This window comes from Sinomonas halotolerans, assembly GCF_039615075.1.
Taxonomy (GTDB): domain Bacteria; phylum Actinomycetota; class Actinomycetes; order Actinomycetales; family Micrococcaceae; genus Sinomonas; species Sinomonas halotolerans.
Genome location: NZ_JBDFRB010000002.1, coordinates 54,976 through 112,484, shown reverse-complemented (window position 1 = coordinate 112,484; position 57,509 = coordinate 54,976). Strand labels below are relative to the sequence as shown.

At 72.7% G+C, this 57,509-nt stretch carries 44 protein-coding genes and 1 tRNA gene (2 of these 45 only partly in view); 13 read left to right on the top strand and 32 right to left on the bottom strand.

Annotation, left to right across the window (positions count from 1 at the left end):
• The 14 genes from secA to ABCQ75_RS02940 all read right to left on the bottom strand — a co-directional run.
• Positions 1–2,227, bottom strand: partial view of a preprotein translocase subunit SecA gene (gene secA, locus ABCQ75_RS03005; RefSeq protein WP_345883035.1) — the 5' portion only. It extends 482 nt beyond the left edge of the window; the window shows 2,227 of its 2,709 coding nt (coding positions 1–2,227); it begins with the start codon at positions 2,225–2,227; the stop codon falls past the left edge of the window.
• 71 nt (positions 2,228–2,298) lie between these two features.
• Positions 2,299–3,543: a winged helix-turn-helix domain-containing protein gene (locus ABCQ75_RS03000; RefSeq protein WP_345883034.1), complete on the bottom strand. Its 1,245-nt coding sequence runs from the start codon at positions 3,541–3,543 to the stop codon at positions 2,299–2,301.
• A 150-nt stretch (positions 3,544–3,693) separates the two neighbouring features.
• Entirely contained in the window at positions 3,694–4,437 is a 744-nt protein-coding gene (gene hpf, locus ABCQ75_RS02995; RefSeq protein ID WP_345883033.1) for a ribosome hibernation-promoting factor, HPF/YfiA family, read from the bottom strand.
• Positions 4,438–4,582: 145 nt separating this feature from the next.
• Positions 4,583–5,686, bottom strand: a complete 1,104-nt coding sequence (locus ABCQ75_RS02990) for a ComF family protein (RefSeq protein WP_345883032.1) — start codon at positions 5,684–5,686, stop codon at positions 4,583–4,585.
• Between the two features lie 122 nt (positions 5,687–5,808).
• Positions 5,809–7,653, bottom strand: coding sequence for an LpqB family beta-propeller domain-containing protein (locus ABCQ75_RS02985; RefSeq protein WP_345883031.1), 1,845 nt, complete (start codon positions 7,651–7,653; stop codon positions 5,809–5,811).
• Positions 7,650–9,428, bottom strand: a complete 1,779-nt coding sequence (gene mtrB / locus ABCQ75_RS02980; RefSeq protein ID WP_427916029.1) for an MtrAB system histidine kinase MtrB — start codon at positions 9,426–9,428, stop codon at positions 7,650–7,652. The genes ABCQ75_RS02985 and mtrB overlap by 4 nt, the downstream gene beginning before the upstream one ends.
• Before the next feature lie 452 nt (positions 9,429–9,880).
• Positions 9,881–10,555 carry an MtrAB system response regulator MtrA gene (gene mtrA / locus ABCQ75_RS02975; protein WP_345883029.1) on the bottom strand — a complete coding sequence of 225 codons (675 nt, stop codon included), beginning with the start codon at positions 10,553–10,555 and terminating at the stop codon, positions 9,881–9,883.
• A 160-nt stretch (positions 10,556–10,715) separates the two neighbouring features.
• Positions 10,716–11,732 (bottom strand): uroporphyrinogen decarboxylase/cobalamine-independent methonine synthase family protein, encoded by a 1,017-nt coding sequence (locus ABCQ75_RS02970; protein WP_345883028.1) that lies wholly within the window; start codon positions 11,730–11,732, stop codon positions 10,716–10,718.
• Between the two features lies 1 nt (position 11,733).
• On the bottom strand, positions 11,734–12,159 hold the full coding sequence (locus ABCQ75_RS02965) for a chorismate mutase (protein WP_345883027.1): 426 nt from the start codon (positions 12,157–12,159) through the stop codon (positions 11,734–11,736).
• Positions 12,137–13,909 carry a dipeptide ABC transporter ATP-binding protein gene (locus tag ABCQ75_RS02960; protein ID WP_345883026.1) on the bottom strand — a complete coding sequence of 591 codons (1,773 nt, stop codon included), beginning with the start codon at positions 13,907–13,909 and terminating at the stop codon, positions 12,137–12,139. The genes ABCQ75_RS02965 and ABCQ75_RS02960 overlap by 23 nt, the downstream gene beginning before the upstream one ends.
• Positions 13,906–14,871: an ABC transporter permease gene (locus ABCQ75_RS02955; protein WP_345883025.1), complete on the bottom strand. Its 966-nt coding sequence runs from the start codon at positions 14,869–14,871 to the stop codon at positions 13,906–13,908. Before ABCQ75_RS02955 ends, ABCQ75_RS02960 begins: the two co-directional genes overlap by 4 nt.
• Positions 14,871–15,965 carry an ABC transporter permease gene (locus ABCQ75_RS02950; RefSeq protein WP_345883024.1) on the bottom strand — a complete coding sequence of 365 codons (1,095 nt, stop codon included), beginning with the start codon at positions 15,963–15,965 and terminating at the stop codon, positions 14,871–14,873. Before ABCQ75_RS02950 ends, ABCQ75_RS02955 begins: the two co-directional genes overlap by 1 nt.
• A gap of 82 nt (positions 15,966–16,047) precedes the next feature.
• Complete coding sequence (locus ABCQ75_RS02945; protein WP_345883023.1) at positions 16,048–17,679, bottom strand: ABC transporter substrate-binding protein; 1,632 nt, start codon at positions 17,677–17,679, stop codon at positions 16,048–16,050.
• Between the two features lie 297 nt (positions 17,680–17,976).
• A complete protein-coding gene (locus ABCQ75_RS02940) occupies positions 17,977–19,026 on the bottom strand; it encodes a metallophosphoesterase family protein (RefSeq protein ID WP_345883022.1) in 1,050 nt (349 codons plus the stop codon).
• A 224-nt stretch (positions 19,027–19,250) separates the two neighbouring features.
• On the opposite strand from ABCQ75_RS02940, the gene ABCQ75_RS02935 reads away from it, so the two are divergent.
• On the top strand, positions 19,251–20,108 hold the full coding sequence (locus ABCQ75_RS02935; protein ID WP_345883021.1) for a phosphatidylinositol-specific phospholipase C/glycerophosphodiester phosphodiesterase family protein: 858 nt from the start codon (positions 19,251–19,253) through the stop codon (positions 20,106–20,108).
• A gap of 178 nt (positions 20,109–20,286) precedes the next feature.
• Here ABCQ75_RS02935 and mnmA read toward each other — a convergent pair whose 3' ends face one another.
• Positions 20,287–21,444 (bottom strand): tRNA 2-thiouridine(34) synthase MnmA, encoded by a 1,158-nt coding sequence (mnmA, locus tag ABCQ75_RS02930; protein WP_345883020.1) that lies wholly within the window; start codon positions 21,442–21,444, stop codon positions 20,287–20,289.
• Positions 21,445–21,540: 96 nt separating this feature from the next.
• On the opposite strand from mnmA, the gene ABCQ75_RS02925 reads away from it, so the two are divergent.
• Positions 21,541–22,791, top strand: coding sequence for an NAD(P)/FAD-dependent oxidoreductase (locus ABCQ75_RS02925; protein WP_345883019.1), 1,251 nt, complete (start codon positions 21,541–21,543; stop codon positions 22,789–22,791).
• A gap of 47 nt (positions 22,792–22,838) precedes the next feature.
• Here ABCQ75_RS02925 and ABCQ75_RS02920 read toward each other — a convergent pair whose 3' ends face one another.
• Positions 22,839–24,080, bottom strand: coding sequence for a cysteine desulfurase family protein (locus ABCQ75_RS02920; RefSeq protein ID WP_345883018.1), 1,242 nt, complete (start codon positions 24,078–24,080; stop codon positions 22,839–22,841).
• A 41-nt stretch (positions 24,081–24,121) separates the two neighbouring features.
• Positions 24,122–24,823 (bottom strand): winged helix-turn-helix transcriptional regulator, encoded by a 702-nt coding sequence (locus ABCQ75_RS02915; RefSeq protein ID WP_345883017.1) that lies wholly within the window; start codon positions 24,821–24,823, stop codon positions 24,122–24,124.
• Positions 24,824–24,916: 93 nt separating this feature from the next.
• On the opposite strand from ABCQ75_RS02915, the gene ABCQ75_RS02910 reads away from it, so the two are divergent.
• Positions 24,917–25,351 (top strand): hypothetical protein, encoded by a 435-nt coding sequence (locus ABCQ75_RS02910; protein ID WP_345883016.1) that lies wholly within the window; start codon positions 24,917–24,919, stop codon positions 25,349–25,351.
• Positions 25,352–25,446: 95 nt separating this feature from the next.
• Here the strand turns inward: ABCQ75_RS02910 and ABCQ75_RS02905 are convergent, their stop codons facing one another.
• Positions 25,447–26,406, bottom strand: coding sequence for a diacylglycerol/lipid kinase family protein (locus tag ABCQ75_RS02905; protein WP_345883015.1), 960 nt, complete (start codon positions 26,404–26,406; stop codon positions 25,447–25,449).
• An 82-nt stretch (positions 26,407–26,488) separates the two neighbouring features.
• Between ABCQ75_RS02905 and ABCQ75_RS02900 the strand changes: the two genes are divergently transcribed.
• Both ABCQ75_RS02900 and ABCQ75_RS02895 read left to right on the top strand, forming a co-directional pair.
• Positions 26,489–27,478, top strand: a complete 990-nt coding sequence (locus ABCQ75_RS02900; RefSeq protein WP_345883014.1) for a J domain-containing protein — start codon at positions 26,489–26,491, stop codon at positions 27,476–27,478.
• A gap of 111 nt (positions 27,479–27,589) precedes the next feature.
• Positions 27,590–28,057, top strand: a complete 468-nt coding sequence (locus ABCQ75_RS02895; protein WP_345883013.1) for a tRNA (cytidine(34)-2'-O)-methyltransferase — start codon at positions 27,590–27,592, stop codon at positions 28,055–28,057.
• Between the two features lie 33 nt (positions 28,058–28,090).
• Here the strand turns inward: ABCQ75_RS02895 and ABCQ75_RS02890 are convergent, their stop codons facing one another.
• From ABCQ75_RS02890 to ABCQ75_RS02875, 4 genes are all read right to left on the bottom strand, one after another.
• Positions 28,091–28,885 carry a PIG-L deacetylase family protein gene (locus tag ABCQ75_RS02890; protein ID WP_345883012.1) on the bottom strand — a complete coding sequence of 265 codons (795 nt, stop codon included), beginning with the start codon at positions 28,883–28,885 and terminating at the stop codon, positions 28,091–28,093.
• Positions 28,885–29,880, bottom strand: coding sequence for an electron transfer flavoprotein subunit alpha/FixB family protein (locus ABCQ75_RS02885; RefSeq protein ID WP_345883011.1), 996 nt, complete (start codon positions 29,878–29,880; stop codon positions 28,885–28,887). Before ABCQ75_RS02885 ends, ABCQ75_RS02890 begins: the two co-directional genes overlap by 1 nt.
• A 14-nt stretch (positions 29,881–29,894) precedes the next feature.
• Positions 29,895–30,695, bottom strand: a complete 801-nt coding sequence (locus ABCQ75_RS02880; RefSeq protein ID WP_345883230.1) for an electron transfer flavoprotein subunit beta/FixA family protein — start codon at positions 30,693–30,695, stop codon at positions 29,895–29,897.
• Between the two features lie 219 nt (positions 30,696–30,914).
• Positions 30,915–32,519, bottom strand: a complete 1,605-nt coding sequence (locus ABCQ75_RS02875; RefSeq protein WP_345883010.1) for a S1C family serine protease — start codon at positions 32,517–32,519, stop codon at positions 30,915–30,917.
• Between the two features lie 252 nt (positions 32,520–32,771).
• Between ABCQ75_RS02875 and ABCQ75_RS02870 the strand changes: the two genes are divergently transcribed.
• Together ABCQ75_RS02870 and ABCQ75_RS02865 are read left to right on the top strand one after the other, a co-directional pair.
• Positions 32,772–34,847, top strand: coding sequence for a TPM domain-containing protein (locus tag ABCQ75_RS02870; protein WP_345883009.1), 2,076 nt, complete (start codon positions 32,772–32,774; stop codon positions 34,845–34,847).
• Positions 34,848–34,898: 51 nt separating this feature from the next.
• Positions 34,899–35,699, top strand: coding sequence for a PspA/IM30 family protein (locus tag ABCQ75_RS02865; RefSeq protein WP_345883008.1), 801 nt, complete (start codon positions 34,899–34,901; stop codon positions 35,697–35,699).
• Positions 35,700–35,794: 95 nt separating this feature from the next.
• Here ABCQ75_RS02865 and ABCQ75_RS02860 read toward each other — a convergent pair.
• The 3 genes from ABCQ75_RS02860 to ABCQ75_RS02850 form a co-directional block, all read right to left on the bottom strand.
• Positions 35,795–35,868, bottom strand: a tRNA-Met gene (locus ABCQ75_RS02860).
• Positions 35,869–36,010: 142 nt separating this feature from the next.
• Positions 36,011–38,983 carry a UPF0182 family membrane protein gene (locus ABCQ75_RS02855; RefSeq protein ID WP_345883007.1) on the bottom strand — a complete coding sequence of 991 codons (2,973 nt, stop codon included), beginning with the start codon at positions 38,981–38,983 and terminating at the stop codon, positions 36,011–36,013.
• Positions 38,984–39,220: 237 nt separating this feature from the next.
• Entirely contained in the window at positions 39,221–40,339 is a 1,119-nt protein-coding gene (locus ABCQ75_RS02850) for a YlbL family protein (protein WP_345883006.1), read from the bottom strand.
• Between the two features lie 182 nt (positions 40,340–40,521).
• Here ABCQ75_RS02850 and ABCQ75_RS02845 point away from each other — a divergent pair, with 182 nt between their 5' ends.
• A complete protein-coding gene (locus ABCQ75_RS02845; protein ID WP_345883005.1) occupies positions 40,522–42,045 on the top strand; it encodes a zinc-dependent metalloprotease in 1,524 nt (507 codons plus the stop codon).
• On the opposite strand, the gene ABCQ75_RS02840 is transcribed toward ABCQ75_RS02845, so the two are convergent.
• The 4 genes from ABCQ75_RS02840 to nudC are packed head-to-tail and all read right to left on the bottom strand — an operon-like array spanning position 42,042 to position 46,082.
• Positions 42,042–42,239, bottom strand: a complete 198-nt coding sequence (locus tag ABCQ75_RS02840; protein ID WP_345883004.1) for a hypothetical protein — start codon at positions 42,237–42,239, stop codon at positions 42,042–42,044. The two genes, ABCQ75_RS02845 and ABCQ75_RS02840, sit on opposite strands and share 4 nt — an antisense overlap.
• 9 nt (positions 42,240–42,248) lie before the next feature.
• Positions 42,249–42,854, bottom strand: coding sequence for a M48 metallopeptidase family protein (locus ABCQ75_RS02835; protein WP_345883229.1), 606 nt, complete (start codon positions 42,852–42,854; stop codon positions 42,249–42,251).
• On the bottom strand, positions 42,847–44,979 hold the full coding sequence (locus ABCQ75_RS02830) for an ATP-dependent DNA helicase UvrD2 (protein ID WP_345883003.1): 2,133 nt from the start codon (positions 44,977–44,979) through the stop codon (positions 42,847–42,849). Before ABCQ75_RS02830 ends, ABCQ75_RS02835 begins: the two co-directional genes overlap by 8 nt.
• Positions 44,976–46,082, bottom strand: a complete 1,107-nt coding sequence (gene nudC / locus ABCQ75_RS02825) for an NAD(+) diphosphatase (RefSeq protein WP_345883002.1) — start codon at positions 46,080–46,082, stop codon at positions 44,976–44,978. The genes ABCQ75_RS02830 and nudC overlap by 4 nt, the downstream gene beginning before the upstream one ends.
• Before the next feature lie 127 nt (positions 46,083–46,209).
• Between nudC and ABCQ75_RS02820 the strand changes: the two genes are divergently transcribed.
• Complete coding sequence (locus tag ABCQ75_RS02820; RefSeq protein WP_345883001.1) at positions 46,210–47,370, top strand: phosphotransferase; 1,161 nt, start codon at positions 46,210–46,212, stop codon at positions 47,368–47,370.
• On the opposite strand, the gene ABCQ75_RS02815 is transcribed toward ABCQ75_RS02820, so the two are convergent.
• From ABCQ75_RS02815 to ABCQ75_RS02805, 3 genes are read right to left on the bottom strand one after another with little or no spacing between them, the layout of a single operon-like run.
• A complete protein-coding gene (locus ABCQ75_RS02815) occupies positions 47,356–50,817 on the bottom strand; it encodes an ATP-dependent helicase (RefSeq protein ID WP_345883000.1) in 3,462 nt (1,153 codons plus the stop codon). The two genes, ABCQ75_RS02820 and ABCQ75_RS02815, sit on opposite strands and share 15 nt — an antisense overlap.
• Positions 50,814–54,068, bottom strand: a complete 3,255-nt coding sequence (locus ABCQ75_RS02810) for an ATP-dependent helicase (protein WP_345882999.1) — start codon at positions 54,066–54,068, stop codon at positions 50,814–50,816. The genes ABCQ75_RS02815 and ABCQ75_RS02810 overlap by 4 nt, the downstream gene beginning before the upstream one ends.
• Positions 54,065–54,457 carry an MGMT family protein gene (locus ABCQ75_RS02805; RefSeq protein ID WP_345882998.1) on the bottom strand — a complete coding sequence of 131 codons (393 nt, stop codon included), beginning with the start codon at positions 54,455–54,457 and terminating at the stop codon, positions 54,065–54,067. Before ABCQ75_RS02805 ends, ABCQ75_RS02810 begins: the two co-directional genes overlap by 4 nt.
• 91 nt (positions 54,458–54,548) lie before the next feature.
• Here ABCQ75_RS02805 and ABCQ75_RS02800 point away from each other — a divergent pair, with 91 nt between their 5' ends.
• The 4 genes from ABCQ75_RS02800 to ABCQ75_RS02785 all read left to right on the top strand — a co-directional run.
• On the top strand, positions 54,549–55,256 hold the full coding sequence (locus tag ABCQ75_RS02800; RefSeq protein WP_345882997.1) for a 3'-5' exonuclease: 708 nt from the start codon (positions 54,549–54,551) through the stop codon (positions 55,254–55,256).
• A gap of 335 nt (positions 55,257–55,591) precedes the next feature.
• Positions 55,592–56,617 carry a methionine ABC transporter ATP-binding protein gene (locus ABCQ75_RS02795; RefSeq protein WP_345882996.1) on the top strand — a complete coding sequence of 342 codons (1,026 nt, stop codon included), beginning with the start codon at positions 55,592–55,594 and terminating at the stop codon, positions 56,615–56,617.
• On the top strand, positions 56,614–57,282 hold the full coding sequence (locus ABCQ75_RS02790) for a methionine ABC transporter permease (RefSeq protein ID WP_345882995.1): 669 nt from the start codon (positions 56,614–56,616) through the stop codon (positions 57,280–57,282). The genes ABCQ75_RS02795 and ABCQ75_RS02790 overlap by 4 nt, the downstream gene beginning before the upstream one ends.
• An 86-nt stretch (positions 57,283–57,368) precedes the next feature.
• Positions 57,369–57,509, top strand: the beginning of a protein-coding gene (locus ABCQ75_RS02785) for a MetQ/NlpA family ABC transporter substrate-binding protein (protein ID WP_345882994.1). It continues 705 nt past the right edge of the window; 141 of the gene's 846 nt are visible here — the first part of the coding sequence; it begins with the start codon at positions 57,369–57,371; its stop codon lies off the right edge, out of view.

The window sequence follows — 57,509 nt, the reverse complement described above, 5'->3', positions numbered from 1 at the left end:
CGAGACGGGCGTCCGAGAGGACTTCCTCCTTGAGCATCTCCACGGTGACCCGCGGCTTGCCGCCTGCCTCGTCGATGATGTCCTGCGGGGTCAGGGTGATCGGGTAGATGGCCCTGAGGCTCGTCCACAGCGCGTGGAAGTCCCAGTCGTCGCCATTGCCCTCGGCCGTCGCAGAGTCGATGAGCGCCACGAGCGTGTCCTCGAGGAAGAACTGGACCTTCTCGTGGAGGTCGCCGCCCTCGAGGATCCGGCGGCGGTCACCGTAGATCGCCTCGCGCTGGCGGTTGAGGACGTCGTCGTACTTGAGCACGTTCTTGCGCTGCTCGGCGTTGCGCCCCTCGACCTGCGCCTGCGCGGACTGGATGGCGCGCGAGACCATCTTTGACTCGAGGGCGGTGTCATCCGGAAGGCTCGAGGCCATGAGGCGCTCTGCACCGCCGGTGCCGAAGAGGCGCATGAGGTCGTCCGCGAGCGAGAGGTAGAAGCGGGATTCGCCCGGGTCGCCCTGACGGCCCGAGCGGCCCCGCAGCTGATTGTCGATGCGCCGGGACTCGTGCCTCTCGGTGCCCAGGACGTAGAGGCCGCCGAGCTCGAGGACCTCGTCATGCTCTGCCTTGACGGCCTCCTGGGCCGCTTCGAGGGCTGCGGGCCACGCGGCCTCGTACTCTTCCGAGTTCTCCTCGGGGTCGAGGCCCCGCGCGTTGAGGTCGGCAACAGCCATGAACTCGGCATTGCCGCCGAGCATGATGTCGGTTCCGCGGCCGGCCATGTTGGTGGCGACGGTGACGGCGCCCTTGCGGCCCGCCTGCGCGACGATCGCGGCCTCCCGGGCGTGGTTCTTCGCGTTGAGCACTTCATGGCGGACGCCCGCCTTGCCCAGGGCCTTGGAGAGGTATTCGCTCTTCTCCACACTCGTGGTGCCCACGAGCACGGGCTGGCCCGTTGCGTGGCGCCGCGAGATGTCCTTCACGACCGCGTCGAACTTGACCACCTCGTTCTTGTAGACGAGGTCCGGCTGGTCCATGCGCGCCATCGGCTTGTTCGTGGGGATGGGCACGACCCCGAGCTTGTATGTGCTCATGAACTCGGCGGCCTCGGTCTCGGCCGTGCCGGTCATGCCGGAGAGCTTGCTGTAGAGGCGGAAGTAGTTCTGCAGGGTCACGGTCGCCAGAGTCTGGTTCTCGGCCTTGATCTCCACCCCCTCCTTGGCCTCGATGGCCTGGTGCATGCCCTCGTTGTACCGGCGGCCGGGGAGGATGCGCCCCGTGTGCTCGTCCACGATGAGGACCTCGCCGTCCAGGACCACGTAGTCCTTGTCCCGCTTGAAGAGCTCCTTGGCCTTGATGGCGTTGTTCAGGAACCCGATGAGCGGCGTGTTCGCGGACTCGTACAGGTTGCTGATCCCGAGGTAGTCCTCAACCTTCTCGATGCCGGGCTCGAGGACGCCCACAGTGCGCTTCTTCTGGTCCACCTCGTAGTCGCCCTCGCCGAGCCGCAGCGCGATCTTGGCGAACTCGGAGTACCAGCGGTTCGCGTCCCCCTGCGCGGGACCGGAGATGATGAGCGGCGTGCGTGCCTCGTCGATGAGGATCGAGTCGACCTCGTCGACGATCGCGAAGTGGTGGCCGCGCTGGACGAGCTCGGTGCGGTCCCACGCCATGTTGTCGCGGAGGTAGTCGAAGCCGAACTCGTTGTTGGTGCCGTAGGTGATGTCCGACTCGTACTGCCGACGCCGGTCTGCCGGATCCATCGAGGACAGGATGCACCCGCTGGACACCCCGAGGAACCGGTACACGCGTCCCATGAGCTCGGACTGGTACTGCGCCAGGTAGTCGTTCACGGTGACGACGTGAACGCCCTCGCCAGCGAGGGCGTTCAGGTACGCCGGCGCTGTGGCGACGAGGGTCTTGCCCTCACCGGTCTTCATCTCGGCGATGTTGCCCAGGTGCAGGGCGGCGCCGCCCATGAGCTGGACGTCGAAGTGCCGCATGCCGAGGGTCCTGCCGGCTGCCTCCCGCACTGCGGCGAACGCCTCCGGCAGCAGATCGTCGAGGCTCTCGCCGTCGCCATGCCGGGCCCGGAGCCGGTCGGTCTCCTCGCGCAGGTCGGCATCCGTGAAGCCGCGGAACTCGTCCTCGAGGGCGTTGATTGCGTCTGCGTAGACCCGCAGCTGCTTGAGCGTCCGGCGGTCGCCGGTGCGCAGGAGTTTCTCGAGAAGGTTTGCCACGGTGGCTGTGCTCCCTTGTCAATGGCGAATCGTGTGCGCGCTGGCCCGCCGCACGTGGCGCCGGGGCGGATTCAGTCTACGGGAGACACGCGCGGAGCCGCGTGAAGGTTCCTCTGGCCGAGTGCCCTGGCGAGCGCGGGCGCGAGGCTCCCGCGGTCTGTGACCCTGACGTCGTCGTGCCCGAGCCACTGCGCCAGGAGGCGGAGTTCCTCCGCGAGCTCGACGGCGGTGTCCCCCGGGGCGTCCGGCTCGCCGTGGGCGGCGAGCACCAGGAGTGCCCCGCGCGAGCGGTCCGACTTGAGGTCGACCCGGGCCGCCATGGTGTCCCGCAGGAGGAAGGGCAGGACGTAGTAGCCGTGCTGCCTCCTCGCCGCGGGAGTGTAGATCTCGAGCCGGTAGTGGAACCCGAAGAGCCGCTCGAGGCGCCGCCGCTCGAACACGAGCGAGTCGAAGGGGCTCAGGAGCGCACGGCCGGAGGCCGCCCTGGGCGTCTTCGCGGCGGCGTGCACGAGCACTCTGCGGTCCCACCCCGGGACCTCGGCCTCCTCGAGCTCGCCGGAGGCCACGAGCCGCTCCACTGCCCGTGCGGTGGCCTTCTGCGGGAGCCTGAAGTAGTCGGCGAGACAGCGGACCGTCCCCACGCCGTGCGCCTGGGCGGCGGCCCTCGTGAGGGCAAGGACGGCCTCATCGCGGTCCGGCTCCTGGTCATGGGCGACGCTGGGCGGGAGGACCGTGCCGGCGAGGGCATAGCGCCGCTCGAACTGGGGCGTACGGGAGGCGCTGCTCACCGTCCCGGCCTCGAAGAGGTCCTCGAGGACCCGCTTGACCGCGTTCCAGTTCCAGCCCCACGCCTCGCCTGCCGGCTGCTCGGTGTGGCCGAGACGCTGTGTGAGCTGCGCCGCGGTGAGGGCCTGACCGCGAGCAAGCTCGGCCATGATGCGGGCGGCGATGTCCTCGCGCAGGCCCGGCTCGAGGCCGCCCGCTCCCACCCAGGCCCTCTTCTGCCACACCCGCAGGGCGGGGAAGTGCTCGGGCCGGACGAAGCTCGCCTCATGCGCCCAGTACTCGACCATGCGCCGCGGGCTCCGGGAGGCAAGTCGGTCCAGAAGCACTGTGTCATAGGGACCCAGCCGCGAGAAGAACGGCAGATAGTGGCTCCTGACCAGCACGTTCACCGAATCGATCTGGGCAAGCTGCAGCCGCGCGAAGGTGCTGGCGAGGGACCGCGCCGAGACCGGGCCGGCTGGACGGGGCCTGTGCAGCTGCTGGGCGGCGAGCGCCATGCGCCGTGCCCGCTCGAGTGCCATGCGCTTCATACGGGCCTCACACCCGGCGACGCGGGGACGCCGCTCTCGTCCCCGCCGGCCCAGGCACCGGGCCCCGCACCGCCGCGCCCTCCCGCGCCGGGCGCTCCTCCGCACAAGAGGGCGGCGCCGCCCCGGGGGACGGCGCCGCCGCAGATGCTGTCAGGAGACAACCGCTCCCTCGTCCTTGGAGCGGTACGCGAGGATGCGCTCGTCGACCGGGGTCTCCCCCGGCTCGCAGGCCTGGTCGAGGCTGATGACGCCATAGGTCCAGCCGCGGCGCCGGTAGACGACCGACGGGGTGTTGGTGTCTGCGTCGATGAACAGGTAGAAGTCGTGCCCGACGAGCTCCATGTTGTCCACCGCGTCGTCGAGGGTGAGCGTCGCGGCGGGGAAGACCTTCCTGCGGATGAGGACAGGCGAGTCGCCGGCGGGAATGTCGTTGTCGATCTCGTACGGCGAGGAGGCCTCGGCCTCGGCCGCCGCTGTCCCATTCGCCGAGGCTCCGTTGAGCGCGTTCTCGGCATAGATCGGGAGGCTTCCGCTCACCACGGGAAGCGCTGCCGTGGCCGCTCCGACTCCAACCGGGGCGTGCTTGCCGTGGTGGACCTTGCGCCTGTCCTTGGCCCGCCTGAGCCGTTCGAGGAGTTTTCCGTACGCGAGGTCGAAGGCAGCGAACTTGTCCGGGGCCGTGGCCTCTGCCCGGATGACGGGACCGCGGCCGGTGACCGTGAGCTCCACCGTGAGCTGGTCTCCGCCGGAGCGCGTGCCGTTCTGCTTTGAGCACTTGGCATCCACGCGCTGGACCTTGTCTGCGAGGGTTCCGATCTTCTCGAGCTTCTCGCTCGCGTACTCCCGGAACCGGTCCGACACCGTCAGGTTGCGTCCGCTGATCTTGAACTCCATGGTGCCCTCCAGAAACATCTGAATTCAGCCCGACAGGGGCGCTGGGGTGGGGCTCACCGGTGACAGTCGAGCCCCTTTCCCGAGCCGCTATCGACGGGTTCCTCAGCTGTGGAACCTAGTACCGACGTTAGTGGATGGTCACGGTTTATTCACCCCCTGTTGCCCTGATTTCCTCACTGTCCGCTGGCAGCGTAGGGCGCGGGTCGCGCCCTGTGGCCTCGTGCTGCGGCACGTACGCAATGGCCACGACGCCCAGGACGACGGCGCCTGCCGCCTCGAGCGCGCGGGCCGCCTCCCGCGCGGTCGCACCGGTGGTGAGGACGTCGTCGACGATGATGCAGCGGCGCCCGCGCACCGCTTGAGGGGGCCGGCCCCGCAGCCCCTCAGGCGGCCATCCGCGCGGCTCCCCATGGGGCTGCCCGCGCGGGCCGTGGGAGGACCGGCCGCCCACCGTTCGGCCCGGGCGCGGCCGGACCCGGGCACGGGCCACGAGGGAGCCGGACGCGCTTCGCCGCCGCTGCCGGCGGCCCAGCCCCTTCTGGGCGCCGCCCCCTGTCCCCATGACGGCGCGGAGCATGGCTCCAGCGCGCTCGCGGGCCGCGGCCGGCCGGGGCCGCAGGGCGTCCGCGAGCACGGCGCCCGCGGGCAGACGGCGTTCGCGGCCCAGCCGGGAGAGCAGGAGCCCCAGCGGATCGAAGCCGCGGCGCAGGTAGGCGGCGGAGGTGGTCGGCACGGGGACCAGCCAGAGTCCGTCGCAGGTGCCCGTTCCCGCAGCCGCCCGGACGGCCCGGGCGAGCGCCGCCGCGAGCTCCGCCGCCAGGGTGCCGCTGCCATGGCGCTTGAACGCGAGTAGTGCCTGCGACAGCTCGTCGCGGTACGCTCCCGCCGCGACCGCGGGCACGAGGACCCGCCCTCCCGCCTCGACGAGCGCCGGCGCGTGGTCCTCGACGCGACGTGGCGCCGCGGTCTGCGCCCTCAGCCGACGCGCGCAGGCGGCGCACAGGAGCGCGTCCGGCGCACCGCACCCGGCGCAGTCGGCAGGCACCACGAGTCCGAAGGCCTCGTGCCCGGCGTCCGCCGCCGCGCGGAGGCAGCGCGCAAGGAGGCTCGTCGGCAAGGCCGCGTGCCGGGCAGGATGGCGCACGCGCGCGCCGGCTGGCCGGGCCGCGCCGCCCGCCCGGCCCGCTCTGCCCATCCAGCCCCCTCGGGAGGCCGGGGCACCGCGGGCACCTGCCTCGCCGTCGTCCATGTCCTCAGGATGGCGCGCGCGCAGCCGCCGCACGAGCGCCCTGGAGGCCTATGTGGACATCCCCGGCGCCCGGCGCCCATGCGGACAGCCAGGGGCCCGGCTGCCTCCGGACGGACGTAGGCCTACCCCGGGAAGGAGGGGTCCTCGATGCCCTTCCCCAGCTCGACCCAGGCCGTCCGGACGAGCTGGAAGACGCCAGCCGGGGTCTGGGCGTACACCTCGCCTTCGCCGTTGCCTGCGCTGACAGACTCGATACCGTCGAGCGCAGGGAGCTGCCTCGGCTCGCCGCCGTTGAGCGAGACCAGGAGCGGCGCGACGCGCGCGGAGTCGGAGACGGGCGAGACGAGGATGGTGGTCTCGTCCACCCATACGGCCCTCTCGAGCGCGGCGGTGCCGCGGGCGAGGGTGATCGGCTCGGTGAGCTCGCGCGGCGTCCCGTCCGGGGACCGCACGATGCCCGTGAGCTGGAGGACACTCCTGTTGCCGGCGCTCGAGAGCACGAGCGCGCGTGTGCCGTCCCGCGCCACGCGGAACGCCTCCACGCTGCGGCCCGCGAGCCAGCTCGGGCGCAGGTCCACGTGCGGCACCTCTGCGCCCTCGGGCGTGCCGCCCGGCCGGTGGGCGACCACCTCGGTCACGCCGTCGGCGCCCGGGCCCGCCGCCCAGACCCATCCGGTGGGCCCCACCGAGGGCGGGCTCAGCTGTTCGCGAGAGTCGAGGAGCCTCGCGGGCTGGTTCGGCACGATCGAGTAGAGCGCCGGGCCGGCCCCGAGGAACGCGTAGACGTCCTGGGACGCGCCGGCAGCCGGCAGCCGCGGCGAGAACTGGGCCACCGAGCGCAGCCCCTCGATCCGGCTGGCCTGCCGGTCGGCGTACCGCACGAGCTCCCGTCCGGCCACACCCACCTGCCATGGCGGGACGGCCGGGTCCGTGGCCGGCTCGGGGGCCGGGGTACCGCCCGTGGGGTCGACGAGGGCCACATCGCTCTGGTTGGACCGCAGCGACACCCCGACCACGGAGCTGATGCTCGAGAACGTGCGCACGAGCTGGCTGTGCATCCGCTGCCGGTCGGTGAAGGACGCGTCGCGCACCGCGCTCGTGAGGTCCACCTGGGCCATGCTGTCCACGATCGGGACGGACTCGCGCTCGAGCTGCGTGCCCGGGGGGAAAGCGCTCGCGACCGCCGACCGCAGGTACGGCGCGGGTCCGGCCAGGAGCGCGCTCACGAGGGACTTAGCGACCCCGGAGTTGTCGATGAACCACCGGATGTCCGGCACGAGCGTCCTGAACGAGGGGTCGAAGAAGTACACCGGGAAGGGCTTGAAGAGGACCTTGAAGGTCTCCTCGGGGATCGCCGTGCCGTCGGGCAGCCGTGAGAGCCGCCACTGCCCGTCCACCTGCACGAGGCTCACGGTGATCGCCTCGCGCGTCCCCTCAGGGTAGGGCGTGGCGGTGCCGTCGGCGTCGACCGCGTAGGCCAGGTCCAGCTCGTACCGGTACTCGTTCTCGCGCCCGGTGGGGACCACAGTCGCGCTCCCGCGGTAGACGAGCGTGCGCCGGCTCGGCTTCCACGAGACCGCGCTGGCCGGGGAGAGGAACTGGCGGGCCACCGTGAAGTCGTTCTGGTAGCCGCTCCCGGCGTTGAAGAACCCCTCGATGATGGACTGCGGTGTGGCGCCCTCGCGCGGCCCCGGGGGGATGTACTGGGGCGCGTTGCCCCCCGAGACCGCGCCGTCCCGGCTCTTGCCCACCCCGCCCGAGGTGGGCATCTGGGCGCACGCCGCGATCAGCACGAGCACGGCGGCCAAGACGGCCGGGAGGAGGACCCGTCTGACGGTGCGTCCGAGGGCGCGGGTGCCGGCACAGGTGCGGGCACGGCGCCCGGGCCGCGGCTCGGCGCGGGTCGGGGACCGCTGCTCGGAGCGGCCCGCAGCGGCGCGGACGACGGCGGGGGTCCGGCGGGTCATGCGTCCTCCTCCCGTCGGGGCTGGCTGGGCGGCGGGGCCGGGGGCAGCACGGGCGTGCCCACGACCACCCCGCGGGTCGTCTGGCCCCCGACGAGCGCGGCGTCCCCCTGCGGCGGCTCGAGGGCGACCGGCGAGTCGATGATCTTCCCCTGCGCCCGCAGGGGAAGGGTGAGACGGAAGCACGAGCCCTGCCGGGGGCGTCCCCAGGCCTGGAGCCAGCCGCTGTGCAGCTTGACGTCCTCGGTGGAGATCGAGAGGCCGAGGCCGGACCCGCCGGTCTTGCGGGCCCGAGAGGGGTCGGCACGCCAGAACCGGTCGAACACGCGGGCGGCCTCGGACGGGGACATCCCGATGCCGTGGTCGCGCACGGACACTCCCACCGCGTCGGCGTTCGCGGCGACGAAGATCTCCACGGGCCGCCCCTCGCCGTGCTCGAGCGCGTTGAGGAGGAGATTGCGCAGCACCCGCTCGATCCTGCGGGCATCCATCTCGACGATGATGCTCGGCGTGCGCGCGTAGAGCTTGACCTCCGAGCCGCACTCGGCAGCGATCGGCGCGGCCGTCTCGATCACTGCGCGCACCACGGCCACCATGTCCTGGGCCTCGGAGTCGAGGACTGCCACGCCGGCGTCGAACCGGGAGATCTCGAGCAGGTCGTTCAGGAGTGCCTGGAAGCGCTCCACCTGGTGGTAGAGCAGCTCGGCGGAGCGCTTCGTGACGGGATCGAAGCCCTCGCGCGCGTCGTAGAGCACCTCGGCGGCCATGCGCACCGTGGTGATCGGGGTGCGCAGCTCGTGGCTGACGTCGGAGACGAAGCGCTGCTGCATATGGGAGAGGGTCGCGAGCGCGGTGATCTGGTCCTGGAGGTTCGCCGCCATGTGGTTGAACGCGGCACCGAGGCGCGCCACCTCGTCCTCGCCCTTGACCGCCATGCGCTCCTCGAGCTGCCCGGACGCGAGCTTCTCCGAGACCGCCGCGGCGTGGCCCACGGGCGAGACGACGCTGCGGGTGACGATCCACACGATCGCGCCGATGAGGAGCAGGAGGAACACCGCGCCGAACCACAGGACGTTCTGCATGTCGTCCAGGGTCTGCTGGGCGGACTGGATGTCGTAGAGCAGGTAGAGCTCGTACACGGTCCCCGCGAAGCTGACCTTGTTGCCCACGGCGATCGCGGGGTGCGCCTGGTTGTCCACCGTGAGTGCCACCGACTGCCAGTACTGCTCCTGCTGGGAGTTCTGCACGGCCTCCCGGAGCGTGACGGGGATGTCGTTCTCGGTACGCAGGTAGGACGCGCGGCTGTCCACCCACCGGTTGCGGGGCTGGTCCTGGTTGGGCACGGCCAGGAAGACATACTGCCGCGGGGAGGTGGACTCACGGCGCTCGAGCTGGTCGAGCGTGTCGTTGACGAGCTTGAGCACGCTCTGCTGGTCCGTGGCCTGGGCGCCGTCGAACGTCTCCTGGACCTGTTCGACCGCCTGGCGGGTCTCGAGCTCGGCCTGCGCGAGCCGTTCCTCGAAGAGGTTGTTGGCGATCTGGTTGGACAGGTACGCCCCGACGCCGAGGAAGGAGACGAACGTCAGGACGAGCGTGATGAGCACGGTCCGGAACTGGAGCGACCGGCGCCACCGGCGCATGAAGGAGCCGCGGAGGGACGCCACCGCCGGCACGATCCCGGCGAGCCCCCGGCCGAGCGCCCGCAGCGCGCGCCGGGACCCGACCGCAAGGCGGGCGCGGTAGAGGCGGGCCCGGTCACGGGGGCGCTCCCGGCGCATCCACCGGCCCACGAGAAGGCGTGCGAGGCGCAGGCGCGCCGGGAGGCGGGCGCCAGACCAGTCCGCGGCCGCCCACGCACGCACCGAGCGGAGGGAGGGCGCCACCCCGTCCCGGAGGACGCGGGCGCGCCGCCGCGCGAGTGCGAAAGCCAGGCGCGCACGACGCCGCGTGGCCGCCCCGGCGCTCTGCGCGCGCTTCCGCGTCGCGGCGCCCGCACGGGTCACGGCGCCCGCCGCGAAGGCGCTCGGCCGGGCGAGGGCGGCGAAGGCGCGGGCACGCTCGAGCGCGCCGTCGTCGTGCTCGGGCCCGCCCTGGGCATGCAGGCCCGCCTCCGCCGGTCCCCCGCGCCCTGGCGGTTCCCCCTCGCGGGGTCCGTCGCCGCCGCGAGGGCCGGCCGGCCCCGCGGCGGGCCCGTCCTGATCGGTGTCCACGTCCACTCCAGCCGCCGGGGCTATCCCCCGGCCTTGTAGCCCACGCCGCGCACCGTGAGGACCACCTCAGGCGCCTCAGGGTCGCGCTCGATCTTGGACCGGAGCCGCTGGACGTGGACGTTGACGAGCCGCGTGTCCGCCGCGTGGCGGTAGCCCCAGACCTGCTCGAGGAGCAGCTCGCGGGTGAACACCTGCCAGGGCTTGCGCGCGAGGGCCACGAGGAGGTCGAACTCGAGGGGCGTGAGGGAAATGAACTCCTCGCCGCGCTTGACCGTGTGGCCGGCCACGTCGATCGTCACCTCGCCGATGCGGAGGGTCTCGGGGGCCTTGGTCTCGCCGGGGCGGAGCCGGGCGCGCACGCGGGCCACGAGCTCGGCAGGCTTGAACGGCTTCGGGACATAGTCGTCGGCGCCGGACTCGAGCCCGCGGACCACGTCCGAGGTGTCCGACTTCGCGGTGAGCATGACGATCGGGACGTCCGACTCCGAGCGGATCTGCCGGCATACCTCGATCCCGTCCAGTCCGGGGAGCATGAGGTCGAGCAGGACCAGGTCCGGCTTCTGCGCCCGGAACACGTCCGGCGCCTGTGCGCCGTCCGCGCAGAACACCGGCTCGAAGCCGTCATTGCGCAGGACGATGCCGATCATCTCCGCCAGGGCCTCGTCGTCGTCGACAACCAGAATGCGTGCCTTCATGCCTTCCCACTCTCCCCCATCGACCGGCGCACGGCGCGCATGGACGCGCCCGCGCTTGCGTACGTGCGTGAGCCCATTCTATGGGTGCGTGCCCGGGCGACGGCCGCTGGGCGGGGAGCCGGCGGGCGCCTGCCAGGCAGCCGGCGCGCGCCCTCCGGGCTCATCCGAGGGCGATCTGGTTGACCGCGTCCGCCACCGTCACCGTCCGCGCGAGCCGCCGGACAGCCTCGTCAGGAGTGCACCCGGAAAGCCCTCCCACAGGGGTGAGCCGGACGGCGTCCAACGCTTCGAAGGGGAGCCCGAGCTGCCGCCACGGCCGCACGACCCGCTCGGCGAGCTCGCCCGTGCGGACCCCCGGCGCGCCGTCGTCCGGCACGATCCCCAGCCACACGCCGCGGCCGGACTCGACAGCCCCGGCGAGCGCCTCCCACTGCCCCGCAGTGAGGTCGGGCGCGGGCACGGCGAGCGCATCCGCCCCCGCCTCGAGCGCCGCCGCGAACGGCGCCTCCCATGCGGGCAGGTGCACGACGGCGGTCTCCGCGCCTGCCGCACGCAGCGCGCCGACCGCGCTGGCCCAGGCGGCGCGCACCTCATGCACGGGCACGGCCCGCAGCGTGCGATAGCCGCTCGAAGTCGGCACGAGGCCAGCGAGGACGCGGGCGGCGTCCGGCTCGTCGATCTGGACCGTGAGCGCCGCGCCGGGGACCGCCGCGCGCACGCGCGCGAGGAACCCGGCGAGCCCCTCGGCGAACGAGTCGGCGAGGTCGCGGCGCGCGCCGTGGTCGAGAAGCGCCTTCTCCCCCGACGCGAGCGAGAGGTTCGCCATGAGGCTCACGGGTCCGAGCAGCCGCACGTGCAGGCCCTCGGCGGAACGCTCCTCGGCGCCCGCCACGTCGGCGAGCGCGTTGAGATCGCTCGCGAGCGCCGCTGCCGCCCGGCGGCTGTCACCGCCCGGCCGCGGGGTGAGCCGCCAGCCGTGCGGCTGCACGTCCGCCCAGAGGCCCGTGAGTACGGACGCGGCGCGCCCCACGGGGTCAGAGCCCACGCCGCGGGCGGGGAGCTCGGCGAGGAACGGCAGGTGCGGGGTGCCGAGCTCGCCGCGGATGGCCTTCGCCGCCTCGACCGGGTCGGTGCCCGGCCAGTCCCCCAGCGCCGTGGCCGTGACCTGGCCTGTCACCTCAGGAGTCCGCGGGGGCCGTGGTGCCGCCGTCCGCCGCGGACCGGCGCGAGGAGACGTCCTCCGAGATCGCCTGGTGGTGGCGGATCACCTCGCTGATGATGAAGTTCAGGAACTTCTCGGCGAAGGCCGGGTCCAGCTGGGCGTCCTCGGCGAGGCGGCGCAGGCGCGCGATCTGCGCCGCCTCACGGGCCGGGTCCGCCGGCGGGAGGTGGTGCTGGGCCTTGAGCACCCCGACCCGCTGCGTGACCTTGAACCGCTCGGCGAGGAGGTACACGAGCGTCGCGTCGAAGTTGTCGATGCTCGAGCGGATCGACAGGAGCTCCTCCATGACGGCCGGGTCGACCTGCCCGGCCAGCGAGCTCGCGCTCGGGTCGTAGTCCGTTCTCGCGGGCATGGCGGAGTCACTGCGGTGCTGCTCGGTCATGGGCACCAGTGTAGGTGCCGACGGCGAGCGCCCGGTGCGCCTTCCTCCGCTGCTCCTGCTCTGCCGGGTCGGGCACCGGCAGTGAGGCGATGAGCCGCTTCGTGTACTCGTGGCGGGGGGCGCCCATGACCTGGCTGCCGACGCCCTGCTCGACGAGCCTGCCCCGGTAGAGCACCCCGACCCAGTGGCTGAGCTCGTCCACGACCGCGAGGTCGTGGCTGATGAACAGCGCCGCGAAGCCCAGCTCGGCCTGGATCCCGCGGAAGAGCTCGAGGACCCTGGCCTGGACGGACACGTCGAGGGCCGAGGTCGGCTCGTCCGCGATGACGAGCCGCGGCTCGAGGGCGAGGGCCCGCGCGAGGGAGGCGCGCTGGCGCTGGCCCCCCGAGAGCTCGTGGGGGTAGCGCGCGGCGTACGACGCCGGGAGCTGCACCGATTCGAGCAGCCCGCCGACCCTGCGGCGCACCTCGTGCGGCGCGAGGCCGAGGTGGACGTGCAGGGGCTCGGCGATGCACTCGCCGATGGTCAGCTGCGGGTTGAACGAGGCCGCCGGGTCCTGGAACACGAAGCCGATGTCCTTGCGCAGGGGCCGGAACGAGCGCTCGCGGAATCCGACCATCTCGTGCCCGAGCACCGTCAGGCTCCCGCCCGTCGCGCGGGTGAGCCCGGCGATCGCGCGCCCGATCGTGGTCTTGCCCGAGCCCGATTCGCCCACGAGGCCGAACACCTCGCCCGCGGAGACGGTGAACGAGACGTCCTCGACCGCCCGGTAGGCGGGGCTGCCGAGCCGCCCGGGGTACACGATGCCCAGGTTCTCGGCGCGCACGAGGACCTCGCCGCCGTCGTGCATCCGCGCCGTGGCGCCTGCCGAGGCGGAGTTCCGGCCCAGGTGCGGGACGGCGGCGAGAAGGCGGCGCGTGTAGTCCTCGCGGGGCTCGGCGAAGAGGGTGCGCACGGGCGCCTCCTCCACGACCTCGCCCTGGTACATGACGACGACCCGGTCCGCGAGGTCCGCGACGACGCCCATGTTGTGGGTGATGAGCACGATCGAAGTCCCGTAGAGGTCCCGCAGGTCCCGCAGCAGTTCGAGGATCTCCGCCTGGACCGTCACGTCGAGGGCCGTGGTCGGCTCGTCGGCGACGATGAGGCCCGTGTCGAGGGCCAGGGCGGCGGCGATGACGATCCGCTGCTTCTGCCCGCCGGAGAACTGGTGCGGGTAGTGGTCCACACGCTTCTCCGGCTCCGGGATCCCCACCTTGCGCAGCGCGTCGACCGCGCGCTCGCGGGCCTCCCTGCGGCTGATGCGCTTCCCGTCGCGGCCCCGGTGGGCACGCAGGCCCTCGGCGATCTGCCAGCCCACGGTGAAGACGGGGTTGAGCGCCGTGGAGGGCTCCTGGAAGACCATGGCGACGTCGCGTCCCCGGAGGGCGCGCAGCTCGCGCCGGGTGAGGCCGACGACGTCGTGCCCGTTCACCACGACCGCTCCGGAGCACGTGGCGGTCTCAGGCAGGAGGCCCAGGACCGACTTCGCCGTCACCGTCTTGCCCGAGCCGGACTCGCCGACGACCGCGAGCACCTCGCCGGGGCGGACGTCCAGGCTCACGCCGCGCACCGCGGCGACGGGGCCGGCGTCGGTCGCGAACGAGACGTCGAGGTTCCGGATCTGCAGGACCGGCCCGGGGCGCGCGGCGGGGCCCGTGGCCTTCGGGCCCGTGGCGTTCGGGCCGATGGCGCTGGGGTCCTGTGTCATGCTGCGGTTCCCTTCCGCTGGCGGCCGCGCGTGCGGATGCGCGCATCGGCCAGGTCGTTCATGCTCTCCCCCACGAGCGTGAGCCCGAGGACCGTCAGGACGATCGCGAGCCCGGGGAAGACCCCGGTCCACCAGATCCCGGCAGTCACGTCGGAGAGCGCCTTGTTGAGGTCGAAGCCCCATTCGGCTGCGCTCGTCGGCTCGATGCCGAAGCCGAGGAAGCCCAGTCCCGCGAGGGTCAGGATCGCCTCGGAGGCGTTGAGCGTGAAGATGAGCGGAATGGTGCGGGTGGCGTTGCGGAAGATGTGCCGTGCCATGATCCGCCAGCTCGAGGCGCCCACGACCTTCGCGGACTCCACGAAGGGCTCGGCCTTGAGCCGGATGGTCTCGGCGCGGATCACCCGGAAGTACTGCGGGATGAAGACCACGGTGATGGAGATGGCCGCCGCGAGGATGCCGCCCCACAGGCTGGACTGCCCTCCGCTGATGACGATCGACATGACGATGGCCACGAGCAGCGACGGGAACGCGTAGACGGCGTCGGCGACCACGACGAGGATCCGGTCGAGCCAGCCGCCCATGTACCCGGAGACGAGCCCGAGCGCGACGCCGGCGAAGATCGACAGTGCCACGGCGACGACGATCACGAGCACGGCGGTCTGTGTGCCCCACACGACGCGCGAGAAGACATCGAACCCGCTCACGGTGGTGCCCCACAGATGCTGGCCGCTGGGCGCGGCCTGCGTGGGGAAGTTCCCGGAGGAGTCGGCGATCTGCGCGTAGCCGTAGGGCGCGATCACGGGGGCGAGCACCGCGGTGAGGACGAACGCGCCCGTGAGGACGAGGCCGGCGACGAGCATGCCCCGCTGCAGGCCGGCACTCCGCCGAACGTGGGACAGGACCGGGAGGCGGTCCCTGAGGGGAATGCGGCGTTCGATGATGGGCGCGGGCTGGGCGGGCATCAGTACCTCACTCGCGGGTCGATGAGCGCGGCGACGACGTCCACGACGAAGTTCGTCACGGCGACGATCACGGCCAGGAGCACGACGATGCCCTGGACGGCCACGAAGTCCCGGGCCGTGAGGTACTGGGCGAGCTGGAAGCCCAGGCCCTTCCACTCGAAGGTCGTCTCCGTGAGGACCGCGCCGCCGAGCAGGAGGGCGATCTGCAGGCCCATGACAGTGATGATGGGGATGAGTGCGGGCTTGTACGCGTGCCGTGCCACGAGGCGGAACTCGCCCACGCCCCGGGAGCGCGCGGCCTCGACGTAGTCCCGCCCGAGCGTGCCGATGAGGTTGGTCCGCACGAGCCGCAGGAACACCCCGGCTGTGAGGAGGCCAAGGGCCAGGGCAGGGAGCACCGCATGCTCGGCCACGTCCCAGAACGCGGGCAGGTTCCCGCTGCGCAGGGCATCGAGCCAGTAGATGCCCGAGGGCGCCGCGAGACCGTTCAGCGCCAGCTCCGTGGACGTGGACGCGCGCCCGTTGACCGGCAGCCAGCCGAGCCACACGGAGAACACGAGCTTGAGCAGGAGCCCCGCGAAGAACACCGGGGTCGCGTAGAACAGGATCGCCGTGACGCGCAGGACCGCGTCCGGGCCCTTGTCCCGCCGGTGCGCGGCGAGCATGCCGAGCGGGATCCCGATCGCGAGGGCCACGAGGACGGAGTTGAGCGCGAGCTCGAGCGTCGCGGTCCCGTAGGTGGTGAGCATCTCGGTCACTGCGCGGTTGTCCGAGATGGTGCGGCCGAAGTTCCCGGTGAACACCTGGCCCAGGTACTCGGCGTACTGGAGGAGGATCGGGCGGTCGTACCCCGCCTCGTGGATGCGCGCCTCGAGCTGGTCCGCGGGGAGCCGGCCTCCGAGCGCGGCCGTGATCGGGTCGCCGGTGATCCTCATGAGGAAGAAGACCATGGTGACGAGGATGAGGACGGTGGGGAAGATGAGGAGGAACCGCACCAGGAGGTAGGTGCCGAGCCCTCCCCCGGCGCTGCGGGCCGCGGCCACGGGCGCGGGCGCGCCGGCGGCCTCGGGGGGTGTCTCTGTGAAGGCAGTCATGTGGAGTGGGGGTCCTTCTGGCACACGCCGGCGGCGGGACGCTGGAAGCGACCCGCCGCCGGAGCCTGTGCGGTGGGGGCGGCTACTTGCTCAGGACGCCGAGGCGGAACTTGAACGAGGGATCGAGGGTCGTCTCGACCCCCTTGACGTCCGCGCCGGCCACGGCGACCTGGGCACCCTGGAGCAGCGGCAGGGTCGAGAGGTCCTTCGCGACTGCGTCCTGGATCTGCTCGATCTGCTGCTTCCTCCCGTCCTTGTCCGGGTTGACCAGCTGCTTCGCGATGAGGTCCTGGACCTCGGCGTTGCTGTAGTGGTTCTTGAGGAAGTTGTTCTCGGAGAAGAAGGGCGTGAGGTAGTTGTCCGCGTCCGAGTAGTCCGGGTACCAGCCGAGCTGGTAGATCGGGTAGACGTCCTTGGTCCGCTCCTTCGCGTACGTGACCCACTCGGTGGACTGGAGGTTGACCTTGAACAGGCCCGAGTCCTCGAGCTGCTGCTTGACCATCGCGTACTCGTCACCGGAGGACTTCCCGTAGTGGTCCGGGTTGTACTGCAGGTTGATGCTCAGCGGCGTGGTCACGCCCGCGTCTGAGAGGGCCTTCTTGGCCTTCTCCAGGCTCGGCTTGCCGCTGCCGTCCCCGTACTGCTCCTTGAGCGAGGTGGTGGCGCCCTCGAAGCCGTCCGGCACGTAGGACCACGCGGGCAGATAGGTTCCCTTGTAGACCTGCTGCGCGAGGGCATCGCGGTCCACAACGTGGGCCATTGCCTGGCGCACGGCAAGGGCCTTCGCAGGATCCGCCTGGGGCGTCTTCGCCCCGAACGGCATCGTGTCGAAGTTGAACACGATGTAGCGCAGCTCGCCGCCGGGGCCCTTGTGGACCTTGACCTTCGAATCGCCGGCGAGGCTCTCGACGTCGGTGGCCGTGAGCGAGCGCCACGCGACATCGATGTTGGCCTGCTGGACGTCCAGCTTGAGGTTGTTCGAGTCCGCGTAGTACTTGAGGTTCACGGTGCCCGTGGCGGGGGCCCCGAGCATGCCCTTGTAGTCCGGATTGGCCTGGAAGGAGACGAGCTGGTTCTTCTGGTACGAGGTGATCGTGAAGGGACCGGCGAACGACTTCTTCTCGATGATCTCCTCATCGGTCATGACCTTGTCCGCGGAGAAGGCCTTGTCGTCCACGATCGGGCCGACGGGGCTCGTGAGGATGAACGGGAAGGTCTGGTCGTTCTCGGCCTTGAGATGGAAGACGACCGTCGTGGCGTCGGTGGCCTCGACGCGCTCGAGGTTGCCCAGGAGGGACGCCGGCCCGTTGGGGTCGTTGATCTTGAGCTGGCGGTCGAACGTGAACTTGACGTCCGCGGAGTCGAGGGCGTCGCCGTTGGCCCACGTGAGCCCGCTCTTGAGCTTGACCGTGTACTCCTTCGGCGAGGTGAACTCGGCCGACTCTGCGATGTCCGGCTCCGGCTCCGCGCTGCCGGGCTTGGAGTTGAGCAGGAACGGATAGATCTGGTTCATGACCATGAACGAGCCGTTGTCGTACGAGCCCGCAGGGTCGAGGAACGTGACCTTGTCCGTGGTGCCCACGGTGATGGGCCCCCCGGCCGTGCCGCTCGGGGCGGCCCCTCCCCCCGAGGGGCCTGTGCATGCCGTGAGCGCGAGGGCGGAGATGCCGGCGAGCGCGAGGGCGCTCCGCACGGCGGAAGTGGTCTTTGCCATCAGTGACCTTCTCTTGTCGAATCGCGGCCGCGCCCCGCACCCCCCCTCTTCGGGGAGTGACGCGGAGCACAGTCCTGATGCCCCGATTCAACCACCGGACGGGCATCGTGAAACAACCGTTTGAAGGAATCGCAACCGAACGGTGACCTTTGCGCCCCGGTCAACGCGCGTCGGACCCCCGCGCGCTCTGGGGCGCCGCGTCCTGGGTCACCGCGTCCCGCCCGTTCGAGATGCAAAGGGGCGCACGACGACGGGACTCGCCTCCCGCCGTCGTGCGCCCCGGAGGCGCCGCGTGCGTCAGCCCGAGTAGGGGATCCTCTGCCAGCTCACGACGTCCCCATCCCGGAGGGCGTTCGGCGCCACCGCGACGCGCAGCCAGTTGTCCACTCCGGCCGCGCCGTCCACGGTCACGCGCTGGAGCCCGTCTGCCGAGCCCTCGACGCCGTAGCGCTCGAGCCACACCGAGCCCTCGGCGAGCGGACGGTCCTCGTGGTACGAGTGGCTGTCGCCGTCGAACAGGTAGACCGGGCCGCCGAACGCCTCGGACTCCTCGATGAGCGCCTGGACGAACGGCGTGAACGCGTCGATCTGCCAGCCGTCCTGATAGCCGGGGTCGAACATGTCCGCCTGGGTGAAGAGCACCACGGCGCGGTCGTTGCGCTGCCTGGCCGCCGCGAACGTCTCGCGCATCAGCGCGAGACCTGCCTCGGTGCGGGCCTCGACCTCGGCGGCCTGCTCGGGAGTCGGCTCGGTGAGGCCGAGCCCGGACCACGGCATCATGGAGTTGTTGCTGCCCACGATGTGCAGGGCGGCGAATGCGACGCGGCTGTGGGTGAAGGAGACGTTCTCGGGCAGGCCGAGGGAGTCCTGGCTCGCGACCGGCATCGTCGCACCGAGTGTGCGGCCCGGACGGTCGAAGAAGACCTCGCGGAGCGTCGCGAGGCGCTCTAGCGGGTTGTAGGAGCCGTTGCTGGCGCGGTGGCAGTCCGTCCACTCGTTGTCCCCGGGGGTGTAGACGAGCGGCACGGTGAACGCATCGAAGTCGGAGCGGATGCGCTCGAAGTAGGCGTCGGTGCACTGCATCGAGCCGCTCTTGATGTCCCCCACGTGGACGGCGAAGTCCAGCCCGGGGTCGGCGCTGATGTCCGCGACCTTGGATGGGAACGTCCCGATGTCCGCCGCCCCGTAGGGGACGTCGCCGATGACGGCGAAGCTGAGCGCGTCCTTGTCGGCGGCGTGGGCCGGGTCCGCGGCAGCAGGCACAACAGCGGCAGCAGAGACGGCGAGGGCGCACAGTGCGGCCGCCGCGGCTCCGGCCGCCGCGCGGGTGTGACGGGGTGCTCTCATGGGTCCTCCTCGGTCAGTTGGGCGCCAGCCTCGCGCCGGCTCCCAGGCCGCACCGTACGCGCCGCCGGGGACCCGCAGGGGGAGCGCAGGTGTACGGACGGAGAACGGGCACGGGCGTCCCTTGCGCCGGAATTGGCCTCGCCGGCACTCCGCGTCCATCCCGCGTTCACCCCGCAGCGGTGGGATGTGGCGGGTCCCCCTCCCCCCGAGAGAAAGACCGGAGCATGAAGACCCTTGCTGCAGTCCTCCTGACGCTCGCGACCGCGGGCCTCACCACCGCCCCGGCCCAGGCCGTCACCCCGGCAGGCCATGTCCACACGGATGCCGTCCTCGGCACCCCGCTCGAGCAGGCGCACGCCCACAACGACTACGAGCACGCCCGCCCGCTCTTCGACGCCCTCGGGCACGGCTTCACGAGCGTCGAGGCGGACGTGTGGCTCGTGGACGGCGAGCTCCTCGTGGCCCACGACCGCGAGGACGTCAAGCCCGGCCGCACCCTCGAGTCGCTCTACCTCGAGCCCCTCGAGGACCTCGTGCACCACAACGGGCACAGCGTCTACCCCGGCTGGGACGGCACCTTCCAGCTCCTCATCGACATCAAGAGCGACGCCGAGACCACGTACGCCGCCGTCGAGGAGGCCCTCGCCGACCACCCGTCGATCCTCACCCGCTACACCCACGGGGAGTCCATCCCCGGCCCCGTCCAGGCAGTCGTCAGCGGCAACCGCCCCCTCGCCACGATGGCCGCGGCCGAGCGCCGCTTCGGCTTCTACGACGGCCGGGCCACGGACCTCGCCGCCGGGCCTGCGCCCGAGCTCATGCCCCTCGTGAGCAACAACTGGACCAAGCTCTTCACGTGGCAGGGCGTGGGCCCGATGCCCGCAGCGGAGCGCGAGCGCCTGCACGCCTACGTGGACCTGGCCCACAGCAAGGGCTACGCCGTCCGCTTCTGGGCGACGAACGATGTCCCCGGCCCCGCGCGCGACGCGCTGTGGACCGAGCTGCTCGACGCCGGCGTGGACCACATCAACACCGACGACCTCGCCGGGCTCGAGGCCTTCCTCAAGGCTCACGCGGCCTAGCTCCCCAAGCTCCCAGCGCTGCGATGCCGGGGAACGGTCAACCGGGCCGTTCCCCGGCATCGCCGTTGTGTGCGCCGGTTCGGCGCGCCGGTGCGGGCGCCGGCTTCGGGAGACGGCCTCAGGCGCCGGCTTCGGGAGACGGCCTCAGGCGCCGGCTTCGGGAGACAGGTCCGGGAGGTCAGGCGGATTCGCGCTCGAGGGAGCGGGCGGTGTCGATCGTCGCCTGGCCGAGCACGCGCGTGCCCTGGTAGAGCACGAGCGTCTGCCCGGGCGCGACCCCGCGCAGGGGCGTCTCGAGCGTCACGACGAGCACGTCGTCGGACGCGCCCTCCCCGCCCGCGCCGCGCTCGAGGCGTGCCCGCGCCGGGAGCGCGTCCCCGTGCGCCCGCACCTGGACGTGGCACGGGAACTCGGCACCGAAGGCCGTGCCCTCGGTCCGCGTCGCCTCGGCCGGCGGGCGCCCGGCCCACGAGACGCGGATGCCGCGGATCTCGCCGACGGCGAGGAGCCGCTCTGGCCCGACCACCACGGTGTTGTCCTTGGGCCGGACCTCGAGGACGAAGCGCGGACGGCCGTCCGGCGCCGGCCGGCCCAGGCGCAGGCCCTTGCGCTGCCCCACGGTGAAGGCGTTCGCGCCGCCGTGCTCGCCGACCTTCGCACCAGTCTCGTCGAGGATGTCCCCGGGCTGCATCCCGATCCGCTCCGCGAGCCACCCGCGCGTGTCGCCGTCGGAGATGAAGCAGATGTCGTGGCTGTCCGGCTTCTTCGCCACGGACAGGCCGCGGCGCTCCGCCTCCGCGCGGACCTCCGCCTTGGAGGGCGTGTCCGCGAGCGGGAAGAGGCAGTGCTCGAGCTGCTCGCCGGTCAGGACGCCCAGGACATAGGACTGGTCCTTGGCCCAGTCGGCGGCGCGGTGCAGCTCCGGGTTCCCGTCCGCGTCCCGGAGGATCTTGGCGTAGTGGCCGGTGCACACGGCGTCGAACCCGAGGGCGAGCGCCTTCTCGAGGAGCGCGGCGAACTTGATGCGCTCGTTGCAGCGCATGCACGGATTCGGGGTGCGCCCGGCAGCGTACTCGGCGACGAAGTCATCCACCACATCGGCCTTGAACCGCTCGGAGAAGTCCCACACGTAGAAGGGGATGCCGAGCCTGTCGCACGCGCGCCACGCATCGTTGGAGTCCTCGATCGTGCAGCAGCCGCGGCTCCCGGTCCGCAGGGTGCCGGGCATGCGGTTGAGGGCGAGGTGGACCCCGACGACGTCGTGCCCGGCCTCCACGGCGCGGGCAGCGGCGACCGCAGAATCCACTCCACCGCTCATGGCTGCCAGAACTCGCACCGGTCTATTCTAGCCGCAGCTGCCCGGCCGCGGCCGGGCCCAAGCACGGCCGCGCGCTCCCGCCGCGGCCGCCGCGAGCATTCCGGGAGGCCGTCTGTGCAGCATCCGATCCTGATCCTGGGCGGGGGGCTCGCCGGCGCGAGCGCCGCCAAGACCCTGCGCGCCGAGGGCTACGAGGGGCCGCTCACCCTCGTGGGCGCCGAGCGCCGCGTGCCCTACCTCCGCCCGCCCCTGTCCAAGGAGTTCCTGCTCGGCAAGGAGGCCGAGGCGGACCTGGCGGTCGAGCAGCGCGGATGGTACGAGAAGGCCGGCGTGGAGCTCCTTCTCGGCGAGAACGCCGCGCAGATCGTCCCCGGCTCCCGGATGGTCCGCCTCGAGGGCGGCGCGCTGCTGCCGTACTCGCGCCTGCTGGTCGCGACCGGGGCCTCCCCAAGGCCCCTCGACGTGCCCGGTGCCCAGCTCGACGGGGTCCGCACCCTGCGCCGTGTCGAGGACTCCCTCGCGCTGCGCGGGGCCTTGGCGGAGGGCGGGAAGCGCGTGGCCATCATCGGCTCCGGCTGGATCGGCCTCGAAGTCGCGGCGGCGGCGCGCTCGTACGGCAACGAGGTCACGGTCCTCGGCCGCGGCACCGCGGTGCTGGGCCAGCTCGAGCCGCGCCTCGCGGACGTGTTCCGCCGCGCCCAGGAGGAGACCGGCGTCGTGTTCCGCCTGCCCGCGCACGTCGCCGAGATCGCCGCCGGGGACAGCGGGACGCACGCGGCCGCCGTCGTGCTCGCCTCGGGAGAGCGGATCCCCGCGGACCTCGTGCTCGTCGCCGTCGGCGCGGCGCCCGAGACGGAGCTCGCCCACGAGGCCGGCATCGCTGTGCGGGACGGGATCGTCACGGATTCCTCGCTGCGCACGAGCATCCCGGACGTCTACGCGGCGGGCGACGTCGCGAGCTCCCTCCAGCCCGCAACGGGGGACCACGTGCGCAGCGAGCACTGGCACAACGCCCTCACCGGCGGCAAGGTCGCGGCCAGGTCGATGCTCGGCCGGGATGCGCAGCTGGACAACCCGCCCTACTTCTACACGGACCAGGCAGGGCTCAGCATGGAGTACTCCGGCTACACCCAGCTCGTGCGCGGCGCCACGCTCGTGCTGCGGGGCAGCACCGAGGACACGGGCGCAGCCCGCGAGGGCTTCGTCGCCTTCTGGCTGCGGGACGGCTCCCTCGTGGCGGGCATGAACGTCAACACCCCGAAGCAGCAGAAGGCGATCAAGGCCCTCATTGCCTCGCGGGCGCGCCTTGACGAGCACGCGCTCCGCGACCCCTCGGTGCCGCTCGCCGAGCTCGCGGGGCTGTAGCGAGAGGCTGTGGCATGAGGCTGTGGCAGGCGGCGCCGAAGTGAGGCTCAGGGCCGACGCCGCGTGCTCGCCGTCGCGATCGCGCTCTCGCGCCCGGCCATCCCCGCTGCGCGGGCCTGCGAGACGGCGGGCCCGATCGCCGCGGCGAGGCGCGCAACGTCGTCGTGCGTGGACGGCCAGCCGAGGCTGAAGCGCTGGGCGCCGCGCGCCGCCTCTTCGGCCAGGCCCATAGCGAGGAGCACATGGGAGGGGCGGGGCACGCCGGCGGTGCAGGCGGAACCGGTCGACGCAGCGATCCCGGCCATGTCCAGGAGGAACAGGAGGGAGTCGCCCTCGCAGCCGGGGAACGTGAAGTGGGCGATCCCGGGAAGGCGCGACGGCGTGTCCCCCCGCTCGGCGGGTCCGCTCAGGACGGCGTCGGGAACGGCCGTCAGGACGGCGTCCACGAGCGCGTCGCGCAGGGCAGAGAGCCGGGCCGCCTCGCCGGGGAGCGCCCCGACCGCCTCCCGGGCCGCGACCGCGAAGGCGCTCGCCCCCGCCGCGTCCAGGGTGCCGGAGCGGAGTCCGCGCTGCTGCCCGCCGCCGTGCTGGACGGGGGTGAGGACGACGTCGCGCCGCACCGCGAGCGCGCCCGTCCCCACGGGGGCGCCGAGCTTGTGCCCGCTCACCGCCATGGTCGCGAGCCCCGATGCGGCGAAGTCCAGCGGGAGGTGCCCGAACGCCTGCACCGCGTCCGAGTGGACCGGCACCCCGTGCGCCGCCGCTAGCTCCACGGCCTCACGCACGGGCTGGACCGTGCCCACCTCGTTGTTGGCCCACAGGAGGGCGAGCAGGGCCGTCTCACCGGGGGCCCGCTCGAGTTCGGCCCGGAGCGCGGCGAGGTCGAGGGCGCCGTCGGGCAGCGACGGGAGCCACACGGCCTCGGCGCCCTCGTGCTTCTCGAGCCACTCGACGACGTCCGCGACCGCGTGGTGCTCGACCGACGAGCACAGGATCCGGCGCCGGCGTGGGTCCTCGGCGCTCCGGGCCCAGAAGAGGCCCTTGACCGCGAGGTTGTCCGCCTCCGTGCCGCCAGAGGTGAAGACGACCTCGGTGGGATGCGCGCCGAGCGAGGCCCCGAGGGACTCCCGGGCGTCCTCGAGGACCCGCCGGGCGGCCTGGCCTGACGCGTGCAGGGAGGACGGGTTGCCGCCGCGGGCGGCCTGCTCCGTGTAGGCCGCGAGCGCTGCGGGCTTCACCGGGGTCGTGGCGGCGTGGTCGAGGTAGACGGGTTCGGGCGTGGCGGGCACCCTTCCACTGTAGGCGCCGAGCCACTCCCCCGGGTGCCGGGTCACCCCTGGGTGCCGGGTCCCTCCCCTGGTACGAGCCGCGCGCAGCAGGGCGTCCCCTCGCCCGGCTCGAGCGGCTCGAGCCCGTACCGCCCCCCGCAGGCGGCGATCGCGCCGGTGAGGAGCGCGGTGTTGAGGCTGCAGACCACCTCCCGGTGCCCCCGCGAGAGGCGGTGGAAGGGGCAGTTGCCGAGCTCGATCGCCCCGTCCTCGAGGCGGCGCGGCGAGTAGCCCGTGGCGTCCAGCGCCTCGTCGATGGCCGCATGCGCCCGGCCGAGCCGCTCACCGGCCTCGCGGCCCACGGCGGCCAGGCTCGTGTGCACGGGCTCCCCGGTCGCCGCGGCCCTCTCGAGGGCTGCGGCGAGGAGTTCGCCGGCGAGGTCGTAGGCGCGCTCGGGCACGGCGGCTGCCACCTCGCCCACCGCGGCGGAATAGAACTTCGAGGGCCTCCCGGAGCCGGGCCCCCCGGAACCGGGCCGTTTCGCGAACGACGCCGAGAGCACGCCATCGTCCACGAGGCGGTCGAGATGGGCCGCAGCGGCTCCGCGGGAGAGGCCCAGCGCGTCCGCGGCCTCGTCCCGCCCGACCGGCCGGCCGGCGTCGCGCACGTGGAGGTAGAGCGCACGCCGGCGCTCGTCGTCAAGGGAGGCGAGCGCCCTCAAGCGGTCCCGCCATCCGGGGTTGCGGTGCCCTTCCGAGTCCATGGCTCCATGGTAGTTCCAAAATTGCAGCATCTTGTTTTAGAGAGGGCCCAGTTCTAAAATCTGAGCTATCGATTTTGGAAAGGAGTGGTCAACATGTCCGCACCCTCGGCGTCCTCCCACAGACGCCTCTCCCTCCGGCGGCGGGACGCCAGGACTGCAGCGGCCTCCGCGGCCGACCAGGCATTCCTGATGCTGCGCACGCTCTACAGCGTCGCGCCCGTGCTCTTCGGGCTCGACAAGTTCTTCAACCTCCTCGCGTACTGGCCGGACTACCTCGCCCCCGCCGCCACCGCGATCGTCCCGATTGGCGCCCAGGCCTTCATGTACGCGGTCGGGGTGATCGAGATCGCCGCCGGCCTGCTCGTCGCGTGGAAGCCTCGGTGGGGCGCTCCCGTCGTGGCCGCGTGGCTGCTGGGGATCATCCTCAACCTGCTCGTGCTCGGCACCGCCTATGACGTGGCGCTGCGCGACTTCGGGCTCATGGTCGGGGCGCTGGCCCTCGCCCGCCTCTCCTGGGGCCGCCGCTGACCAGCACGGAAGGCCGTTCGACGGGACGGGAGGCCGTTCGACGGGACGGGGAGCCGGCCCCGGCCGCGATGGACCGCGGGGGGCCGGCCTCCACATCAGGAGGGCGCGAGGACCGCGAGCGCCCGGGGCACGATGCTGATCCGCACCGGCGCGGGCGCGATCCGCTCGCCGTCGGCGTAGACCACGACCCCCTCGGCCTCGATCCGCACGCTCGTGCAGGGCTCGATCCCCACCGCCGGGTGGCCCACGTGCTCGCCGCGGAAGACCTTCGGGAATACCCGCACGAACGCCGGCCGCGAGAGCGGGCTCAGGACCACGAGGTCGAGCCTCCCGTCCTCTGCACTCGCCTCGGGCGCCACGAGCATGCCCCCACCGAAGGCCGGCCCGTTCGCCACCGAGACGAGCATCGCGCGGATCTCCCGCCGCGCGCCGTCGACCGTGAGCGTCATCGGGAGCGGACGGAACGAGGCGAGCTCGCGGACCATCGCGGCCGTGTACTTGGCCTGCCCGCGCGGCCACCGCCACCGGTTGGCGCGCTCCGCGACCCGTGCGTCGAAGCCGGCCGAGGCCACGTTGACGAAGTCCTGGTGCCCGCCGTCCCACTCGACGCGGCCGAGGTCGATCCTGCGGACGGGCCCGCCGAGGCCCTCGAACACGGCGTCGACCGCCGCCCCCACATCCTGCAGGGGGATCCCGAGCAGGCGCGCGGCATCGTTGCCGGTCCCGGTCGGGATGACTCCCAGCGGCGTATCCGTCCCCGCGAGGACGTTCGCCACGAGGTTCACCACGCCGTCCCCGCCCACGGCCACCACCGCATCCGCGCCGTCCAGGGATCCGGCCACGGCCTCGGCGAGCTCCCGTGCCCCCTCGCGCCGCAGCTCGAGGACGTCCGCGCCCCGCTCCCGCAGCAGGGCCACCGCCCGCTGCGCCCCCGGTGCGCCGCGGCCCCCGTGCGCGGACGGGTTCACGGCGACCACGATCCGTGGCGGCGTGCGGCGTCCGGGCACGGGAGCGCCGGCCTCGCGGGTGTCGGGGATCACAGGCTCGTCCGTCATGGCCCGATTATGCTCCAGAGCAGCCGTCCGGGCGCGCTCCCCCGCGCGGAACGACTACCCGGCCAGTCCTAGGATGGGACGCATGATGGCGCACGTACCCTCCCACTACGAGGTCCTCGGCGTGCCCGTCACCGCGAGCGTGGCCGAGATCAAGCGGGCGTACCGCCGTGCCGCGCGCCAGCACCACCCCGACCACGGGGGCGATCCCCTCGAGTTCCGCCGCGTCACCCTCGCCTTCGAGGTGCTCTCCCGCCCGGACCGCCGCACGGCCTACGACCGCAGCTACTTCACGAGCTCGCCCCAGAGGGAGGAACAGGGTGGGCGGCGGGAGGAACACAGTGGGCGGCGGGAGGAACACAGCGGGCGCGCGGAGGGTGCGCCGTCGGCCGCCGCGGGCACGACGGCGGACGGCGGCGTCCACGCGCACGCCCGCCGCACGGCCGGGCAGCGCAGCCAGTGGGCCGAGCCGGCCGTGTACGAGCCGCCATTCGCCGAGGGCGTTGTCCCCCTCGTGCCAGCCGACATCGCCGCACGGCCCGAGCACGGCGAGCCGCGCCGCCGCGGCCTCTTCGGTGCCGAGGCGAGGATCCAGCGCGAGCGCAGCACCGCAGCGCTCATCCGCCGGCAGGTCCTCGCGCAGATCCCCTCCGCGCGGCTGCTCAACGGGCTGCGCTCCCCCGCGGACTCCGCGCACATCGGCCACGCGGTGCTTGCCGGATACCGCCTCGCGCTCGTCGAGTCGATGCTCGTGCCGCGCGGCAACTACGCGTGGGACGGCGCGCACCTCGTGCACGGCTCCCGCACGGTGGCGCCGCCCCTGCTCGCGCACCAGGTCCGCCACTTCCAGAACCTCTTCCCCGAGCTCAACGTCCAGGGCTTCGTGCTCGTGGCCACCCCGGACGGCAACCCGCACGAGCCCGTGATCGACGTCCGGCGCGGGGCCGAGGGGATCATCGAGCCGCTCAATGCGTCCAAGTTCGTGCGGGAGCTGAGGCACTTCCTGTCCTCCGGCCCGCAGCCGAACACCGTGTTCGTCCCCGCCCTCGCGAGGCTCCTCACGGGACTGCACTGATCCCTTCCCGGCTGGCTGGTTCCGGCGGGCTGGCCCCTTTCCGGCTGGCTCCCTACGGCTCCACCAGCCCCTCCGGGACGCCGGGAGGCCGCGGCCCCCTAGGATGGACGCGTGTTCCGCATCCTCTTCTACACGCCCGAGATCCCCGGCAACACCGGCAGCGCCATCCGCCTCGCGGCGGTGACCGGCTCCGAGCTGCACCTCGTCGAGCCGCTCGGCTTCGACTTCGAGGACTCCAAGCTGCGCCGGGCCGGACTCGACTACCACGACCTCGCCGTGGTCACCGTCCACCAGAGCCTCGACGACGCGTTCGCCGCGCTCCTGCCGGCGCGCGTCTTCGCCTTCACGTCCCACGGCGAGACGCGGTTCGCGGACATCGCGTACGAGCCCGGCGACGTCCTGTTCTTCGGGCCCGAGTCGGTCGGCCTGCCCGCGGACGTCCTCGCCGATCCCCGCGTCACCGCCCGGGTCCGCCTGCCCATGCAGCCCGCGCGCCGCTCGCTCAACCTCGCCAACGCCGCCTCCATCGCGGTCTACGAGGCCTGGCGGCAGAACGGGTACGCAGGCGCCCAGGCCTGACGGCCCGCTGGCCTCCGTCGGTCCGGGGGCGGTTCAGAAGCCCGCGATCGTGTCCGGGTTGTTGACCGAGACCACGTGGAACTCCTCCGCCGCGGCGCCCTCGGCGAAGCCGGCCGCCGCGGCGGAGGCCTCCATCCGGGTGCGGACGGAGGCCTCCATCGCGGCGGCGTCCGGGTGCTGGCTGATGTGCACGTGCAGCGCCGCGATCTTCGCCTCGACGCAGTCGGTCACGTCCACCCGGTGGTTGGTCCTCTCAGCCGGTCCCGCGTACAGCCAGAGCCACGGAACCTTGAATGCGTCGAGGCCGGCCTCGGCGAGCTCCGGGTACGCGAACGGGTTCTCCACGGCCGGGTAGACGGCACGGGTCACCGCCTCGCCGCACGCGAGGTGGTCCGGGTGGGACTTCTGGATGCGGTCCCAGTTCCGCTCGGGGTGCATCGCGAGGACGACGTCGGGCCGCACCCGGCGGATGAGCCCGACGACGTCCCTCATCACCTCGTGCGAGGGCTCGAGGTAGCCGTCCCGGTAGCCCAGGAAATGGACCTCGGACACCCCGACGAGCGCGGCGGCTGCGCGCTGCTCCTCGTGCCGCATGGCGACAATCCCGGCCCGGTGCGCGGGGTCGAATCCCCCCGCGTCACCGTCCGTCATGATGCAGTAGTGCACCTCGACGCCGGCCTTCGCCCACGCCGCGACCGTGCCCGAGACGCCGAAGTCGAGGTCGTCGGGATGGGCGCCGAACGCCACGACCCTCCTGACCTGGTGGCGGCCCGGGTCGAACCCGCTCTCGGCCGAGGAGGGAACGGCAGACGGCGAGGACTCCGGCATCAGGCGCGGCGCCGCTTGATCTCGGCCGTGGCCTGCGGGAGCACGTCGAAGAGGTCTCCCACGATCCCGAAGTCCGCGATCTCGAACACCGGCGACTCGGGGTCAGCATTCACGGCCACGATCACCTTGGACGTCTGCATGCCGGCCTTCTGCTGGATGGCGCCGGAGATGCCCGCGGAGATGTAGAGCTGCGGTGAGACGGTCTTGCCGGTCTGGCCCACCTGGAGGTCGTGGCTCACCCACCCGGCGTCCGCCGCGGCGCGGGACGCGCCCACGGCACCGCCCAGGGCGTCCGCAAGCTCCTCGATCGGGCCGAAGTCGCCGTCCGTGCCCCGACCGCCGGCGACGACGACGCGCGCCTCCGAGAGGTCGGGCCTGCCCGAGCGGGGCTTCTGGGTGCGGCCGGTCACGCGCGCCGCGGTGGCGAGGGACCCCTCAGGGACGGGCACCGTGACGACCGCGGCGGCGCCGCCTGCGGCGGGGGCGGCCGAGAGGTCGAGGTTCGGCTTCACAGTCAGCACCGCGACCGGGGTCGTGGCCCGCGCGCGCACCTCGTACGAGCCGGCCAGGACGGACTTGTGCGCAGTGCCGTCGGCCTCGAGCGCCACGACGTCCGTCACGACGCCGGCGTCCAGGCGGACGGAGAGCCGCGCCGCGGTCTCCTTGCCGGACGGCGAGTTCTCGAGCAGCACGGTGGTGACCCGACCGCCCGCGGAGGCATCGGCGTCGGACGCCGCGACGACGTCGGCGAGCCACGCCGCAGTCGGCCCCACGAGGTAGTCGGAGAGGTCGGCGCCGGAGGGGGTGTACACGGTCGCGACGCCGTGCTCGGCGAGCTGCGCGCGGGCCGCGTCGGGCACGGGCCCGGCCACTGCGGCCGAGACCGTGCCGAGGAACCGGCCGGCGTCGAGGAGCTCGAGCTGGGCCTTGCGGAAGGCGTCCGCGGGAGCGTCGAGGACGACGAGGACGTGTGCGGAGGCGTTCTCAGCAGTCATGGTTCTTCTCTCCCTCAGATGAGCTTCTGCGCGGCCAGGAAGTCGACGAGCTTGACGCCGGCGTCGCCCTCGTCGGTGATGATCGTGCCTGCGGTGCGCGCGGGGCGCGGCTCCGCGGACTCGACGGCGGTGAGCGACCCCGCAGAGCCGACCCGGCCGGCGTCGAGCCCCACCTCGGCGAGGGTGAGGGTGGCGATCTTCTTCTTCTTGGCGGCGAGGATGCCCTTGAAGTTCGGGTAGCGCGGCTCGTTGATCTGGTCCGTCACCGAGACGACGGCGGGCAGCGGCGCCTCGACCGTCTCGGAGAACCCCTCGCCGTCGCGCTCGATGCGGGCCGTGCGGCCGTCCACCTCGAGCGAGGACGCGAACGTGAGCTGCGGCAGGTCGAGCCGTTCGGCGATCTGGGCGGGGACGAGCGAGGTCTCGCCGTCGGTCGAGGCCATTCCGGTGAGGACGAGGTCGACGTCGCCCAGGTGCCTGATGGCCGCGGAGAGCGCAAGCGCCGTCGCCCACGCATCGGAGCCTGCGAGCGCCTCGTCGCTGAGGTGCACGCCGGAGCTCGCGCCGATCTGCAGGGCCTTCTTGAGGGCATTGGCCGCGTCCGGCCCGCCCATGGTGAGGGCGATCACCTGGTTGCCTGCCTTCTCTCCCCCGCGGGCCTCGCTCAGCTTGAGCGCGGCCTCGAGGGGGTACTCGTCCAGTTCGGAGAGGATGCTCTCCGAGCGGTCGAGGGTGCGCTCAGCGCCGATGTGACGGTCGAATTGCGCATCGGGGACGTGCTTGACCAGCACGACGATCTTGAGGGTGTCTCCCACAGTCAATGGCCTTCCATACTCGCGGGTCCAACCGCGCCGGGAGCCGTCCGCGGCGCAGGTGGCCCAGCGGCGCGGTTCGGGGATACGCGAACGGCCCGCGGCCGCGGCAGCCGGGCAAGCCCTAGCTAACCACACGCCGCGGGCCGAGCGCTCGCCCAGTTGACGCTGCATGTCGGCGCACGCCGTGGCGGGCGCCGCACCGCAGGACCCCTCGGGGTGCTACGACGCCGCACCGAGGGTCACGTCGACCTCCTGCGACTGGCCGCTCCGCTTGAGCGTGACCTTCACAGTCGCGCCCGCAGCCTGCTCGCGGACCGCCGCCGTGAGCTCGGCGGCGTCGCCGACGTGCCGCCCCGCGAAGGAGGTGATGACGTCCCCCTTGCGGATCCCGGCCTTGTCCGCTGCCGAGCCCGAGGTCACCTCGACCACCTGCGCGCCGGCCGAGAACGACGAGCTCGTGCCGTTCGCCGCATGCGGCTTCACCGAGACCCCGAGCTGGCCGTGGGTCGCCTTGCCGTCCGCGATGATCTCCTCGGCGATCCGCTTGGCGTAGTTGGACGGGATGCTGAAGCCCACGCCGATGTTCCCCGCCGTGCCGCTGGCCGAGCCCGAGCCGGCGGAGGCGATCGCGACGTTCACGCCGATGAGCTCACCGCTGCTGTTGACGAGCGCGCCTCCGGAGTTGCCCGGGTTGATCGCGGCGTCCGTCTGGATGACGTTGATGCTCACGCTGCTCTTGGCACTGTTCTGCTGCTCCTCGCCGCCAGGGGGCGCGAACCGGAAGTCCTCGCCGCTGTCCCCCTGGGACTGGTCCTCGCCCTTGGGAGCGGCGGCCGAGGCCACCGAGATGGTGCGGTTGAGCGTCGAGACGATCCCGTCCGTCACCGTGTTGTCCAGGCCCAAGGGGGCGCCGATGGCCACGGCGATGTCGCCCACGTTGAGCTTGCCCGAGTCGCCGATCGTGACCGCGGGAAGCCCCGCGCCGTCCACCTTCACGACTGCGAGGTCGCTCAGCGGGTCCGTGCCGATGAGCTTTGCCTTGTACACGGCGCCATTGCTCGCACGCACTTCGATCGAGGGATCGGCCACCTGGCCGTCCAGGGTCACGACGTGCGTGTTGGTGAGGATGTGGCCCTCATCGTCGATCACCACCCCGGAACCGGTGCCCGAGGAGTTGCCGGAGCTCACCCCGATCGTCACGACGCTCGGGGCCGCCTTCGCGGCCGCGGCCGTCACGGCATTGACGCTGTCCTGGTTGTTCACGATCACGGGGGCGCCCTGGACCGCTGGCGCGGCCCCGACGCCCTGGGTTCCGAGCAGGCCGGTCGCCCCGGCGCCCACGCCACCGCCCACGAGGCCCGCGACGAGCATGCCGCCCACGAGCGCGCCCGTTCCCCACCGGCGCTGCTGGCGCTGCTGCGGGGACTGGGGGTCGGGGCGGAACGCGGCGCCGTACTGGCCGGCGGCGTTCTGGGCGGCGCCGTACTGGCCCGCGCCGTACGGGCCGACGGCACCGTGCTCGCCCGGCCCGGGCCGGGCACCCTGCTGTGGAGGCTGGCCCCAGGCCGCGGGGAACGGGCCAGGCGGCTGAGTGGAGTGGGTTTGGGTCGGAGGGGGCTGGGTGGGGTGGACCCGGGTGGGCTGGTCCGCAGTGGGCTGCGTCTGGCCCTGCCGCGCCTCGGGCTGTGCGGCCTGCGTGTGCCCCTCGGAGGACGTGGGCGCGTACTGGCCGTATCGGGGCTGCGCCGGCGGGGAGCTGGGCCTCTCGGGAATGCTGCCGGAAGGCCCGTTCGTGCCGTCCCGGGGAGCGCCGTTCTCGTTCATCACTCGCGTCCTTTCGTGAACTGATTCCACTATGGCCCGTCAAGCTGTGCCGGACACATCCGTTCTCTGGAAGTTCACTGAGAGCCCGCCGTATGCCGGGGCGTGTTTCGCTCCGGGCGGAACGGAGCCCCCGCCGGGCGGCGAGCAGGCACCCCTAGAATCGAGGTGACGCGCCACGCCTGCCCGGCCATCACGCGCCAGGGGGTGTGCGGACCCGGGGCCCCCGACCCCGGGCGTGACGAAGGGCGGCTCATGCGTTCGACGGTGAAGACCCTCCTACTGGCCCTCGCAGCGCTCCTCATCGCGCTGCTGCCGGGCACGGCCCCGGCCTGGGCGACGGATCCGGTCACGATCCCCTCCGGCACCAACATCGTGGACCGCGTGGGCGCGCTCGGAGCCCGCACAGGCGAGGTGGAGGAGGCCATCGCCGAGCTGAGGTCCGAGCACGGGGTCAATCTGTACATCGTCATGGTGGACACGTTCACCAACCCGGGCGACCGGTCCGCCTGGGCGCAGCGGGTCGCTGCCGACAAGGGAATGGGAACGCAAGACGTGCTCTTCGCCGTCGCCACGGGCGGGCAGTACCAGCTCGCGACCAGCTCCCAGAACCGGGAGCTCTCCTCGAAGCGGTCGGCCGTCATCCAGAACGCGATCGTCCCGAACCTCACCGGCGGCGAGCCGGACTTCGCGCAGGCCTCGATCGACACGGCCAAGGCCCTCGGGGACGCCGCGGGCGGCGGCAGCGGCACGGTGCCCTCCGGCGCGGACGCTACTCCCTGGATCATCGGCGGCGGGATCGTGGCCGCGGGTGCAGCGGGCGCCTACCTGCTCACGAGGCGGCGCACCCCCGCAGGACCCCGCTCAGGCACGGTGGGACGGGCCCCCACCGGGCTCGACCCCCTCGCCACGATGAGCGTGGCCGACCTGCGCCAGAAGGCCAACGGGCTGCTCGTGCGCGCCGACGACGCGGTGCGCTCGAGTGAGCAGGAGCTCGGCTTCGCAGAGGCCGCCTACGGGGCCGGGGCAGTGGCCGCATTCACCCAGGCGCTCGCCGAGTCGAAGGCGCATCTCGCGGAGTCCTTCAAGCTCCAGCAGCAGCTCGACGACCACATCCCGGACACCGAGGAGCAGCAGCGCTCGTGGCTCGGCGACATCATCCGGAAGTCCGAGGCGTCGATCTCCTCGCTCGCCGAGCAGAAGGCGGACTTCGACGCGCTGCGCGAGCTGGAGAGGAACGCGCCCGCCGCGCTCGAGACGGTCGACGCCGGAGCACGCGACGTGCGCTCTCGGCTCGCTTCCGCCGAGGCCTCCCTCGCAGATCTCCGCTCGGCCTACTCGGGCCGCACGATCGAGCAGGTCTCCGACAACGCCGCCCAGGCGGCCGAGCGCCTCGAGTTCGTGGACAATGCCTCGACCACCGCGCGGGAGAGGCTCGGCGCGGGATCCACGAGCGAGGCGGCCGTTGCGGTGCGCGCGGCGGAGCAGGCCCTGCAGCAGGCCCGCGTGCTCCTCGACGCGATCGACAAGGCCTCCGCGGCCCTCGGGGAGGCCCGTTCCGAGCTCGGCTCGGCGCTCGCGGAGACGCGCGCCGACACCGCACAGGCCAGGGCAATGGCCGACGCGGGCCAGAACGCCGAGCTCGCCGGGGTGGTGGCCGGCGTCGAGACCGTGGTCGCGGAGGTGGAGCAGGCGCTCTCCGCCGGCACCGTGGACCCGATCGCCCTGCTCGAGCGCATCGAGAAGGCACACCAGCAGCTCGACGCCGCCCTGAGCGGGATCCGGGACCGCCAGGAGCAGGCACAGCGCGCTGAGGCGTCCCTGCAGCATGCGCTCGCCACGGCGCGCGCGCAGATCGGCGCCGCGGAGGACTACATCGCCGCCCGGCGCGGCGGCGTGGGCACCGAGGCGCGCACACGGCTCGCCGAGGCGCAGCGCAACCTCGACTATGCCGTCTCGATCGCGGGCACCGACCCCGTGACGGCCCTCGCCTACGCCGAACAGGCCAATGCCCTTGCCGCGCAGGCCGCCCAGATCGCGCAGAACGACGTGGACTCCTTCGCAGGCTGGGGCAGGGGCGGATACGGCGGAGGCTACCCCGGCATGTTCGGGGGCCGGCGGGATGGCGGCGGGATCGCGGGCGCCGTGCTCGGAGGCATCATCATCAACTCCATCCTCAGCGGCGGGCACCACCATCAGGGCGGCGGCTGGGGCGAGGGCAGCTGGGGCGGCGGAGGCGGCTTCAGCGGGGGCTGGGGCGGCGACGGCGGCGGCTTCGGCTCAGGATTCGGCGGCGGAGGCGACTTCGGCGGCGACGGCGGCAGCTTCTAGGCCGCGGACAGCACACAACGCCAGAACACCCGATTCACGAAAGGGAGCACCATGGTCAAGCAGTCCATCTTCGGCCGGATCGCGCAGCTCGCGAAGGCCAACATCAACGCCATCCTCGACCAGGCCGAGGACCCCCAGAAGATGCTGGACCAGATGGTCCGCGACTACACGAACAACATCGCGGAGGCGGAGTCCGCGATCGCGCAGACCATCGGCAACCTCCGCATGCTCCAGGAAGACCACGCCGAAGACCTCAAGGCGGCCCAGGACTGGGGCTCGAAGGCACTTGCAGCCTCGCGGAAGGCGGACGAGTTCCGTGCGGCCGGCAACGAGACGGATGCACAGAAGTTCGACAACCTCGCCAAGGTGGCCATCCAGCGCCAGATCTCGTCGGAGAACGAGGCGAAGGCAGCCGAGCCGACCATCGCGACCCAGACCGAGGTCGTGGACCGCCTCAAGAGCGGTCTGGACCAGATGAAGAACAAGCTCAACCAGCTCACCGCGAAGCGCAACGAGCTCGTGGCGCGCAGCAAGACCGCCGCAGCCCAGACGCAGGTGCATGACGCCCTCCGCAGCATCGACATCATGGACCCGACGAGCGAGGTGAGCCGCTTCGAGGAGAAGATCCGCCGCGAGGAGGCCAAGGTCCGCGGCCAGCAGGAGCTCGCCGCCAGCAGCCTCGATGCCCAGTTCAACCAGCTCGAGGACCTCGGCGAGCAGACCGAGATCGAGGCACGCCTCGCGTCGCTCAAGCAGGGCGCCTCGCCCGCGGCCATCGACGGCGGAAGCGCGGGGGTCACCACCACCGGCACCGCCGAACCGGTGGGCGAGCGGGACTTCGGCACGCGCTAGGCCGCCGGAACTGCACCGCCCCTCCGCGAAGACGCCGCGAGGGGCAGTGCATGGCAGAAGGCCCCGGTCCGAGGGACCGGGGCCTTCTGCAGGAGTTGCGGGGGCAGGATTTGAACCTACGACCTCTGGGTTATGAGCCCAGCGAGCTACCGAACTGCTCCACCCCGCGGCGTGGTCCCAACTCTACCAACAGGCGAACAGGGGGCCAAATCGAAGCGTCCGCCGGCCGCGGCCGGACCGCGTTGGTGCCGCCGTGGCAGGTCCCGCCCCCTTCGGGAGGACGGGACCTGCCGCAGGCATGGAGCGAGGGGCTACTGCGTGGGCGACGGCGTCGGGGTGGCCGTCGGAGCCGGAGTGCCGGCCGCTGCCGCCTCGGCCTCGAGGGCCCGCTGAATGGCAGCCGACAGCTTCTTCTGGGCCTCGCCGTAGGCGCCGAAATCGCCCGCCGCGAGGGCGGCCTGACCGTCCTTGATGGCCTGGTTGGCCTCCTGGAGGGCCGCCTTGAGCTCGGCCTGTGCGCTCGGGGTGCCCCCACCCGTGCCCCCACCGGCCGGAGGGGTGGGAGTCTTGCCGCCCGAGCCGTTCTTGTCCGAGTCGCCAGCGGCTGCGCCGGAGTCACCCCCGAACAGCTGGTCGAGGGCGGCGTCGAGCGTGGGCGCGAAGCCGATCTTGTCGCCGAACGCCACGAGCACGCGCTGCAGGGTCGGGTAGGAGGTCTGCCCGGTGGACTTCACGTACACGGGCTGCACGTAGAGCAGGCCCCCGCCCACGGGGAGGGTGAGGAGGTTGCCGTTGAGCACGTCCGACGCGCCCTGGCGCAGCAGGTTGAGCGCCTGCGAGACGGTGGGGTCTGAGTTGAACTTGTTCTGCACCTGGCCCGGGCCGGGCACGAGCGTGTCAGTGGGCAGCTGGAGCAGCCGCAGCTTGCCGTACTCGGGTCCCTTCACTCCGGCCTTCGCACCGGCGTCCGAGTCGGCGGCGAGGAATCCGTACATGACCTCGCGGGACACGCCGCCCTCGACCGTCTGCGGGATGAAGCTCGAGGTCAGCTGGAACGAGGGCGCCTTCTGGTCCGGCATCTGGAGCGTCATGTAGAAGGGAGGCTGCTTGACGCCCGTTGCGACCGTCGGGTCGTTCGGGACGCTCCACACGTCGTCGTTCTTCATGAGGCTGACCGGGTCGGTGACGTGGTAGCGCGTGAGAAGCTCGCGCTGGACCTTGAACAGGTCCTCCGGGTAGCGCACGTGGCTGATGAGCCCCGCAGACATCTCCGAGATGGGCTTGACCGTGTTGGGGAAGACCTTCTGCCAGGTCTTCAGCAGCGGCTCCTCGGGATCCCATGCGTAGAGCGTCACCGAGCCGTCGTAGGCGTCCACGGTCGCCTTCACCGAGTTGCGGATGTAGTTGATGCTCGACGCCGGCAGCTGGCTCGTGCGCCCAGCCGCGGTCTGGGAGTCCGCCGTCGCCTGCTGCAGCTGCTGCTGCTGCGCGTACGGGAAGTACTGGCTCGTCGTGTAGGCGTCCACGATCCACTTCACACGCCCGTCGATGACCGCCGGGTAGATGTTGCCGTCGATCGTCAGATAGGGCGCCACCTTCTCGACACGGTCGCGCGGATTGCGGTCGTAGAGGATCTGCGACTCGTCGTTGACGCCGTCCGAGAAGAGGAGGTCGGTGCTCTGGAACTTGGTCGCGTAGAGCAGCTTGTTGAACAGCCCGCCAACCTGGGGCCCGCCGTCGCCCTCGAAGGTGTACTGGGCCTCGCCCGTGCCGCCCTGCGGGCGGTCCTGCTCCCTCGGCGCCGCGCCCTCCGGCGCTCCCACGACTGAGTATTCCGGCGAGTCCTCGCCGAAGTAGATCCGCGGCTCATAGCTCTCGTCCGTGCCGAGCACGCCTGTCGAGGGGATGCCTGACTGCATGAACACGGGCTTGCCGTCCGAGCTGGACTTGTTGCCGTACGCGGCGACCACGCCGTACCCGTGCGTGTAGACGATGTGCTGGTTGTACCACGTGCGCTGGCTTGCGCTCAGCCCCTCGGGGTTGAGCTCGCGGACGGCGATCACCGTGTCCTGGGTCTTCCCGTCGACCATGTAGCGGTCCACGTTCAGCGTGGGGGCGAACTGGTAGTAGGGCCGGTACTGCTCGAGCTGCTGGAACGTCGAGGACACGAGCGTGGGATCCAGGAGCCGGATGTTCGCCGTCGTCTGGGCGTCCTTGCGGAGGGCTCCCGCCGTCGCGTCGGTGGTGGCCTGGTACGGCTTCACCTCGACGCCGTCAAGCCCGTAGGCCGCACGCGTGAGGGTGATGTTGCGCTCCACGTAGCGCTTCTCGAAGTTCTGCTCGGAGGGGCGCACCTGGAACTGCTGGATGGCCCATGGGTACACCCCCCCGGCCAGGATCGCAGTGATCACGAGCATCGCGGTGCCGATGAGCGGAAGCCTCCAGCGGCCCACGACCGCCGCCACGATGAAGAGGACCGCGACGATCACCGCAGCAGCGGCGAGGATCGCCTTGGTGGGGATGACCGCGTTGACGTCCGTGTAGAGGGCCCCGGAGAACCGTCCGCCGGAGCCGTAGAGGGAGCTGTAGCGGTCGAGCCAGAAGTTCGCGGCGACGAGCAGGAGCAGGACCGCGCCCGTGATCGCGAGGTGGAGCTGTGCGGGACGGGCCGTGTACACCCCGCTCTCGCTGATGCGGATGGAGCCGTAGAGGTAGTGGGTCAGCAGGCCCGCGATCCCGGCGATCACGACGACACCCAGGAGGTACCCCACGAGGGTGCCGAGGAAGGGAAGGGTCATGAGGTAGAAGCTCAGGTCGATCCCGAATTCCGGGTCCGACTGACCGTAGGGCACCTGGTTGAGGAAGAGGACGACCTTCTGCCACTGGCTCGCCGCGGCCGCACCGGCGAAGAGGCCGAAGACGATCGGCACGCCGGCCATGACGATCCGCCGCACCGGCTCGAGCTGCTCCTGGTACCGCACGAGCGGGTCCTGGGGCCCGCCGTCGGGCGCGTAGACCGGACGCGCGCGGTAGGCGGTGCGCATCGCTGCGTAGATCGCGGCGGCCATGACGCCGGCGGCGACGAGGAACACGAGACCCCGGGCGAGGTTCTGCCGCACGAACACCTCGACGAAGCCGAGCTGCTGGTACCACAGGACGTCAGTCCACAGCTGGGAGAAGAAGACGAAGCCGACCACCAGCACGCCCACGATCACGATGGTGGGCACGAGCGCGCCCCGCCGTCGTCTGAGCGGGCTGTAGCTGCCTTCTGGGCGCGTTGTCACGGTGTACCTCGTCGTTCGGTGGTGCCGGCGACCCCGCCCTGGGGCAGGGAGGCAGCGGCGCGGTGCGGCGCACGGGCTGTGCTGTCCCTAGTCAAGCACGCGCGGCACTCCGGTGCAGTTCCCACGGACGGCGGGCAGCCGGTAACGATTCAGCGACGGCTCCTCGGCAGTCGACGGCTCCTCGGCGGTCATCGCATGCCGGCAGCCGTGCACTGGGCCGGCCTGCCCGCTCCGGGCTCAGCCCCAGCTGCATTGGGGCAGTCGGGCCGGGTCCTCGCCGCGCCCGTAGGCCTCGACTGCGTCCCGCGCCTCGCCCAGGGTCGCGACCCGCGCGACGGCGAGGCCCTCGGGGATGTGCCCCACGACCTCGGCGCAGTTCTCGGCAGGGGCCAGGAACAGGGTCGCCCCCGCGGAGCGGGCACCGTGCATCTTCTGCACGATCCCGCCGATCGCGCCGACCTTCCCGTCCGGGCTGATGCTGCCCGTCCCTGCCACATGCGCGCCCTCCGTCAGGCTGCCGGGTGTGAGCTCGTCGACGATCCCGAGCGCGAACATGAGGCCGGCGCTCGGCCCGCCCACCTGTCCGAGCTCGAACTCCACCTCGAACGGGAACGTGAAGCTGTACGCGACGCCCACGCCCAGGACCCAGCGGTCCTCGCGCTTCGCGGGGGCCACCGTCACGGTGGCCCGCTTCCCCGCCCGCTCGATGACGACGGCGGCCGGTTCTCCGGCTCCCGCCGCGAGGGCCTGCTGGACGTCCGGCAGCGACCGCACCGCGCGGCCGTCGACACTCACGATCCTGTCCCCTGCCTCGAGCTTGCCCTGCGAGGGCGAGCCCTCGAGGACCGAGCCGACCTGCAGCCGCTGGCCGTAGTCGATGCCGAGGCTGCCCAGGGCTGCCGCCACGGCGGTCTCCTCGGATTCCTTCATGAGCGCCACGTTCTGCTCGTTCACCTCGTCCCGCGTCACGCCCTCGGGGTAGACCGCGCGCACGGGGAGGATCATGCGGGAGGGGTCCATCCACGAGCGCGCAAGCTCGAGGAGGCTCACGTCGCTCGCGGGCCCGCCCTCCTGGTACACGGTCGTGAGGTCGAGGTTCCCTGCGGCAGGGTAGCTCTGGCGTCCGGAGATCGTGATGACCTCCGCGCCGTCGAGCTTCCCCAGCGTGTTGTAGGCGGGCCCGGGCGACTCCACCACGAACGGCACGGGGACACTCGCGACCGTCATGCCGAGGACAAGGGCCGCAACCGCGGATGTGACAGCGGCGAATCCCCGGCCCGAGGCGCCGTCACCGCCACGGCGGGCGCTGCCCGCATCCCGCTGGCCGCCGTCCTGGGCCAACTCTGCCTCCGCCACCTCGCCACCCTCCCTGCCACGGACCGGTCGCCGCCGCACAGGCCAGCCTACGGCCCCCAGGCCGCCCACGCCGGGGAGGCTGTGCCGACAGCGAAAGCCGCGGCCCCGCCGCAGACACGCACGCGGCACCGGGGTACCGTGAGGATGAACCACCCAGTCTTCGAGCAGTGATCGGCGGCACCATGACCACTCCAGACAAGCCCTCGGGCACCGGCGACGATCCCCAGGACCCGCTGTCCGAGCTCTTCGGCAAGCTCATGGGCGGGCAGGGCGCCGGTCCGATCGACCCGAGGGAGATCGCCAAGGCCGCTGGGCTCCCCAATGATCCCGCACTGCTGCAGCAGATGTTCGAGCAGGTGCAGGCCATGATGACCGCAGGCGGCGACGGCCCCGTGAACTGGGAGCTCGCCCACGACCACGCCCGCCGGACCGCAGCCGCGGACAAGGACCCCTCGGTGTCTGCCATGCAGAACCGGGACGTCGACGAGGCACTCCGGCTCGCCGAGATCTGGCTTGACTCCGTCACCGGGTTCCCGTCCACCGGGATCATCGGGCGCGGCTGGTCCCGCGCCGAGTGGATCGAGGCGACCATGGGCACGTGGCGCAGGCTGACCGAGCCGGTCGCGGACAGCATCGCCACGGCGCTCTCGAGCGCGCTCACCGAGCAGCTGCCCGAGCAGATGAAGGGGATGCTCGGCGGGGCATCGAGCATGCTGACCAACATGGGCGGCGCCCTCTTCGGGATGCAGCTGGGCAGCGCCATCGGCGCGCTCTCGGCCGAGGTGGTCAGCTCCTCGGACATCGGTGTGCCGCTCGTGGACCTCGAGATGGCGCTCCTGCCCGCGAATGTCGCCAAGTTCGGCGAGGGGCTCGGGCTCCCCGAAGGCGACGTGCGCCTCTACCTCGCCGTCCGCGAGGCCGCCCACGCCCGCCTCTTCATGCACGTGCCCTGGCTGCGCGGGCATCTCCTCGGGGCGATCGAGGACTACGCGCGGGGCATCCACATCGACGTCTCCAAGATCGAGGAGCTTGCGCGGGACATCGATCCCAGCAACCCCGAGTCCGTCCAGGAGGCCCTCCAGGGCGGGGTCTTCATGCCGCAGCGCACGCCCCAGCAGGACGCTGCGCTGGCCAAGCTCGAGACCGCCCTCGCGCTCGTGGAGGGCTGGGTCGACGAGCTCACGGCCGCCGCCACCGAGAAGGTCCTGCCCTCGGCCGCCGCGCTGCGCGAGGCCGTCCGCCGCCGCCGTGCCACGGGAGGACCGGCAGAGCACGCGTTCGCCTCGCTCGTGGGCCTCGAGCTGCGCCCCCGCCGCCTCCGGGACGCCGCCGCGCTCTGGCACTCGCTGGGCGAGGAGCGCGGCGCCGACGGCCGCGACGCCATCTGGCGCCACCCCGACCTCCTTCCCACCGCCGAGGACCTCGACGACCCGCGCGGCTTCGCGGCACGCCGCAGCCTCGCCGAAGCACAGGGTTCGGAGGTGGACGAGGCTCTCGAGAAGCTCCTCGCCGGAGGATTCGAGAGCGGGCCGGAGGGCGCGGGTCCAGACGGCACCGGCTCCGTGGTCAACGCCGCGGACGACGACGCGCCCCAGCCAGGCCGGCCCGCGGATGACCGACCGGCGGACGAGGGGCCGGAGGGCAACGAGCCGGACGACGACGGGCCGGCGGACGGCGGGCCGGAAGCCGGCGGGCCCCGAGCCTAGTCGACGTCCTCGACAATCTCGCCGAACGGCAGCCGCTCGTCGAGGTGTGCTTGGAGGAGGTGAGGGTCGATCACGACCCGCACGCCGAACATCTCCTCGGCGGCGGACTGCTGGAGGACCGGCCTGACGGTGTCGATGAACGTCTGGTCGCGCCCTTGGAGGTACTTCCGATAGCTGGCTGGGAGCTCGCTCATGGCGAGATTCTAGACCTGCTCCTCGTCGTCGATAAGGTCCCAGTCAGGGTCCCCTCGGCCGTCTCCGGGCCCCGGCCCGTGCGCCGCGCGCGAGGCGGCGAACGCCGCTCCGGCGAGGAATGCCTTGGCCTCGGCGAGGCGCGGGTACACCTCGAGGAGACTCCAGAAGTGCGGCCCGTGGCCGGACTCGAGGAGGTGGGCGAGCTCGTGGAGGACCACGTAGTCCACGACCCACCCGGGCATGCCCTGGAGCTCGTGGGAGAGCCTGATGGTCCGCTGCGAGGGCGTGCACGAGCCCCAGCGGCGCTGCTGGTTGGTCACCCAGCGGATCGAGGCAGGCCGCGCCCGCCCTCCGAGGTACTGGGCCGAGAGCGCGAGCGCGCGCTCCATGAGGGCATCGTCCCCGGCCGGGCCTCGCCGCCGGGACGTCTGCTGCTGGAGCTTGGCCACCATGCGCTCGACCCAGTGGGCCTCCTGCGCCCGCGTGAACCCGGCGGGGATGGCCACCACGGCCGTCCCGCCCTCCCAGAACGCGGAGACGGTCTTGCGCCGGCGCGCGGAGCGGCGGACCTCGACCGGCGGGTCCGCAACCCGGCCCGCCGCCGCCTCACGCACCACGGAGCAGCTCCAGGACGGCCTCGCCATAGCGGTCGAGCTTGGCCTTGCCCACCCCGGCGACCTGCGACAGCTCGCCGAGGCTCGAGGGCCGCGCCTCGGCGATCGCGGTGAGCGTCGCGTCGGTGAAGACCACGAACGCCGGCACGTCCGCCTCGCGCGCCTGCTCGAGCCGCCACGCGCGCAGGGCCTCGAAGGTCGCCTCCTCGTACGTGGGCGGACAGTTGGAGCAGCGGCCCACCTTGCGCTCGGCACCGGTCGAGAGGATGGTCCCGCACACCCGGCAGACCGTGGGACCTTTGAGCTCGCGGCGCGCCCTGCGCTCGCCCGCCCGGGCGTGCGACGCCGTCGAGCCGGCGGGGCGCAGGCCGTCCAGGAAACGCGAGGGCCGGCGGTGCGCGCGGCCACCCGGAGTGCGCGAGAGCGACCACGAGAGGTGCAGGAACACCCGGGCCCGGGTGATGCCCACGTACAGGAGCCGCCGCTCCTCGTCCACGGTCATGGGCGTGTCCGCGAACGAGATGGGCATGAGGCCCTCGCTCAGCCCCACGAGGAACACCGCGTCCCACTCGAGGCCCTTCGCGGCGTGCAGCGACGCGAGCGTCACGCCCTGCACGGCGGGCGCGTGCTGCGCCGTGGCCCGTTCCTGGAGCTCGTCGACGAACTCGGGGAGCCCGAAGCCTTCTCCGCGCGCCGCCGAGAGCTCGTCCGCGAGCGCCACGAGCGCCGCGAGCGACTCCCACCGCTCCCGTGTCGCACCGCTGCCCGTGGGGGCCTGCTCGGAGTAGCCCAGCGAGGACAGGACGTCGCGCACCCTCTGTGGCAGCGCCACGCCGTCGTCCGCGGCGGCGCGGGCCGCACCGCGCAGCTGCAGGAGGCCGTCCCGCACCTCCCGCCGGTTGAAGAAGCGCTCCCCGCCGCGCAGTTGATATCCGATCCCGGCCGCGGTGAGCGCCTGCTCGAACGCCTCCGACTGGCCGTTCGTGCGGAACAGGACCGCGATGTCCTTGGGCTCGGTGCCCGCGGCGACGAGCTCCCCGATGCGGCGGGCGACGGCGGCGGCCTCGGCCTCGTCGTCGCTGCACTCCGCGTACTCGGGCTCGGGGCCCGCCGGCCGCTGCGCGATCAGGCGCAGCGGCTGTGCCCACTTCGCGTCCGCCGCGGGGCCGCCGGCGCGGCGGGCCGCGAGGAGCGCGTTGGCCAGGCCGACGACCTGGGGCGTGGAGCGGTAGTCCCGCACGAGGCGGACGATCGCGGCGCTCGGGTGGCGCTTGCCGAACTCGAGAAGGTGCGCCGAGGTGGCGCCCGTGAATGAGTAGATGGTCTGGCTCGCGTCCCCGACCACGCACAGCTCCTCGCGCTCGCCGAGCCACAGCTCGAGGAGCCGCTGCTGGAGGGGCGAGACGTCCTGGTACTCGTCCACGACGAAGTGCCGGTACTGGTCGCGGACCGTCGCCGCCACCTTGGGGTCCTCCTGGAGGATGCCGACGGTGATGAGCAGGACGTCCTCGAAGTCGATGAGGTTCCGGTCCACCTTCACGTCCTCGTACGCCTGGAACAGGCGCGCGACCGTCTGGGGCTGCAGGCCGCCCGGCTCGCCGCGGCCCGCGGCTCCCTCGAGGTACGTCGAAGGGGTCAGCATGGAGACCTTCGCCCACTCGATCTCCGAGGCGAGGTCCCGGATCGCGGCGCGGTCCACCGTCAGGCGGAGCCGGCGGGCCGACTCCGCGATGGTCTGGGCCTTGTGCTCGAGCAGGCCGGGGACGGCGCCGCCGACCGCCTGGGGCCAGAAGTACTGCAGCTGGCGCAGAGCGGCCGCGTGGAACGTGCGGGCCTGGACCCCGCCGACGCCGAGGTCGCGCAGGCGGCTGCGCATCTCGGCGGCAGCGCGGGCGGTGAACGTCACGGCGAGCAGGCGCTGCGGGGAGTACACGCCCGTGTGGACGCCGTACGCGATGCGGTGCGTGATGGCCCGGGTCTTGCCGGTACCTGCGCCGGCGAGCACGCACAGCGGCCCGTGCAGGGTCGTGGCGACCTCGCGCTGCTCCTCGTCGAGCCCCCCGAGCAGGCGTGCCTCGAGGCCTCCCTCCGCGAATGCGGGCGAGTCACCCGCGTCCGCGCTCATCGGCGCTCCCCCGCAGGCTCCGCGAGAACGCCGCCGAACCAGTGCTCGATGAGGGCGCGCGCGATCGAGAGGCGGCTGGGCAGCGTGACCTCGCCTGCGAGGACCGCGGACTGGAGCTCATCACGCTCGAACCAACGGGCCCGCACGACCTCGGTGCCGTCCGGCGCGGCGTCGGAGTCGGTGGTGCGTGCAGTGAACCCGAGCATGAGCGAGGCGGGGAACGGCCACGGCTGCGACCCGAGGTACTGGCAGTCCGTGACATGGACCCCGACCTCCTCCGCGATCTCCCGGACCACCGCCTGCTCGAGGGACTCCCCCGGCTCGACGAAGCCGGCGAGGGTCGAGTACATGGTCGAGCGCATCTGCGCACCGGTCCCCAGGAGGAGCCGCCCGTCAGGACCGACCACGGTGACGATGATCGCGGGATCCGTGCGCGGGAAGTGCTCCGTGCCGTCCTCGGGGCAGCGGCGCACCCAGCCGCTGTGGACCACTTCGGTGGGGGCGCCGCAGCGCGGGCAGCGCACGTGCCCCTCGTGCCAGTTCGAGATGGCGGTGGCCTCGACCAGCAGGGCCGCCTCGACCGCGTCGAGGTGTGCGCCGGCCTCGCGGAAGCCGGCCCAGTGGGTCTCGGCGTCGAGGAGCTCGGCGCCCTCGCCGGCCGCCTCGGACATGACGCCGGCCACCGGCTCGACCGGCTCGGGGAGCACCACGAGCACGACGTCGGCACCCGGGCCCGCGTCCGCCGTCGCCCGTCCCCGGGGTGCTTCGCCGAGGCGGCCGAGGTACACGACGAGGCCGTCGAGCCAGTGGGCCGGGACGAGCCGGACCGGGATGAAGGCCAGCCGGTCGCCCGTGAACGCGGCGCGGCGCTGCGAGACGAGGACGGCGAGGGTGCCCGGCTGGCGCAGGAGCGAGGCGAGGAACCCGGCGTCGGCCCTCTCCTCGCTGCGCCTGTCGATCGGCGAGGGCGCGACAGGGAGGAGGGTCGGTGAGAGGCGGCCGGCCTCCCGTCCCGGCACCGCGGCGGCTCCGCCGGCAGGGGCGCCGGCAGTGGCGGTCTTCACATCTGCCGCGCTGCGGGCGGGGAGGGAGCCGGAAGTCATGCTCCTACGGTACTGACCGTCTCCGACACCCGTCACACCGGCCGGCCCGGCTGTGGATGGGGGCGCTGTGGCGACTCGCCGTGCACCCGCCACGGCCGGGGTCGGCCGCGGGGCTACCGTGGAGGGGATGAAACGCACTGCGCTCGAGCTGGCCGCCCTCGCCACCGCCGCCGTCCCCGGACTGCGGCCGACCGCGGTCGCCCCCTCCCCGGACGACGCGACGGACTTCGACGCCGCCCTGCTCGAGACGCCGGACGGCCGGCGCTGGCGCATCCGCTCCCCCCGCGGGACCGAGGCGAGCGCGCGTCTCGAGACGGAGATGCTCGTGCTGCGCGCGTTCGAGCCCTCCATCCGCGCCGAGCTTCCCTTCCAGATGCCCGCGGTGGCCGGAACCGTGCGGATCGACGGGCTCACGACGTGCGTCTACACGAACCTGACCGGCGCCGTGCGGGAGCTGGACGAGCTCGCGACCGCGGGACCGAGGCTCGCGGAGGAGATCGGGCGCGCGCTCGCGGCCGTCCATGCCCTCCCCCAGAGCGTGGTGGACCGCGCGGACCTCCCGGTCTACACCGCCAACGAGTTCCGGCAGCGCCGCCTCAACGAGCTCGACCAGGCCGCGACGACCGGGAAGATCCCTGCGGTGCTCCTGCGCCGTTGGGAGCACGCGATGGAGGACGTCACGCTGTGGCGCTTCAACCCGACGGTGGTGCACGGCGACCTGCACGAGGACAACCTCATGATCGAGGACGACCGCGTCACGGCGGTCACCGGCTGGACCGACCTGCGCATCGGGGACCCGGCCGACGACCTCGCGTGGCTCGTGGGCTCCAATGAGCCGGCGTTCATCGACGCGGTCCTCGCCTCCTACCACGCGGCCCGCAGCGAGCCGGTGAACCCGCAGCTGGCCCGGAGGGCGGCGCTCGCGGCCGAGTTCGCGCTCGCCCAGTACCTCGTGAAGGCGCTCGCCCTCGGGGACGGCGCCGCGGCCGCTGACGGTGAGGAGATGCTCGGGCAGCTCGCCGAGGACATCGAGGCCGCCGACCTCGAAGGGGAGGGCCAGAACGACGACGGGCGGGACGGGAAACGCGAGGGCGCCGACCCGGAGGATCCCGTGGACGACGAGGGTGCGAGCAGTGGATCCGGGCCCGAAGGCGGCTCTGCGCCGGATCCGGTCCGTCTCAGCGGCGCACCGGTGGTGGAGCAGGCGGCCTCCGCCCGCCCGGTCGTCACCGTCATGGGCCCGCGGGCCACGCTCTTCGGCAGCGCCGGGGACTCATCCGAACGCTGAGGCGATGACCGCCTCGAGCTCCGCCTCGCCTGCAAGGCCGTCGGGGCGCACCACAGTCCCGTCCCCGAGGTAGCAGAACGCAGCCCGGATCTTGGACAGGGGCGTTCCCTGGAGCCGCGACCATGCGAGGCGGTACACCGCGAGCTGGACGGCGCGGTGCCGCGCCGCCGCCCCGGACGGGGCGCGGCCCGTCTTCCAGTCCACGAGCTCCCAGCCCCCGTCCGCGTCGGCGAAGACCGCGTCGATGCGGCCGCGCACGACGACGGGACCCACCCTGGTCTCGATCGGGACCTCGATGTGCGCCGGCCGCCGGTGCGCCCACGGGGTCCGCTGGAACGCCTCGACCAGATCCCGCAGCTCGTACGCCTCGTCGACGTGCTCGTCCGAGCTCTCGAGTCCCTCGAGGTCGAGCATTGCGCTCGTGCCGTAGTGCTCCTCGACCCACGCATGGAATGCGGTGCCGCGGCGTACCGCCACCCCGGGGCGGCGGGGCACCGGGCGGCGCAGCTGGCGCAGCACCGCGTCAGGGTCCTCGTCGAGCGCCACGAGTGTGGACGCCGAGACGTGCTCGGGCAGCCGGACGGTGGACCCGGTGCGGGCCCGGTTCCCCTCCGCCAGGAGCAGCTCCGCCTCGCGCGCCCACGCCTGTGCCCGCGGCCCTACGGGAGGCAGTGCCTCCGCGCAGGAGGCATCGTCGCCGGCACGGCCCGGGTCCGCGGCCAAAGCCTCCAGCACTCGGGCTGCAGCATGTTCCACCCGGCCGCGCCTGCCGGGTGCGAGGCTCAGCCGTGCGCCGGTCGCCGCATCGACCGGTCCCTCCAGGGGGTCGTAGGGCCAGACCGCGCGCTCTGCCTCCGCGCGCAGCGGGTTCTCCTCGGGGAGCTCGTCCTCGGCGATCCACGCGAGGATCCCGAAGCCCTTCTCCTCGGCGGCTTCGTGGAGCTCGGCGAGGAACGGGGAGGGCTCCATGGGCCGGCTCCGCGTGGCGCTCCAGCCGTAGCCGGTGGCGACCAGCAGGGTCCGGGCCCGCGTGAAGGCGACGTACGCGAGGCGGCGGTCCTCGCGCTCAGAGTGTTCGGTGGCGTCCTCGGCCAGGAGCTTCTCGGACTCGATCCAGCCCTTCTGGTCAGGAAAGCCCGTGTCCCACTCGGGCAGGTCCCGGTGGTCCCCGCGCAGCGGCCAGGGCAGCGCCGCGTGCCCGCTCGTCCAGCGGTCGTTCCCCCCACCCGGGAACATCCCCCGATTGAGGCCGGCCACCGCCACCGCGTCCCACTCGAGCCCCTTCGAGGCGTGCACGGTGAGCAGCTGGATGGCCCCGGGGCTCGGCTCGGCCGGCGCCATGTCGAGGCCGGACTCCTCCTGGGCCGCGGCCTCGAGCCACGCGAGGAACGCGAGGAGGTCCGAGGACTGGGACTGGGCGAGGAAGGACGCAGCGGCCTCCTGGAAGGCGTCGAGGTGGCGGCGCGCCTCATGGACCGAGGCCCCCGGCCGCGCGGAGAGCTCGATGTCCAGCAGGAGGGCGCGCTCGACGTGGGAGATCACGGTGCCGAGATCGTCCCCGGCCACCGAACGGAGCGCCCGGAGCTCGTCCCGCAGCCGCCCGAGCCGGTCGAGCCCCTCCTGCGTCAGGGACCTGCCGGCTCCGGAGACCCAGCCGGCGCGCGGGAGCCGGTCCAGCGACTCGACGAGGCTCGACGCCTCGGCGAGGTCTCCTTCGACGAGGACCTCCTCGGCCGTGCCGGGCGCGTCGAGGTCCTGCTCGGCCGGGCGCGCCGCGGAGGCGCGCAGTGCCGCGAGGTGCCTGGACCAGTCGGCCAGGGCCATGAGGTCCGCAGGCCCGATCCGCCACCGGGCGCCGGCCATGAGCCTCATGAGGGCATCCGAGCGGCCCGGGTCCGCGATGACCCGCAGCGTGGAGACCATGTCCACGATCTCAGGGGTGTCGAGGAGCCCCCCGAGCCCCACGACCTCGAAGGCCATGCCCCGCCGTTCGAACTCCCTGCGGATGGCCGCGAACTGGGACCGCTTGCGGCACAGGACGGCCATGGTCGGCCCCTCGGCCCCGTCGCCCTGGCCTGCGCCTGGGCGGGAGCGAGGCCACGAGCGGCCGAAGGCCTCGAGCTGGTCGGCAATGGCCGCGGCCTCGGAATGCTCGTCGGTGAACCGTCCGAGCACCACGCGACCCTCGTCCGCACCGGGCCGGGGCTCAAGCCGGTGCACGTCCACGCCCCGCTCCCCCGCTGCGAAGGAGGCCGGGGCCGCGAGCGGTGCGGCCACCGTGTTGGCCGTGCCCAGGATGGCCACACCGTTGCGCCACGCGGTCGTGAGGTGGCTGGTCCATGCGGGTGCCCAGCCGTCACCGTCGGCGCGCGGGAACCTGTGCGGGAAGCTCTCGAGCTGACCTGCCGAGGCGCCGCGGAAGCCGTAGATCGACTGGTTGGGATCCCCCACCGCGGTGACGGCGTGGCCCCCGGCGAAGAGGGTGGAGAAGAGCACCATCTGGGCATGGGAGGTGTCCTGGAACTCGTCCAGGAGCACCGTGCGGTACTGCTCCCGCAGCAGGGTCCCCGCCTCGGGGACAGTCGTGGCAACGCGCGCGGCCAGGGCGACCAGGTCGCCGTAGTCGAGGGCGCCGCGGGCGCGCTTGGCCTCCGCGTAGCGCTCTACGAGGCCGGCCACGGCGGCGCGGCCGCGCAGGGTGCCCAGGAGCGCGGCCGCCGCGGTGCGCGGGCCGCCCCGGCCCACACAGAGCGGAAGGGCCTCGAACCTCTCCGCCTCTCCCTCGAGCCAGTCGCGGACCTCGCCCGGCTCGCGCAGGTGCTCGGCGCACTCGCCGGCCATCTGGAGCACAGCCGAGACGAGCGTGCTCTTGGCGGGGAACCCGGGCCACGTGCCGCCGTCGTACGCCTCCACCACCCGCGCGGCGAGCTGGAACGACTGCGCAGCGCCCAGGAGGACCGCATCGCGCTCGATCCCGAGGCGCAGGCCGTGGTCCTGCACGACGGTGTTGGCGAACGAGTGGTACGTGGACACGGTGGGATCGAGGGCCTCCGGGTCCGCGGCGGCCGCCGCGATGCCTTCCACGCCGCGGCGGGCATGGCGCGCGAGCCTGGCCAGCTGCGCGCGGATGCGCGCGGAGAGCTCGCCGGCGGCCTTGCGCGTGAACGTCACGCCGAGGACCTCGTCCGGGCGGACCCAGCCGTTCGCGACGAGCCACACGACTCGGTCCGCCATGGTGGCCGTCTTGCCGGAGCCGGCGCCCGCGACCACGAGCCGCGGTTCGAGGGGCGAGCAGATGATCTCGGACTGCTGGGGGGTTGGCCGGTGCTGGCCGAGGAGGTCCGCGAGGTCCTCCGGTGTGAAGCGGGGATCGGGCAGCCCTGCCACTCCGAAGGGCCGGTCCTCGACGGGCCGGTCGTCGACGCCGTGGGCCGGGGTCTCGCTCATTCGGTGACCTGCCTTCCTCGGGTGCACAGTGGGCAGATCTCAGGGAGCCGGCAGCCGCGGGCGTGCGCCGCCCCGGGCTCGTGGCGGGCCTCGAAGCTCACGCCGGACATCGCCTCGGCGGCACGCTCGACCAGCGCGACCGCCCATGCGGGATCCTCGAAGGCGGCCTGCTGCTGGACCGAGAGCCGGGCCGTCCCGTCGCCGAGCTGGACGAGCTCGGCTCCTCCCGTCGACGAGCCGTCCCCGGGTGCTCCGGCCGCCTGCGCGAGCGCCTCCGCGAACGCGCCCACGACCACCGCGACCTGGTAGGCCGCGAGCTGGGCGTGCTCGTCGATCTCCGACGCCTTGGGCTTGCTCCGGCCTGTCTTGAGGTCGACGACGACGATCCGCCCGTCCTCGTCCGCCTCGAGCCGGTCCACCTGGCCGCGCAGCACGGTGCGTGCGGCGATCGGGGCCGTCCCGAGCCGCGCTAGCGGCGCCTCGAAGTCCACCTCGACCCCGAGGAGCGTGCGCGCGTTGGTGCGGACGTACTCGGCAAGCTTGGCGACCATGGCACTGGCCCTCTCGAAGTCGACCTCACCCTCCCACGTGTCCGGCAGCCCGAGGCCGGGCCAGCGGCGGCGCAGCTCGGCGGTGTACTGCTCGCGCGTTCCCGCGGGCAGCTCCTGGGCTAGCGCATGGACGAGCGTGCCCAGGCTCCGGGCGAAGTCCGTGGCTGCTTCGCCGCCCGCGGCGGAGACGAACCAGTCGAGCGGGTTCTTGGTCGCGGCCTCCACCTTGGACGGAGAGACGAACACGGTGCCGTCCTCGGGCACGACCGGGCCGGTGCTGCTCAGCGGCGCGAGGCCATACCACTCGTGCGGATGGGCACCCGGGGCACCGGCCCGGGCCAGGCGTGCGAGGAGGGCGACGGCGTGGGCCGCGTCGGCGTCGTCGGCCTCCGCCGACTGGCGCAGCTCGCCCACGAGCGGCCTGAGCCCCAGCGTGCGCGGCACCGGGCTGAACGGCCGCACCGCCGTGCCCTCGGGGAGCGGGTCGATGTAGTCCAGGAAGGGCGAGGGCACCTCGTCCTCGTTCGACGCCCCCGTGCACACGAGCCGTTCCGAGGCCCGGGAGACCGCCGCAGAGAAGCTGCGAAGCTCGTCGTAGCGGATGTCGGTCAGGCGTGAGCGCGTGCTGACGAGGAGGGCCGAGACGACGCCGAGCTCGAGGCAGTCTGCGAAGAGCGTGCTCCCGAGGAGCTCGCCGCGCAGCCTCGTGTTGGGCCAGACGCCGTCCTGGAGGCCCGCGACGAACACGAGCCGCCACGAGCGGCCGGCCGCACTGGCAGGGGTCAGGAGCTCGACGGCGTCCTCGGACTGGGCGCGCGGCGCGAGCGTGTCCATGGGCAGTTCCTGCTCCGTGAGGTAGTCGAGGAACTGGGCCGGCGAGGCCCCGGGCAGCCGGTCGACGTACCGCTCGGCCGTGTGGAAGAGCGCCATGAGGGCGTCGAGGTCCCTGTCCGCGCGCAGCCCGAGCGGGCCGCCCGCGAGGGCGAGGCCGTACCAGCGCCGGGCGAGGCCTGCCGCATCCCAGAGCGCCCAGAGCACGGTCTCGGCCGTCGCGCCGGGCTCTGCCACCGCCGCTCGCCCGCGCGCGAGCATCCGTGCGACGCGGCGGGCTGCCTGGGCCTCCATGCCGAGCGATTCGAGGACCCCGGGGATCTCGAGGGCCTCTACCAGGAGCGCGTCGCTGGTCCGCCCGCCTCCGGCGGAGAGCTCGAGCTGGCGCAGCGACTGGCGCAGCCTGCGCAGCTCGAGGGCGGACGCGCCGCCCACCCGCGAGGTGAGCAGCGCGACAGCGGACTCGGCCGTGAGCTCGGACGGGCTGAGGGCGATGCGGTACGCGGACAGGAGCGGCCTCACGGCGGCCTCGTCCCGCACGGCGGTCTCCGCGACAGGGACCTTGACCGGAACGCCCTGGCCTGCGAGGAAGCGCTGGACCTGCTCGAGCTTGGCCCCCGAGCGCACGATCACGGCCATCTCGCCGTAGTCGACCCCGCCCAGCAGGCGCGCGTCCTGGATGCGGTGCGCGAGATAGCGCAGCTCGTGCAGCGACGAGTGCAGCACGTGGGCCTCGACGCTGGGCGTGTCCGCACCGGCACGCCCCGCGACGGCGAGCCGCCGGGCCGCCTGACCGCCCGGAACGGCGGAGATCCGCTGCGCAAGGCCCTCCCAGGCCTGCGCGATCCCCGCCGGCAGACGGTGGGAGGCCGTGAGCGAGAGCTCCGTCAGCGCGGGTCCCGAGAGCCCGGTGAGGAGCCCGCGCAGACGCGGGACGAGCTCGGGGCGCGCACCCCGGAATCCCTGCACGACGACGTCCGGCGCGGCCGTGGCGATCACGTCCTGCCCTTCGGCGAGCACGGCAAGGAGCTCGAGCACCGCGGGGCTGGACTCCTGGACGTCGTCCACGCCGAGGAACGAGATCGTCTCGCGCTCCTCGGCCAGGAGGTCCCGGTCCTCGAGGAGGATCTGGCGCGCCGCCGTGATGATCCCGGCCGGGTCGAAGGCCTCGGGCATGCGCAGCTCGAGGACGTCCCGGTACTCGGCGTAGAGCTGCGCTGCCGCGGCCCATTCCGGCCGCCCGGCGCGTTCGCCCAGCTCGGCGAGCTCGTCCGCCGTCGTGCCGTATTCGGTGACCCTGTCGAAGAGCTGCCGGACCTCCTGCCGGAAGCCGCGCGTGCCGAGGGCCTGCTCGAAGCCGGGGGGCCACTGCGGGCCACGGCCGCTGGCCCGGTGGCCCTCGAGGAGCTCCTTGACGATGAGGTCCTGCTCGGCACCCGAGAGCAGCTTCGGCGGACGGGGCAGCCAGTCGAGGCGTCCCTCGGCGCGGGCGCGCCGGATGAGGTCGAAGGCGTACGAGGACCACGTGCGCGCAGGCGGGGCGCTCAGGCTGCGGTCCAGCCGTGCAGTGAAGGCATCGCGCAGCCTCGCGGACGCCGCCCGCGAGGGTGCCACGAGCAGCACCCCGGCCGGATCCAGGCCGTCCCGTTCCACGCGGAGCGCCGCGGCCTCGACCAGGACCGAGCTCTTGCCTGTGCCAGGTCCGCCCCAGACGAGCACCGGGCCGGATCCCTGCCGGAGGGACAGCACGCGCGCCTGGTCCTCGGACGGCTGCCATGTGCGCCCGCCGGCGCGGGGAACCGGCGGCAGGAGGCGGAGGCCTGTGGGAGCCTCGAGGGCAGGGGCCGGGATGTTCGCTGCCGTGGTCATGGCTCCATTCCACCGCGGGGGTCTGACACTTCCCGGCTTGCGAGAAGCTCGGCGACCGCCTCGACCGCGGCGAGTTCAGCCTGCGTCGGGGCCCAGCGCGCCCGCGCGATGTCCACTCGCCACGGGCCGTTGCGCGGGTCCCCGCGCAGCGGCGTGCTCTCGGCCTCGTAGCACGCCAGGGCGCGCCGCTCGTGGCCCTGGGGCGGCTCTCCGCTGGCCCTCACCACGCGCCACCAGGGCACCTCGCCGCCGTCGCGGGACATCACGGCGCCCACCTGGCGGGGTCCGCCGGAGCCGAGGAGCTCGGCGACGTCCCCGTACGCGAGCACGGAGCCCGGCGGCACGAGGCCGACGACGGCGAGCACCGCCTCGACGAACTCTTCCCGCATCGCTCCAGCCTAGTGGGAGCCGGCCGCCGATCCGCGCCGATCCGGTGCGCCGAGGCGAGGAATGTCGGTGAGGGGCCCTAGCCTGTCTCGCATGACGTGGAACACCCAGCCCAGGGCAGCCTTCGACCTCGAGACGACGGGACGGAACTCCCGTGCGGCCCGGATCGTGACGGCGAGCATCGCCGTCCTGCGCGCGGACGGCAGCGTCGAATCCGAGCACGAATGGCTCGCGGACCCGGGGGTCGAGATCCCGGCGGAGGCCGCGGAGGTCCACGGCATCACCACCGAGAAGGCCCGGGCGGAGGGCCGGCCCGCCCTCGAGGTCGTCGCCGAGGTGGCCGAGACGCTGCAGGGGCTCTTCGACCGCGGGATCCCGGTCGTGGCGTTCAACGCGTGCTACGACTTCACGGTGATGGCAGCCGAGTGCGCGCGCCACGGAGTCCCGCAGCTCACCCGTTTCCCGGTCCTCGACCCCTACGTGATCAACAAGCAGGTCGAGAAGTACCGCAAGGGCAAGCGCACCCTCAGTGCCCTCTGCGAGCAGTATGGCGTCATGCTCACCGAGGCCCACACCTCTGCTGCGGACGCGCTCGCGGCCGCACAGCTCCTCGACGCCATGGCGTCCCGGTTCCCCGAGCTCCACAGGCCAGCGGCCCACCTGCACACGAGCCAGGTGGACTGGTCGGCGGCCCAGGCCGCGGACTTCCAGTCCTACCTGCGCCGCACCAAGCCGACGGCCGTGGTCGAGGGCGACTGGCCGGTCCTCGCACCCCAGGACGAGGGTCGCGGCGGCTTCTGAGGCCCTGCGCGGGTGCCGGATTCCGCGCCGCCCCCAGCGCGTGAAACCGGGACGAGAGCTAGCCGTCTGGGGACGCGGCGTCCAGCATCGTCTGGAGGACGAGACATTTCTCACACGGATTGTGACCGCTGCCGCCACGGACGGAGCCGGCTCATCGTTCGACCCCGCGCCCGGTAGTTGAACCGTCGGCAGGGGCTCCTCCCAAGGCCGAAGATCGTTCGATCGATCAGGCAGAGATGCGAATCAAAGCCCACATCAAGCGTGACTCCGGGGCAACGGCATAATTAAGTTCCGTCCCAGCGCCCCCGCGGCGCGTCCCGCCACCCTAGGGCTCCATGATCACAGTCACCGACCTCCGCAAGGTCTACCGCCAGGGGAAGCGCGAGATCGTCGCCCTCGATGGCGTCTCGCTCTCGGTCCCACAAGGATCGGTCCATGGCATCATCGGCCACTCCGGCGCCGGCAAGTCCACCCTCGTCCGCTGCCTGACGCTGCTCGACCGCCCGACATCCGGGTCGGTGGACATCAACGGGACCGTGCTGAGCGCCGTCAAGGACTCCGAGGTCCGGGCAGCCCGGCGCCGGATCGGCATGGTGTTCCAGCACGGCAACCTCCTCGACTCGCGCACCGCCGCTGGCAATGTGGCTCACCCCCTCGAGCTCGCGGGAACGCCGAAGGAGACGATCCGCGAGCGCGGGCGCGAACTCCTGCGCCTTGTGGGGCTCGAAGGCTTCGAGAACGCCTACCCGTCCCAGCTCTCGGGCGGCCAGCGCCAGCGCGTCGGAATCGCGCGCGCCCTCGCCGCGGATCCGGACGTGCTCCTGTGCGACGAGCCCACTTCGGCCCTCGACCCCGCCACCACGGACGAGATCCTCGACCTCATCCGCGACCTCACCGACCGGCTCGGCCTCACGGTCGTTGTCATCACGCATGAGATGCACGTGGTCAAGCGCATCTGCGACTCCGTCTCGCTGCTCGAGAAGGGGCGGATCGTCGAGCACGGCCCCCTCACCGATGTTGCGGCCCGCCTCGACAGCAGGCTCGCGAAGGCCCTCCTCCCCCTCCCGCCCGCCGAGCCCGTCCTCGGCGCCGGAGGAGGAGACGTCGTCGACATCCTCATGACCGGGGCGTCGGCGCAGGAGCCCGTCCTGACGGGCGTCGCGCGCCGCTTCGACATCGACCTCAACGTCCTCGCCGGAAGCGTCGAGACGATCGGGGGGACCCAGTTCGGCCACCTCCGGGTCCAGCTCTCCCCCGGCGCGGACACCGCCGCCGTCCTGGACTACCTGCGCGGCCAGGGCGTCACCGCCAAGGCCATCGACCCCGCCGAGGCCGCCGAGGCCGGAGAGGGGGAGCTGTGAACTTCCTCGACAACCCCGTCCTGGCCAAGGCCCTGCCCGAGGCGGTCCTCGAGACGCTCCAGATGGTCGGGATCTCCGGGCTCGTCACGGTCCTGATCGGCCTGCCCCTCGGCGTCTTCCTGCACGTCGCGGCGCCGGGCGGCCTCCGGCCCATGCCGGTCGCCTATCGCGTGCTGAGCGACATCGTCGTGAACATCACCCGCTCCATCCCGTTCGCGATCCTCATGGTCTCGCTCATCCCGCTCGCGCGGTTCCTCGTCGGGACCAGCCTGGGGCCCATCGCGGCCTCGGTTTCCCTGTCCGTGGGCACCATCCCCTTCTTCGCGCGGCTCGTCGAGACCGCGCTGCGGGACGTGCACCACGGAAAGGTCGACGCCGCACTCGTCATGGGCTCCACCCACATGCAGGTGGTCCGCAAGGTCCTCCTCCCGGAGTCGATGCCCGCGCTCGCCGCAGCCACGACCACCACGGTGGTCACCCTCGTGGGCTACTCCGCCATGGCGGGCCTCGTGGGCGGCGGAGGCCTCGGCAAGCTCGCCTACAACTACGGCTTCCAGCGCTTCGACACGGCCGTGATGCTCGTCGTGCTCGTCATCATCGTCATCCTCGTCCAGGCCATCCAGCTGCTCGGCGACTGGATCAGCCGCCGCCTCGACCACCGCTGACGGGCGCCCTGACGGCCCCGGTGACCCGTCGCCGTCGTCCGCGCTGCCCGTCCCGCGCCCATCCGTCCACCGAAAGGAGCGCATCCGTGCGCAAGAAACTGACCCTCGTCGCCGCCGGAATCGCGGCAGCCCTCTCGCTCGCCGCGTGCGGCGCCGGCGGCTCCGAGCCCTCGGCCTCGGCCACGGCGCTCGACCCCGCCAACCCGCAGACCCTCACGATCGGCGCG

Bases quoted from the DNA above. Each gene is read 5' to 3' on its own strand.
- ABCQ75_RS02955 (WP_345883025.1), bottom strand. From the start codon at position 14,871: ATGCCCGCCCAGCCCGCGCCCATCATCGAACGCCGCATTCCCCTCAGG.
- ABCQ75_RS02940 (WP_345883022.1), bottom strand. From the start codon at position 19,026: ATGAGAGCACCCCGTCACACCCGCGCGGCGGCCGGAGCCGCGGCGGCC.
- ABCQ75_RS02935 (WP_345883021.1), top strand. From the start codon at position 19,251: ATGAAGACCCTTGCTGCAGTCCTCCTGACGCTCGCGACCGCGGGCCTC.
- mtrA (WP_345883029.1), bottom strand. From the start codon at position 10,555: ATGAAGGCACGCATTCTGGTTGTCGACGACGACGAGGCCCTGGCGGAG.
- ABCQ75_RS02870 (WP_345883009.1), top strand. From the start codon at position 32,772: ATGCGTTCGACGGTGAAGACCCTCCTACTGGCCCTCGCAGCGCTCCTC.
- ABCQ75_RS02810 (WP_345882999.1), bottom strand. From the start codon at position 54,068: ATGACCACGGCAGCGAACATCCCGGCCCCTGCCCTCGAGGCTCCCACA.
- ABCQ75_RS02905 (WP_345883015.1), bottom strand. From the start codon at position 26,406: ATGACGGACGAGCCTGTGATCCCCGACACCCGCGAGGCCGGCGCTCCC.
- ABCQ75_RS02800 (WP_345882997.1), top strand. From the start codon at position 54,549: ATGACGTGGAACACCCAGCCCAGGGCAGCCTTCGACCTCGAGACGACG.
- ABCQ75_RS02915 (WP_345883017.1), bottom strand. From the start codon at position 24,823: ATGGACTCGGAAGGGCACCGCAACCCCGGATGGCGGGACCGCTTGAGG.
- ABCQ75_RS02960 (WP_345883026.1), bottom strand. From the start codon at position 13,909: ATGACACAGGACCCCAGCGCCATCGGCCCGAACGCCACGGGCCCGAAG.
- mtrB (WP_427916029.1), bottom strand. From the start codon at position 9,428: ATGCGCCGGGAGCGCCCCCGTGACCGGGCCCGCCTCTACCGCGCCCGC.
- hpf (WP_345883033.1), bottom strand. From the start codon at position 4,437: ATGGAGTTCAAGATCAGCGGACGCAACCTGACGGTGTCGGACCGGTTC.
- ABCQ75_RS02795 (WP_345882996.1), top strand. From the start codon at position 55,592: ATGATCACAGTCACCGACCTCCGCAAGGTCTACCGCCAGGGGAAGCGC.
- ABCQ75_RS02990 (WP_345883032.1), bottom strand. From the start codon at position 5,686: ATGGACGACGGCGAGGCAGGTGCCCGCGGTGCCCCGGCCTCCCGAGGG.
- ABCQ75_RS02805 (WP_345882998.1), bottom strand. From the start codon at position 54,457: ATGCGGGAAGAGTTCGTCGAGGCGGTGCTCGCCGTCGTCGGCCTCGTG.
- ABCQ75_RS02985 (WP_345883031.1), bottom strand. From the start codon at position 7,653: ATGACCCGCCGGACCCCCGCCGTCGTCCGCGCCGCTGCGGGCCGCTCC.
- ABCQ75_RS02885 (WP_345883011.1), bottom strand. From the start codon at position 29,880: ATGACTGCTGAGAACGCCTCCGCACACGTCCTCGTCGTCCTCGACGCT.
- ABCQ75_RS02950 (WP_345883024.1), bottom strand. From the start codon at position 15,965: ATGACTGCCTTCACAGAGACACCCCCCGAGGCCGCCGGCGCGCCCGCG.
- ABCQ75_RS02965 (WP_345883027.1), bottom strand. From the start codon at position 12,159: ATGACCGAGCAGCACCGCAGTGACTCCGCCATGCCCGCGAGAACGGAC.
- ABCQ75_RS02890 (WP_345883012.1), bottom strand. From the start codon at position 28,885: ATGCCGGAGTCCTCGCCGTCTGCCGTTCCCTCCTCGGCCGAGAGCGGG.
- ABCQ75_RS02900 (WP_345883014.1), top strand. From the start codon at position 26,489: ATGATGGCGCACGTACCCTCCCACTACGAGGTCCTCGGCGTGCCCGTC.
- ABCQ75_RS02820 (WP_345883001.1), top strand. From the start codon at position 46,210: ATGAAACGCACTGCGCTCGAGCTGGCCGCCCTCGCCACCGCCGCCGTC.
- ABCQ75_RS02840 (WP_345883004.1), bottom strand. From the start codon at position 42,239: ATGAGCGAGCTCCCAGCCAGCTATCGGAAGTACCTCCAAGGGCGCGAC.
- ABCQ75_RS02910 (WP_345883016.1), top strand. From the start codon at position 24,917: ATGTCCGCACCCTCGGCGTCCTCCCACAGACGCCTCTCCCTCCGGCGG.
- ABCQ75_RS02865 (WP_345883008.1), top strand. From the start codon at position 34,899: ATGGTCAAGCAGTCCATCTTCGGCCGGATCGCGCAGCTCGCGAAGGCC.
- ABCQ75_RS02875 (WP_345883010.1), bottom strand. From the start codon at position 32,519: ATGAACGAGAACGGCGCTCCCCGGGACGGCACGAACGGGCCTTCCGGC.
- ABCQ75_RS03000 (WP_345883034.1), bottom strand. From the start codon at position 3,543: ATGAAGCGCATGGCACTCGAGCGGGCACGGCGCATGGCGCTCGCCGCC.
- ABCQ75_RS02845 (WP_345883005.1), top strand. From the start codon at position 40,522: ATGACCACTCCAGACAAGCCCTCGGGCACCGGCGACGATCCCCAGGAC.
- ABCQ75_RS02815 (WP_345883000.1), bottom strand. From the start codon at position 50,817: ATGAGCGAGACCCCGGCCCACGGCGTCGACGACCGGCCCGTCGAGGAC.
- ABCQ75_RS02830 (WP_345883003.1), bottom strand. From the start codon at position 44,979: ATGAGCGCGGACGCGGGTGACTCGCCCGCATTCGCGGAGGGAGGCCTC.
- ABCQ75_RS02945 (WP_345883023.1), bottom strand. From the start codon at position 17,679: ATGGCAAAGACCACTTCCGCCGTGCGGAGCGCCCTCGCGCTCGCCGGC.
- nudC (WP_345883002.1), bottom strand. From the start codon at position 46,082: ATGACTTCCGGCTCCCTCCCCGCCCGCAGCGCGGCAGATGTGAAGACC.